Genomic DNA, 45076 nt, shown 5'->3' with positions numbered 1-45076 from the left:
CCACCATGACGTGGACTGGACACCCGCCGACGGCCTCGAGCGCAGCTTCTGGACCTGGGTCGCCAACCTGCTGAATGCGTTCGCGCTCGCGCTGCTGGTGTTCGCGGCGATGGGGGCGTGGGCCTGGAAGCGCGGGCTGTCGGCTGGGGCCTGGCGACTCGCCGCGGCCGTGGCCGCGACCGGCTGGCTGAGCCTGCACCTGTGGCCCTCGCTCGGCCTGCCGGCCGAGGTGCCGGGCATGGAGGCTGCCGACCTGCGCCTGCGGCAGCTGTGGTGGCTGCTGGCCGCCGGCAGCGCGCTGTCGGCCTGCGCGCTGGTCGCGTTCGGCCGCAAGCCCTGGCGCTGGGCCGCTGCCGCGGCCTGGCTCGCGCTGCCGTTCGTGATCGGCGCGCCGCAGCTGATCGGCGACCCGCTCGGCGCGTTCAGCGGCGAGGCCCACCAGCGCCTGCAGGTGCTGGGCCGCGATTTCGTGCTTGCGACGCATGTGTCGGCCTCGCTGTTCTGGCTCTCGATGGGCGTGGTCGCCGCGCCGGTGTTCAAGCGCTGGCTTGCGCCCGTGCTCGATCGCACCTCCAGCAACGCGACGCTGCCGACCGGGAGCCTGGCATGAGCGGCAAGATCACCTTGGTCGGCATCGGCCCCGGCGCCGTCGAGCACATGACGCAGCGCGCCCGCGAGGCGATCGCCGAGGCCGATGTCGTCGTCGGCTACGTCACCTACATCAAGCTGGTCGCCGACCTGCTCGAGGGCAAGGAGGTCGTGCGCAAGGGCATGACCGAGGAGCTCGACCGGGCCGTCAGCGCGCTCGAAGCAGCCCGCGCCGGCAAGAAGGTCGCGCTGATCTCGTCGGGCGATGCCGGCGTCTACGGCATGGCCGGGCCGACCTACGAGGTGCTGTTCCAGGCCGGCTGGACGCCGGCCGACGAGGTGCAGGTCGAGGTGGTGCCCGGCGCCTCGGCGATCAACGCCTGCGCGGCCCGCGTCGGCGCGCCGCTGACGCACGACTTCTGCTCGATCTCGCTGAGCGACCTGCTGACGCCGTGGCCGGTGATCGCGCGCCGGCTCGATGCCGCCGCGCAGGCCGACTTCGTCGTCGCGCTCTACAACCCGAAGAGCGGCCGCCGCACGCGGCAGATCGTCGAGGCGCAGCGGCTGTTCCTGCGCCACCGCCGGCCCGACACGCCGGTGGCCGTCGTCAAGAGCGCGTACCGGCGCCGCGAGCGCATCGAGTTCACGACGCTCGACACGATGGCCGACAGCGAGATCGGCATGCTCAGCACGGTGCTGATCGGCAACAGTCACACCTTCGTGCGCGACGGGCTGATGGTCACGCCGCGCGGCTACGCGAACAAGTACGACATCGAGCAAGGCGGCGAGACGCGCGACGGCGAACGCGCCGGCCGCTCGCTGAGCACCGGCTTGCTCGGCTGGCTCGAAACACTGCACGCGCAGCTCGCCGAGGGCCACACCCTCGCCGACCTGGCGCGGCTGCACGGGCTGCCGGCCGACTACCTCGCGGCGACGCTGGCCGAGCCGGTCGAGATCGCCGCCGGCAGCACGAGCAACGACGAGGGGGAGGGCTGAGACCCGCGCGGAGGCGAGCCGATGGCCCCCGCGCGGCAGCCACGACCAGGCGAACACCACGCGTGGCATCTGCGGGAATGCGGATGCAGCGCAGCGACGAGCTTTCAACGATGCCACAGCGCAAGCTGCCCCCCGCCCTGGCCGCCACGGCCCTGGCGATGAACTTGTTCACCCCTGCCCCGGCCGCGGCCGAGGACAGCCCTGCCGCCCTGGCCCCCGTGATCATCATCGGCCGCGGCCAGGACCTGATCGGCGTTGCCGATTCGGCCACCGAAGGCAAGGTCAGCGCCCAGCAGCTGACGAACCGGCCGCTGCTGCGCCCGGCCGAGGTGCTGGAGACGGTGCCCGGCATGACCGTCACGCAGCACAGCGGCGACGGCAAGGCCAACCAGTACTTCCTGCGCGGCTTCAACCTCGACCACGGCAGCGACTTCGCGAGCTTCGTCAATGGCATGCCGGTCAACATGGCGAGCCATGCGCACGGCCAGGGCTACATGGACCTCAACTTCCTGATCCCCGAGCTGATCGGCGCGATGCGCTACCGCAAGGGCGTCTACGCGGCCGAGGACGGCGATTTCGCGACCACCGGCTCGGCGCGCATCGACTACCAGCGCGCGCTGCCGGCGCCGATGGTCGACCTGAGCGTCGGCGCGCACGACTTCCGCCGCGTGCTCGCCGCGGGCAGCCGGCCACTCGGCCAGGACAAGGACAGCGGCCCGACCTTGCTGGCCGCCTTCGAGGCCGCGACCAACGACGGCCCGTGGCAGCAGCCGGAGCGGCTGCGCAAGGTCAACGGCGTGCTGCGCCTGTCCGAGGGCACGGCGCGCGACGGCCATGCACTGACCGCGATGGCGTACCACGCCGAATGGAACGCCACCGAGCACGTGCCCGAGCGCGCGATCAGCTCCGGCGAGATCGACCGCTTCGGCGAGCTGATGCCGGGCGACGGCGGGCGCACGCACCGCCACAGCCTGTCGGGCGACTGGGCCGGCAGCGACGGCAGCACGCGCACGCAGGTCAGCGCCTACGTGATCGACTACGGGCTGAACCTGTTCTCGAACCCGTCCGGCACCATCAACGGCCCGCAGGGCGACCAGCATGAGCAGGCCGACGAGCGCACCGTGTGGGGCGGCCAGGTGGCGCGCCACTGGGCGATCGCTCCGGCCGGCCGCGAGACCGAGCTGACGCTGGGCGCGCAGCTGCGCCACGACCGCATCGCCACGCTGGGCCTGTACGACACGGTGAACCGCGAACGGACCGGCACCGTGCGCGAGGACCGCGTGCGCGAGACGCTGCTGGGCCTCTACACCGAGGCGCGCACGCAATGGCAGCCGTGGCTGCGCAGCGACCTGGGCCTGCGCGTCGACACCGTGCGCGCGAACGTGACGCCGACCGGTGGCGCCGACAACTTCCAGAACGGCGGCAGCGCCCGCGCCCATCAATACAGCCCGAAGCTGGGGCTGGCCTTCGGCCCGTTCGGCGAGGCCCTGCGCACCGAGCTGTATGCGAACTGGGGCCGCGGCTTCCACAGCAACGACGTGCGCGGCGTGACCGCGGCCGTCGACCCGGTGCCGGCGCTGGTGCGTGCCACCGGCAGTGAAGTCGGACTGCGCGCGGTGCCGCTGTCGGGCTGGAACACCAGCCTGTCGCTGTGGCAGGTGAAGCTGGCCTCCGAGCTGGTGTTCGTCGGCGACGCGGGCGTGACCGAGCCGAAGGGGGCCTCGAAGCGCGTCGGCGTCGAGTGGTCGAACGACTGGCAGGTCAACCGCTGGCTGCTGGATGCCGACGTGGCCTGGTCGCGTGCGCGCTTCGAGCAGGAGGCGGAGCCGGGCAGCGGTACCCACGTGCCGAACGCGATCCCGCGCTCGGCCTCGTTCGCGCTGGCCGCCGACGACCACGGCGCGTGGTTCGGTGGATTGCGCTGGCGCTACATCGGCAGCTATGCGCTGGAGGAGACCGGCACGCAGCGTTCGTCGTCGCTGTGGACCGCGAACCTGAAGGCCGGCTGGCGCGCCGGCCCGTCGCTGCAGTTCACGCTCGACGTGCTGAACCTGTTCGATCGCGAAGCGAACGACATCGAGTACTGGGGTGCTGCCTGCTCGAAGGCCGACGGCCCGGCCTGCAACGGCGGCGCCGGCATCGACGGCCGGCTCGTGCACCCGATGGAGCCGCGCACGCTGCGCGTCTCGATGCGAGCCACCTTCTGACGACCCACCGAGGAGCGCAAGCCCATGACTGACGAAGTGATCAAGCCCAAGATCGGCGACTACCGCCGCCACCTGCTGATCTGCACCGGCCCGCGCTGCACCCAGCAGGGCGAATCGCAGGCCCTGTTCGACAGCCTGGGCGACAAGTTCAAGGCCGCAGGGCTGCACGAGGGCGAACTGCGCGTGAAGCGCAGCCGCGTCAGCTGCTTCGCCGCCTGCAAGGGCGGCCCGGTGATGTGCGTGCAGCCCGACGGCACCTGGTACTACAACGTGACGCCGGCCAACATGGACCGCATCATCGAGCAGCACCTGGTCGGCGGGCAGCCCGTCGAGGACCTGGTGTTCCACCAGGGCCCGACCGGCTGAGTCAGAAGCCTTCCTCGACCAGTTCGGCCGCGCGAATCAGCGCGCGCGCCTTGGCCTCGGTTTCCTTCCATTCGAGCTCGGGCACCGAATCGGCGACCACGCCGGCCGCGGCCTGCACGTACAGCGTGTTGTCCTTCACGATGCCGGTGCGGATCGCGATCGCCACGTCCATGTCGCCGGCAAAGCTCAGGTAGCCGCAGGCGCCGCCGTAGAKGCCSCGCTTGRYCGGCTCGAGCTSGTCGATSAKCTCCATCGCRYGSACCTTGGGCGCGCCGGTCAGCGTGCCSGCCGGGAAGGTCGCGCGCAGCACGTCGAGGCTGGTCATGCCGTCCTTCAGCAGGCCCTCGACGTTGCTGACGATGTGCATCACGTGCGAATAGCGCTCGACCGTGAAGGCCTCGGTCACCTTCACGGTGCCGGTCTTCGCGATGCGGCCGATGTCGTTGCGCGCSAGGTCGATCAGCATCACGTGYTCRGCGCGCTCCTTCGGGTCGGCGCTCAGCTCGGCCTCGAGCGCCTTGTCCTGCGCCGGCGTCGCGCCGCGCGGGCGGGTGCCGGCGAGCGGGCGGATCGTGACCTTCTCGCCCTCGGGCGTGGTCTCCTGGCGCACCAGGATCTCGGGCGAGGCGCCGACGATCTGGAAATCGCCCATGTCGTAGAAGTACATGTACGGCGACGGGTTCAGCGAGCGCAGCGCGCGGTACAGGCTGAGCGGCGATTCGGTGTAGCGCTTCTTCAGCCGCTGGCCGACCTGCACCTGCATCATGTCGCCGGCCGCGATGTATTCCTTGGCCTTCAGCACCGCGGCGAGGTAGTCCTCCTTCGCGAACTCGCGCTCCACCGCGTGCGAGGTGCCGCGCCGCACCGGCGGCGCGGTGACGCTGTACTTCAGCTTGTCGCCGAGTTCGGCCAGCCGCCGCTTCGCCTTGAAGAAGGCCTCCGGCTGGCCCGGGTCGGCATAGACGATCAGGTAGAGCCGGCCCGACAGGTTGTCGATGACGGCCAGCTCCTCGCATTGCAGCAGCAGGATGTCGGGCGTGTCGAGGCCGCCGGGCAGCTCGGTCTTCGCGAGCTTGTGCTCGATGAAGCGCACCGCGTCGTAGCCGAAGTAGCCGGCCAGGCCGCCGCAGAAGCGCGGCAGCCCGGGCCGCAGCGCGACCTTGAAGCGCTTCTGGTAGCTGGCGATGAAATCGAGCGGATTGCCTTCGTGCGTCTCGACGACCTGGCCGTCGGTGACGACCTCGGTGCGAAAGCCGGTGGCGCGCAGCTGCGTGCGCGCCGGCAGGCCGATGAACGAATAGCGGCCGAAGCGTTCGCCGCCGACCACCGATTCGAGCAGGAAGCTGTGCTTGCCGCTGCCGGTGCCGTAGGCGAGCTTCAGGTAGAGCGACAGCGGGGTCTCGAGATCGGCGAATGCTTCGGCGATCAGCGGGATGCGGTTGAAGCCCTGCGAGGCGAGGCTCTTGAATTCAAGTTCGGTGATCACGTTCGAGGGCCCTCCACGGCCCGGCGCGGCGCCCGGGGGCCGGCCTGGTGACTGCATTCTTCGGGTGGCACGCGGCGCGCGATGTGCGGCGGGCGCGGCGGCCTATGGAGCCGGAGGGCGGGGACTGCAAGAGCCCCGGGCCCGCGGCAAGCAAACGCGGATCAGGCCCGCCAGGGCCAGGCTCCCCGGTCGTTCGACCCCTTGGTTTGCTTGCGTGCGATGAACATCGAAAAAGTGTAGCAGGCTTGGCATTCCATCCCGGAGGGCGATGGTTCGTCCGTGAAATCATGAATGGACCCACCCTTGTCACTGTCAGACACTCCTGCGTTGCCCTGAGCGCCCCATACTGGGGTGTCGGGCTCACGATGACAACGAGATGGAGACTGCCGTGATTCGTCGAACCTTCCTGCTGGCCGTGACGGCCGCTGCCCTGTCGGCACCTCTGCTGGCGCAGGCCCAGGCCCAACCCCAGGCCATCGAACTGGCAGGCGTGCGCTACGAACCCACCGCGCAGGTGGGCAACACCAGGCTGGTGCTCAACGGCGCCGGCATCCGCTACAAGGCGATCTTCAAGGTCTACACCGCCGGCCTGTACCTGACGGCCAAGGCCACCACGCCCGAGGCGGTGCTCGCGACGCCGGGCCCGCGCCGCATGCACATCACGATGCTGCGCGACATCGACGCGAACGAGCTCGGCAAGCTGTTCACGCGCGGCATGGAGCAGAACACCACGCGCGACGACTTCATGAAGTCGATCGCCGGCACGCTGAAGCTGAGCGAAGTGTTCTCGGCGAAGAAGAAGCTGGTCGCCGGCGACTCGTTCTTCGTCGACTGGACCCCGGGCCAGGGCACGGTGATCGTCGTCAACGGCAAGCCGGCCAACGAGCCGATCAAGGAACCCGAGTTCTATTCGTCGCTGCTGAAGATCTGGCTCGGCCACTCGCCGGCCGACTCGGCGCTGAAGGACGCTCTGCTGGGCAAGCAGGCGACCGGCAACGGCGCCGGTGCAGGCAACAACTAGCCGATCACCAGCTGGTCAATCCGGTCGATGAACCCGTCGGCATCGACCTCGCGCACCGGCTGGCCGTGGTTGTAGCCATAGCTCACGAGGATCACCGGACAGCCGGCGGCGCGCGCCGCCTGCGCGTCGTTGGCCGAATCGCCGAGCATCAGCACGCGTGACGGCGCCACGCCGAGCGCCTTGCAGGTTTCCAGCAGCGGCAGCGGGTGCGGCTTCTTCTGCGCGAACGCATCGCCACCGAAGACATGCCTGAAGAAGCCTGACAGCTGCTTCTTCTCGAGCAGCGCCTGCGCGAAAGCCGTCGGCTTGTTCGTCAGGCACGCGAGCGGGATGCCGGCCTCGCGCAAACGCTGCAGGCCTTCCTGCACGCCGGGATACAGCCGGGCATGGTCGCCGTTGATGCGCGTGTAGTGCCGCTGGTAGCTGGCCCAGGCCTCGCCTTGGCGATCGTCCGCGCCACCGGTCTCGGCCAGCGTGCAACGGATCAGGTGCTCGGAGCCCTTGCCGACCGTGTGCTCGACGAAGCCGCGGCCGACCGGCGGCAGCGCCAGGTCGGCCAGCATCGCGTTCAGCGCAGCGACGAAGTCGTCGAGCGTGTCGACCATCGTGCCGTCGAGGTCGATGACGGCGGCGTGCCAGGGGGCGCGGTCGAACGCGTGGGAACTCACGAATGCAGTCACGAATGCGGCATGGGGTCGAAAGACCGGATCATGCCGCACCCGTGGCTTACTTCGCGGCGGCCGTGGCCTTCATCAGTTCGCCGTTCAGGTCACCGTCCAGCGACCAGCTGAAGATGCCGCCCAGTCCCTTGGACTTCAGGTAGTTGATCTTCGTCTGGATCACTTCCGGCGTGTCGTAGCTCCAGAAGTTCGTGCCGTCGAACTTGTAGCTCTGCTTCGTGATCGGGTGCACGTACACCGTGCCCGCGGCGCTCTTCAGGACCTTGTAGTCCTCGATGCCCGCCTCGTAGGTGCCACGCGCCGGCGCCGTGGCCTTCTGGTACAGCCCGTTGTTGACGTTCGCCACGCCCGTCCAGCCGCGGCCGTAGAACGGAATGCCGAGGTTGATCTTGTTCGCCGGCATGCCCGATTGCAGCAGGATGCCCACCGCCTCGTCGATGTTGTAGTACGACGCGACGCTGCGCACGCCCGGCTTCAGCGGGTCGTAGTAGTTCGGCCCCGACGGATCCGGATAGAGGTTCGACTGGAAGTCGGTCGGGCCCTGCGGCTCGAACCCACCGTGGAAGTCGTAGCTCATCAGGTTGACCCAGTCCATGTACTGGCCGTACTGGCCGGGCTCGGTCGCGTCGATCTTGTCCTTGCCCGAGCCGAGCGCGGCGGTCAGCAGGTAGTGCTTGCCGTTCACCGCATCGAGCTGGGCACGGAACTCCTTCATCAGCAGCGTGAAGTTGTGGCGGTCGGCCGCGCTCACGGTGTTGTACGGCTGGCCGATCACGGCCGGGAATTCCCAGTCGATGTCGATGCCGTCGAACACGCCGGCCAGCACGCCGTCGCCGCCCCTGCCGCTGTACGCCGGCAGGTTGCCCTTGATGTAGATGTTCAGGCAGGAGCTCACCAGCTGCTTGCGCAGCGCATCGGTCTGCGACGCGGCGGAGAACCACTTCGACCACGTCCAGCCGCCGAGCGAGATCAGCACCTTCAGGTTCGGGTACTTGGCCTTCAGCCCCTTCAGTTCGTTGAAGGAACCGGCCAGCTTCGAATCCCAGGTCGGCGCGGCACCGACCAGGCGCAGCGGCGTGCGGCCGTAGTCGGCCCAGGCGTCGCCGCCGGTGCCGGCGCTTGGATCGTTCGGGTTCGTCGCGCCCGGCTCGAGCTTGTCGATGCCCTGCGCACACTCGTAGCCGCCGTTCTTCTGGTAGATGTTCGCGAACGCGTAGTTGACGAAGGTCAGCGCGTTGGCCGAGCCCGACGAGATGATGTCGGCGACTTCATAGCCGCGGCCGTACACGCCCCACTGCGTGAAGTAGGAACCGACCTGGCGACCGCCGGGCGCCGGGGCCGGCGCGGGGGCCGGTGCAGGCGCGGGTGCGGGTGCCGGGGCCGGCGACGGCGCGGGGGCCGGTGCGGGAGCAGGAGACGGCGCAGGCGCCGGTGCGGGAGCCGGTGCCGGGGCGGTCGAGCAATTGCCGACGGCCGTCCACGGCTGGCCGCTGCCGGCGGGGCCGCTGCTGGTGGCCGGGTTGTTGTTCTGCGTCCAGTAGTTGGCCTTGTAGTTCACGCCGTTGTAGCTGACGGTCGCGCCGCCGGTGTAGGCGGTGGCAGCCACCCAGGCGAGGTAGCAGGTGCCGCCCGGGTTCGGCGGGGGCGCCGGTGCGGGCGCGGGGCTCGGCGCCGGTGCGGGCGACGGCGCGGGAGCGGGTGCAGGAGCCGGCGCGGGGGCCGGGGCGGCGTTCGTCGGCGACCACAGCGACGGCGTGGTCGGCGGCGTCCAGTTGGTGCCCGCCCAGGCGGTGTGCGTGACCAGCGCGACATAGTCGCGGCCGCCATAGCTCACCACCGTGCCGACGGTGTAGGTGACGCCTTCGCGCCAGGCGGGCGCGCTGGACTGCGCCAGTTGCACGTCGCTGGCCCAGACGCCCTGCTCGCCGTAGGCCGACGCGGCCTGGACTTGCCCCCACAGGCTGCCGATCGCGACGGCAACCATGCTCATACCCAGTGCTTTCACTTTCATCTCCCTGATCTCCGGTTGAGATGCATACAAAAACCAGGGAGGGAGTGTGCTGGTACTGGATTGGTATTCCAATCGAGGTTTCTCAAAGATACCAATTCGTACCGCTTGCAAAGCGGCTGCCGATGCGGAGGTGAATGGTCACGCCCCCGCCAGCGCCGCGATCGCCTGCGCATCCAGCGCACCGGCATAGACGCGCAGGTCGCGCACCGCGCCCTTCAGGTAGGGATCGCTGGCGTACTGCGAGCGGCCGATCCAGCCGTCCATGCCCGCGCCGAGGTCGCTGGGCGCGAGCGTCATCGCGGCATTCGTGCCCACCGCCACGCCGTTGACGTAGAGGGTGCCGGTGCTGCCCGACAGGGTCACTGCCACGTGCGCCCATGCGCCGGTCGGCAGGGCCGTGCCGTCGATGATCTGCGCGCCGTAGCCGTGCACCGTGTCGATCGAGAAGCGCACGACGCCGGCGGCGTTGCGCGGCGTCAGGAACATGCTGCGCCGCGGCCCGGAGCCGACGTCGAAGAGGCGCGCCCAGGCCTGCGCGGCGTCCACCCGCACGCGGGCCGCCAGCGTGCAATCGCCCAGTGTCTCGACGAGTCCCGGCGGCAGGCTGGCGAAATCCTTCAAYCCGTCGAAGACCCGCCCGCCGCCTTCGTCGAACGGCTGGTGCAGCACCAGCCGCGGCGTCGCCGACACCGAGACCTCGGCCGATGCCGCGCTCTCGCCGCCGGCCGCATCCACCGCGGTGACGACGTAGTGCAGCAAGGTGGCGCCCGGCGCCGGCGTGTCGGTCCAGGTCAGCAGGTCGCTGACCGTCGCGACCGTCGTGTAGGGCCCGCCGGCGCGGTCGGCCCGCTTGACGCGGTACGACGGTGCATTGGGCACGCCCCACCACGACAGCAGCACGGCACCGCCGTGCAGGCGCGCCGTCAGGCCGCTCGGGCTGCCGCCGGTGCGCGGCTCGCGCGCGTAGGTCAGCGTGCCGAAGCCGAGCTGGTCGCCGTTGCCGCCGTCGTACTCCGGCCGCAGCTGCTCGGCCTGCCGCTTGACCCAGGGCGCGGCCACGCCGAGCCGGCCTTCGTAGTGGTGCAGCACCGATTCCCAGACCGGGCGCCGGGCGCCCAGGGCGGCCGGCGACACGCCGGTGCTGACACCCTGCTTGTTGCTGTACTCGTGATAGGGCATCGCGTAGAAGGCGCCGGCCGCATCGACCAGGTTGCTCTTCGCGACGTACTCGGCGCCCGCCAGGAAGCGGTTGTTGTCGAACCGGTAGACGTCGTCGCCCTGGTTCCAGGCCATCTCGCAGAACATGCCGGCCAGCCCGATGCCGAGCGTGGCATGCCCCTGGTCGCGCCCGCTCTCCTGCCACTGGCCGAGGTAGCCCGGGTGCACGTGGCACACCGCCTGCAGCGCGGCGCCGTTGCCGGCCCCGTTGCGGTAGTAGGCCATCGCCTCGTCGTAGATGTCCGGCCGGTCGCACAGCACGCCGATGCTCAGCACGCAGGCCAGCGCGCACTGGTCCCAGTTCGCCCAGTAGTTCGTGATGACGGCGCCGTTGTGCCGCACCAGGAAGTCGCTGCTCAGCGGATAGAACACCTTCAGCATCATGTCCTGGAAGCGCGCCAGGTCGGCCGCGGCCCAACCCGGGTAGGTGCGCAGGATCTCGGCCGCGTTGGCGAACTGCACGCCGTAGATGCCGGCGGCCAGGAAGCGGTCGGCATTGCCGGTGATGCCGGTCAGCGTCGACGACCAGGCATTCAGGAAGGCGACGCACAGGTCGGCATAGCGCGTGTCGCCCGACACCTTCCAGCGCAGCGCCAGCTGGTAGGCGCGCGCCGTGTCGATGTAGAGCTGCGCGAAGTTCTGCCCGTCGCCGCCGCGCACCACCGTCTGCAGCGGCCGCGGCGACGCGCCCAGCTGCGAGCGGCCGTTGGAAGTCAGCGCGTTCCAGCCGCTCAGCCACGGCTGGGCCTGGGCGGCGACCTTCTTGCGCATGCGCTCGAAATCGCTCTCGGTATGCAGCAGGCCGGGGTGCACGAAGGTGCGCGCCCGCGGGGCTACCGCGTCGCCGTCACCGTCACCGCTGCCGGGTTCGCTGCCGCAGCCGGCCGCGCCGAGCACGCCGACCCCGAGGGCCGACGCAAGAAGTTGACGACGCCTCATGGGATCCTCACGAAAAAGCGGGTCGCGTCCTGGCCGGTCACGACCTGGGTGCCCTGGATGTCGATGCTGCCGAACGCACCGCTCAAGCCGCCGGCGGCCTCGATCAGCACCAGCGTCTGCCCGGCAGCGAGGCCGCTGCCGACGTTCAGCTTCAAGGTTCCGCCCAGCACCGCGCGGCCGGCCGTCGACAGGTGGTCCTGGTCGACGCCCGGCCGGGTGCCGGCGATGTTCRGTGTCAGCACGCCGTTCGCGCCTTGCGTGAAATTRCCGCCCAGGCCGAGTTCGTGCTGGCCGCTCGCGAAGCCGAGCGCCGCGTTGTTGACCACGCTGCCGGTGCCGAACGCATCGGCGCCGGCGGCCAGCAGCGTGCCGCCGTCGATCGTCGTCGTGCCGCTGTAGCGGTTGCCCGACAGCGTCGTGGTGGCGCTGCCGCGCTGCAGCAGGCTGCCGCTGCCGCTGATGTTGGACAACGCGATGTCCGTCGAGGTGTTCTGCACCACCAGCTGGCCGTCGTTGACGATCGCATCGCCGGCGGCCGCCGGCAGCAGGCTGGCGTCGCCGCTGTAGGTGGCCTGCAGCAGCGTGCTGCGGGTGTTCTTGTCGGCGTTGATGGTGATGTAGTTCAGCGGCACCGGCTGGCCGGTGCCCAGGCGCAGCACGGCCTTCGCGCCGATGGTGGTGATGCCGTGGTAGTTCTGCGGCTGCGCGAAGGTGACGTCGTTGCCCGGCGTGCCCATCACCGTGACGTTGCCGGCGCCGGTGGTCTCGCTCTTGTCCGGCCCGCCACCGCCGCCGGTGATGCCGACGTTCAGCGTCACCGGGCCGTTGTAGTTGAAGGCCAGCGTGCCGCCGCGGTGCAGGTTGATGTACGCGTTCTTCTTGCCGGCCGGTGGGTTCACCGCCGCCGGCGACGGTGCCGACGGCAGGAAGAAGCGGTTGTGCGTGCCGTCGCCCCATTGCACGGTGCCGCCGGCCTCGATGTTGATGCCGCGGTAGCTGGCATCGTTGCCGTTGACGGCGTTCGCGCCGCCGCGGTAGATCACCTTGGCCAGGTTCAGGCCAGGGTCGCTCAGGCCGGGATCGACCAGGTTCGGGCTGCCGTGCGGGCTGTTGTCGGTGTGGCCGTAGACGCCGCTCATCACGATCGTCGAGTTGCCGATCGGGTGGAAGTTGATGTCGCCGCCGAAGGCCGCCTCGAAGATGTCCTGCCTGACGGTGACGACGCTGCCCGGCGGGCTCCACACCAGCCACGAGCCTTCGTTGAGCACCGCCTTCGCATTCGGCAGCGCCGCGGCGACGTGGTTGCTGCCGAAGTCCTGCCCGGCGCTCAGCGACAGCACGCCCGAGAAGCTGCTGGCGCCGCCCAGCGTGTTGCCGCCCCACACGTCGGGCAGCTGCGAGATCGATCCGCTGCCGCTGACCTGCCCGAGGCGGATGAAGTTCGCGCTCTTCAGCACGAGGCGGCCGTTGTTCAGGATGTTGTCGAGGTTGACCTCGCCGTTCACCACGCTCGCCGGGTTCTTGCTGTCGGAGGTGGCGATGATGTTCGGGTTGTTGTCGGCGCTGCTGTTGGTGCCGATCTGCAGCGTGGCGCCGGCATCGATGGTCAGCACCGGCGGGTTGCTGCCGGCGATCTCGAGCTGGTAGCCGGCACCGGGCCAGGTCTTCTTCGTGACCACCTGCACCTGCTGCGCGTCGGGCAGCGTGAAGGTGCTGGCCTGCGTGATCACCAGCGTGCCGGGGCTGGCGCTGCCGCCGGCCGGCGTGAGCGTGAGCCGGCCCTGGCCGGAGATCACCCCGGTGTAGGTGCTGACGCCTGCCGGCAGCCGGATCACCGCATCGCCGGTCAGCACGACATTGGCGTTGGCCAGGATGGCGGCGGTGATGTCGGCGGCGCCGCCGCTGCCGGCCGACTCGCCTTGTGCGGTGGCGCCGTCACTCGAGCCCGAGCCGCCGCCGCAGGCTGCGAGCGCGGCCAGTGCGAGGATCGATGCGAGGGCCAGCGCGGACAGGCGCGAAGAAATTGGATTCACAGGATCGAGGGATGTCAACAACATGCGAGCGAGGCTACGTGCGCAGGCGCGGCGCGGCTTGACCGACAGTTGATGAATCGATGACCATCGTCAGTGGATGTGACAGGCGCCACGCGGCACACGGAAGGTCTCAACATGGCCTCGACGTCGACGTGGTGACGCGGCCGGGGACTTCGGTTTCAAGTTGTGAGCCATGCGACGAATCGGGACGACCGGTCCTGTCATTCCGGCGAGCTGCAGGCCGTCCTCGCTTGCATCCCGTTGCACGGCGTCTCGTGCTGCCAACGCATGGGCGCCGTTCGTCGCCTGTTCAGAGTTCCGTCAAGTCTCGCGGTGTCGTGCTTCACACAATCGTTGCTGAACACGAGTCCGGACCCGAGGCCCCCATGCGAACACTGCTCCCCGCCCTTTTTGCCGCCGCGCTGCTCGCCGGCTGCAATGACGAGTCGACCGACACCCCGGCGAGCGCATCCGCTGCGCCCGCGCCGACACCTGCGCCTTCGCCGGCCCCGGCCCCGGCTCCAGCGCCCTCACCTGCACCCGCGTCTTCACCCGCCCCTTCGCCGGCACCTGCACCTGCACCTGCACCTGCACCTGCACCTGCACCCGCACCCGCACCCGCACCTGCACCGGCCCCTGCGCCGGCCCCCGCATCCGCCTCCGGCGACAACAGCCGCGACGTGGCACCGACCACCGGCTGGGCCAGCCAGGCCGGCGGCACCAGCGGCGGCTCGACCGCCACCGCCTCGGCCGTCTACAAGGTCACGACCGCCACCGAACTGCTGGCCGCGCTGAAGGCCGGCGGCAGTGCCGCGACGATCGTCAAGGTGGTCGGCCGCATCGACATGGCCGCGGCCGACAACGGCGGCGCGTTCGCGAACACCACCGACCAGAAGGCACGCGCCCGGCTCGCGTTGAAGAGCAACACCACCCTCATCGGCGCCGGCAGCGACGCCGGGCTGGTCAACGCCTACCTGCAGGTCAGCGGCGTGCAGAACGTCATCATCCGCAACCTGCGCATCGTCAACCCCTGCGATGTCGGCCCGGTGTGGGACCCGAACGACGGCGATGCCGGCAACTGGAACTCGCAGTACGACGGCATCACGGTCGACGGCTCGACCCACGTCTGGATCGACCACAACAGCTTCACCGACGCACCGCAGACCGACGACCTGTCGCCGGTCGAGAACGGCAAGGTCAAGCAGTGCCACGACGGCGCGCTCGACGTGAAGAACGGTTCCGACTACGTGACCGTGTCGAACAACGTCTTCGACCAGCACGACAAGAACAACCTGATCGGCTCGTCCGACAGCACGACCAGCGACGACACGCACCTGACGGTCACCTTCCACGGCAACCTGTTCAGCAACATCACCGAGCGCGCGCCGCGCGTGCGCTTCGGCAGCGTGCACGTCTACAACAACTACTTCGAAGGCAGCAAGTCGCACCCGGTGTACGCGCACCAGTACAGCATCGGCGTGGCCTACAAGGCGAAGATCATCTCGGAGAACAACGCGTTCGACATCCAGGGCGCCAGCGGCTGCACCAGCGTGCTGAAGAACCCCGGCTCGTCGAGCAAGACCGGCGCGATCAAGGAGAGCGGCTCGCTGCTGAACGGTGCGGCGCTGGACACGAGCCAGTGCAGCTTCAGCACCAGCGTCGGCTGGACCGTGCCGTACGCCTACGCCAGCGCGCTGCTGCCGGCCAGCAGCGTGAAAGCATCCGTCAAGGCATCGGCAGGGTCCGGCAAGCTGACGGTCGCGCCGTGAACCGGCGCGCGGGCCGGTGGGTCGCCGGCATCATGGCCACGGCGCTGGCCGCCTGCGGCGGAGGGGGTGGCGGAAGCGACAGCGCGGCCACCTCGCCCGTCGCCGGCAGCGTCGCGCGCACCGACTACAACTACTTCGTCCATCCGGCCGAGATCGCGGCGGGGCCGCTCCAGGTGCGCGTCACCGCGCTGGGCGGAGCGACGCTGCTCGACACGCTGCCCGAACCCGCGGGTGGTGTCGTCGTGCAAGGCAAGGCGCAATTCCCATGAAGAACATGACCCGCCCCGGCGCACTCGCCTTGCTGGCCGCGTTGGCGGCCTGCGGCGGCAGCTCGTCCGACCCCGCACCCGCTCCTTCGCCAGCGCCCGCGCCAGTTCCGGCCCCCGCTCCAGCTCCAGCTCCAGCTCCAGCTCCAGCTCCAGCTCCAGCTCCAGCTCCAGCTCCAGCTCCAGCACCTGCACCTGCGCCATCTCCGGCCCCCGCACCCGCGCCCGCAGCATGCGACCCGCTGTCGCAGCGGCTGCGCGCGAGCTCGGTGACCGTGGGCGGCAACGCGGCCCCCAACGACGAGTACACGCCCGCGGTGATCGCGCCGCGCAGCGACGGCAGCGCCTGGCTGGCCTGGACCGACCGCAGCGCCGCGTCCATCCGCATGGCCGCACTGACGGCCACGGACAGCCTCGATCGCGCGCTGCCCGGCGTGGYCGGCCTGGAAGTGCATGCCATCCTCGCGACGCCCGGCGGCGCGGCGCTGGCGGTCGTCGCCGACGACCCGGACATCTACTCGCCCAAGTACTGCCGCGGCAGCAGCACGCCCGACAAGAACGTCTGCGGCAGGATGGACCTGGTGCGCGTCGGCGGCGATGGCGCCCTGCTGTCGCGCACCACGCTGACGAAGAAGGGCAACGTCGACAGCGTCGGTGCGCAGTTCATCTGGTGGTACGGGCACACCGCGCGGCTCGCCACCGACGGCTCGACGATCGGCATCTACTACCGCTCGGCGATGTCCACCGCGCGCCCGAACGTCRCCGGCGAGGTCGACATCCATGCCGGCGACACGCTGAAGTTCGTCGACGCGAACGGCAAGGCGGTGGCCGGCGGCTGGGACTGGGGCTGCAGCCACAGCTGGTCGGTGCGCACCGCCTGGAACGGCACGCAGTGGGGCGCGACCTGCCACGGCGACGCCTACCCGAACGCGATGCAGCAGGCGCGCCTGGCCACGCCGTCGGCCGCAGCCGACACGCTGCAGTGGCTGGCCGGCACCGATCCGACGCAGCGCGCACTCGGTGGCCTGGTGGGCGCGAGCGACGGCTTCTGGATGAACTTCATCCAGCCCGCGGCCACCGGCGGGCTGTCGCTGCAGCTCGCGAAGCTGCCGAACCGCGGCACGGCACCGGTCCAGCAACTCGGCATCGGCGCGGCCACCGGCCTCGACGCCAGCTACCCATTCCGCCCCTACCTGGCCGCGCTCGGCAGCGACAGGCTGCTGCTGGGATGGAAGTCGGGCGGCGCGCTGATGCTGGCGGTGGCGAACGCGTCGGATGGAAAGCTCGTCGAAGGCCCGGTTGCGTCCGGCCTGGCGATCGATCAGTTCCAGGACATGGTCACGGCCCCGAATGGCGACGTGCTGTGGGCCTACAGCGCCGGCGGTTCGCAGATCCAGGTCAACCGCGTGGCGGCGTGCAAGCTGCCTGCGCGCTGAGACGCACGAGAGACGCGCGACGCTGGGTTGTGCCCGCTTGCCGATCGCCCCGAATGGGAGTACGGTGATCGCCAATCGCTTCGCAAACTGCACAAGGAGGCGGCCATGCGCAGACGCATCTATTGGCTGTTGCCCGACCTGGCCAGCGCCCGGCGGACGATGGATGACTTGTTGCTCGCCCGGATCTCCGAGCCGCACATCCACTTCGTCGCCCGCGAGGGTGAGGTCCTGACCGGCCTGCATCCGGCCAACCTGCTGCAGACCTCCGACGTGGTGCGTTCGGCGCAGGCCGGCCTCGTCATCGGCGGCGCCGCCGGTGCCGTGCTGGGCGTGATCGTCGCGCTGTTCTTCCCGCTCTTCGGCGACTCGCCGGAATGGGGCATGGTCGCCGTGCTGGCGATCGTCGGCGCGGGCTTCGGGGCCTGGTCGTCCAGCCTGATCGGCATCTCCACCCCCAATCACCGGCTCAAGCGCTTCGAGTCCGCCATCGAGCAAGGCCAGATCCTGCTGATGGTCGACGTGCCGCGCTCGCGCGTCGACGACATCGAATCCCGCTTGCAAACCCTGCACCCGGAAGCRCATCTGGAAGGCGTGGAGCCGAACATCCCGGCGTTTCCCTGATCCGGGCTGCCATTCGACGGCGCCTCCCGCATGGAGGTGACGATGGAACATCGATTGCATCTGCATCGCTGGGAGCGGCGGGAACCTGACTGGTCCGCCGCCGCGGTGTCCGGCTTTGCCGCCGGCGCGGTCCTGATGGTGCTGGAACTCCTCTGGGCGGCCGCTGCCGGCAGCATGGGGCCGTGGCGCATCTCGCAGCTGGTCGCGGCGATCGCGCTCGGTTCGGACACCGGCCACGCCTCCGAGTCGTTCAGCGTGGGCATCGTGGCGGTGGCGCTCGCCACCCACTACGTGCTGGGCACTGCGTTCGGCATGGTGCTCGGCTTCATCAGCGCCGGCTTCCGCTACGACACCGGGCCGCTCGCGCTCGCGGTCGTCGGCCTGGTGTTCGGCGCGTTGCTCTACCTGGCGAGTTTCCACGTGGCCACGCAGGTGTTCCCCTGGCTGGTGGAGTTGCGCGGCTGGGGCACGTTCGCGGCCCACCTGCTGTTCGGTGTCACGGCGTCGCTGCTGTACTGGAAGCTGGCGCGGCGCCGCCAGTCCCCGCCGCCCGGCCACTGAACGCCGGCCATGGTCATCGCCCTCGTCCTGCTGGTGCTCGTCGTCGCGTCGGTGCTGTTCCACCTCGTCACGCCGTGGTGGACGACGCCGCTCGCGTCCAACTGGAAGCAGATGGACGACACGCTGACCATCACGCTGGCCATCACCGGGCTGTTCTTCGTCGTCATCAACCTGTTCGTCGCCTACACCGTCTGGCGCTTCCGGCACCGCGCCGGCCAGCGCGCCGCGTACGAGCCCGAGAACAAGCGCCTGGAGCGCTGGCTGATCGGCGTCACGACGCTGGGCATCGCCGGCCTGCTGGCGCCGGGGCTGGTGGTGTATGCCGACTACGTGCACCCGCCCGCCGATGCGCGGCTGCTCGAGATCGTCGGCCAGCAGTGGCAGTGGCGCTTCCGCCTGGCGGGCGCGAGCGGCAAGCTGGGCGGCAGCGACGCGCGCTTCGTCAGCGGCAGCAACCCGCTCGGGCTCGACCCGGCCGATGCCGCCGGGCAGGACAACGTCATCGTGCTCGGCAACGAGGTGCACCTGCCCATCGGCCACCCGGTGAAGGTGCTGCTGCGCTCGCACGACGTGCTGCACGACTTCTTCGTGCCGCAGTTCCGCGCACGCATGAACATCGTGCCGGGGCAGGTGAGCTCGTTCTGGTTCACGCCGACGCAGCCGGGGCGCTTCGAATCGATGTGCGCGCAGCTGTGCGGCGTCGGCCACCCCGACATGCGCGGCTACGTCGTGGTCGAGGATGACGCGGCGTTCCAGGCCTGGCTGAAGCAGCAGCCCACCTTCGCGGCGACGCAGGCCRCCGCCGCGCCGGCTGCCGCAGGCACCGGCACGCCGGCCGCGCTGGGCCGCTCGCTGGCCCAGACCAAGGGCTGCGTGGCCTGCCACACGGTCGACGGCAGCCCCGGTGTCGGGCCGACCTGGAAGGGCCTGTTCGGCAAGACCGAGACGATGGTCGACGGATCCACCGCGCTGGTCGACGAGGCCTACCTGAAGGACTTCATCCGCAACCCGAAGGCACGCGCCGTGAAGGGCTTCGCCCAGGTCATGCCGCAGATCGAGCTGACCGACGAGGAACTGGCGGCCCTGGTGGCCTACATCCGATCGAACGGCAAACCGTCATGAGCTACGTCGACACCGGTGCGCACCACGCCCCGCAGACCTTCATCACGAAGTACGTGTGGAGCCAGGACCACAAGGTGATCGCGGTCCAGTACGCGAGCACGGCCATCGTGGTCGGGCTGATCGGCCTGCTGCTGTCCAACCTGATGCGGCTGCAGATCGGCTTCCCGGGCCAGTTCGCCTTCATCAACGCCGAGCGCTACTACCAGTTCGTCACCATGCACGGGATGATCATGGTGATCTACCTGCTCACGGCGCTGTTCCTCGGCGGCTTCGGCAACTACCTGATCCCGCTGATGGTCGGTGCGCGCGACATGGTGTTCCCGTACATGAACATGCTGAGCTTCTGGGTCTACCTGCTGTCGGTGCTGGTGCTGCTCGCGAGCTTCTTCGTGCCGGGCGGGCCCACCGGCGCGGGCTGGACGCTGTACCCGCCGCAGGCCATCCTGCCCGGCACGCCGGGCTTCGAGGGCGGCATCGTGCTGATGCTGGTGTCGCTGCTGATCTTCATCGTCGCCACGACGATGGGCGGGCTCAACTACGTCACCACGGTGCTGCAGGCACGCTGCGAAGGCATGACGCTGCTGCGCATGCCGCTGGCCGTGTGGGGCATCTTCGTCGCCACCATCCTCGCGCTGCTGGCCTTCCCGGCGCTGTTCGTCAGCGGCGTGATGATGCTGCTCGACAAGACCCTGCACACCAGCTTCTTCATGCCGGCCCTGGTCTCGATGGGGCAGGTCACCGACTACAAGGGCGGCAGCCCGCTGCTGTTCCAGCACCTGTTCTGGTTCTTCGGCCACCCCGAGGTCTACATCGTCGCGCTGCCGGCCTTCGGCATCGTCTCCGACCTGATCAGCGTGCACGCGCGCAAGGCGATCTTCGGCTACCGCATGATGGTCTGGGCGATCGTCGTCATCGGGGCCCTGAGCTTCGTGGTGTGGGCGCACCACATGTTCGTCAGCGGCATGAACCCGTGGTTCGGCTTCTTCTTCGCGACCAGCACGCTGATCATCGCCGTGCCCACCGCGATCAAGGTCTACAACTGGGTGCTCACGCTGTGGCGCGGCGACCTGCACCTGACGGTGCCGATGCTGTTCACGCTCGCCTTCATCCTCACCTTCCTGAGCGGCGGGCTGACCGGGCTGTTCCTCGGCAACGTCAGCGTCGACATCCCGCTGTCGGGCACCTACTTCGTGGTGGCCCACTTCCACATGGTGATGGGCGTGGCGCCGCTGCTGGTGGTGTTCGGCGGCATCTACCACTGGTTCCCGAAGGTGACCGGCCGCATGCTGGACGACCGCCTCGGCAGGTTCCACTTCTGGGTCACCTTCATCGGCACCTACCTGATCTACTTCCCGATGCACTACCTGGGCGTGCTCGGCATGCCGCGGCGCTACTACCACTACGAGAACTACCAGTTCATCCCGGCCTCGGCGCACGCGCTGAACGTGTTCATTACGGTGGTCGCGCTGACGGTGGGGGCGGCGCAGCTGGTGTATGTCTTCAACCTGGTCTGGAGCGCGTTCCGCGGCCGCCGCGCCGACCCCAACCCCTGGCGCGCCGCGTCGCTGGAATGGGCCACGCCGGACACCCCGCCGGTGCACGGCAACTGGGGGCCGCGGCTGCCGGTGGTGCACCGCTGGGCCTATGCCTACAGCGTGCCGGGCGCGCCGCAGGATTTCATCGCGCAGGATGCGCCGCTCGACGCCGGTGGCCAGGAGCCCGAGCCGCCCGACCCGCCCGGACAAGCCAGGGAGGTGTCGAGATGAACAGCGCCGTGCTCGGATCCCCGGCCGTCGACGACTCGCCCGCCGCGCGCGCACTGGACACCGGCCTGTGGGTGTTCATCGCGGTCGCGAGCACGCTGTTCGCGCTCTTCCTGTCGGCCTACGTGATGCGCATGGACGGCGCCGCCGACTGGTCGACGCTCGCGCTGCCGCGGCAGCTGTGGCTGAGCAGCGCGCTGCTGCTGGCCGGCAGCCTGCTGCTGCAACGCGCCGCCGCGGCCGCCCGCAGCGCGCGCTGGCCGGCCGCGCGCAGCCTGCTGCTGGCCGGYGGCGTGTGCGCGATGGCCTTCATCGGCGTGCAGCTGTGGGCCTGGCAATCGCTGCTGGCCGCGCGCGTGGGGCTGGCCGGCAACCCGGCCGCCAGCTTCTTCTACGTGCTGACGGCGCTGCACGGGCTGCACGTGCTCGGCGGGCTGGTCGCCTGGGCCTCGACGATGCCCGCCGCGGCGTCGCCGCCGCCCGAGCCGGCGCGCGTGGCGCGGCGCATCGCGCTGTGCGCGCGCTACTGGCACTTCCTGCTGGCCGTGTGGGCGGTGCTGTTCGCCGCCCTCGGCGGGCTGACGCCGGACGTGGTCCGGTTCATCTGCGGCAGGGGGTGACACCATGAGTGCCGTCATCCACGACCCCGGCGCAGCGCCACCGCTCGGCTGGCGCGGGCTGGTCACCGACTGGTCGTCCGACCGCCAGGCGTTCCACGTCGCCTGGGGCAAGGCGATGATGTGGTTCTTCCTGCTCAGCGACACCTTCATCTTCGGCTCCTTCCTGACCGGCTACATGACGGTGCGCACCTCGACCACGGTGCCCTGGCCCAACCCGAGCCAGGTGTTCGCGCTGCACGTCGGCGGCGCCGACGTGCCGCTGCTGCTGATCGCGATCATGACCTTCGTGCTGATCACCAGCAGCGGCACGATGGCGATGGCGGTGAACTGCGCGTACCGGCGCGACCGCGTCAATGCCGCGGCGCTGATGTTCATCACCGCCGGCTTCGGCGAGATGTTCGTCTGCATGCAGGCCTTCGAATGGACCAAGCTGATCCTCGAAGGCGTGCGGCCCTGGGGCAACCCGATGGGGGCGGCGCAGTTCGGCTCGACCTTCTTCATGATCACCGGCTTCCACGGCCTGCACGTCACGGCCGGCGTGATCTACCTGGTCGTGATCGCGGTGCGCCTGCTGCGCGGCCGCTACGACGGCGGCAACTACCAGATCGTCGAGATCGCCGGCCTGTACTGGCACTTCGTCGACCTGGTGTGGGTCTTCATCTTCGCGCTGTTCTACCTGTGGTGAGGTGTGCCATGACGACGGGAACCGGGCAACAGCATCCGATCGGCCTGTACCTCAAGATATGGGCGCTGCTGTTCGTGCTCAGCACGCTGTCGTACGGCGTCGACTACTTCCATTTCCAGGGGCTGCTGCGCTGGACCCTGATCGTGGTCTTCATGCTGCTGAAGGCGGGGCTGATCGTCGCGGTCTTCATGCACCTGGCCTGGGAGCGGCTGGCGCTGATCTGCGCGATCCTGCTGCCGCCGCTGTGCCTGCTGGTGCTGGTCGGGCTGATGGCGTCCGAGGCCGGCCACACGCACCTGACGCGCCTGCTCTTCTTCCGCTGAGGGCTGCCCCATCGACACCATCGCCTCCGTCCCGGCCGCCCGCGCGCCCTGGCGCAGCTACCTGGAGCTGACCAAGCCGCGCGTCGTCGCGCTGATGCTGTTCACCGTCCTCGTCGGCATGCTGCTGTCGACACGCGGGGCGTTGCCATGGCGGGCGCTGGTCTTCGGCTCGCTGGGCATCGGCCTGGTGGCCGGCGCCGCGGCGGCCGTCAACCACCTGGTCGACCGGCGCATCGACGCGGTCATGGCGCGAACGCGCGGCCGGCCGCTGCCGCGCGGGACGGTGCGCGCCGGGCAGGTGATCGTGTTCGCGACGGGGCTGGGGCTGGGCGGCATGGTGTTCCTGCTGGTCTTCACGAACCCGCTGTGCGCCGCGCTGACCTTCGCGTCGCTGGTCGGCTACGCGGTGATCTACAGCATGTTCCTGAAGCGCAGCACGCCGCAGAACATCGTCATCGGCGGGGCGGCGGGCGCGGCCCCGCCGCTGCTCGGCTGGGTCGCCGTGACCGGCCAGCTCGACCCGGGCGCGCTGCTGCTGTTCCTGATCATCCTGGTGTGGACGCCACCGCACTTCTGGGCGCTGGCGATCCACCGCCGCGACGACTATGCGCGCGCCGAGGTGCCGATGCTGCCGGTGACCCACGGCGTCGCCTTCACGTCGGCGCGCATCCTGCACTACACCGTGGCCCTGGTGCTGATCACGGCGCTGCCGTTCGCGATCGGCATGAGCGGCCTGCCCTACCTGGCCGGCGCGATGCTGCTCGGCGGGCGTTTCGTCATGCTGGCATGGCGCCTGCGCCGCGACGTGCGGCTGGCGATGCCGGTGTTCCGCTATTCGATCGCCTACCTGTTCGGCCTGTTCGCGCTGCTGCTGGCCGACCATGCGCTGGCCGGTCAGGAATGGTCCCCGGCGATGTAGTGCTCCAGCTGCTCGATGATGAATTTCTGCTCGGAGATGATGTTCTTCACCAGGTCGCCGATCGAGACCAGGCCGATCAGCTTGCCGCTCTCCATCACGGGCAGGTGGCGCAGCCGGTTGTCGGTCATCAGCGCCATGCATTCCTCGCTGGTGTGGCGCGGGTGCACGTACATCACCGGGCTGGCCATGATGTCGCGCAGCGGCGTCTCGCGCGACGCGCGGCCCTTCAGCGCCACCTTGCGGGCGTAATCGCGTTCGCTGACGATGCCGACCACGCGATCGTCCTCGACGACCACCAGCGCGCCGACGTTCGCCTGCGCCATCAGGCGCAGCGCGTCATAGACCGACTCGGCGGGGTCGATCGTGTGGAYGGTCGTGTCGACCTTGGCCTTGAGGATGTCGGCGACGGTGGTCATGGCAGCTGCTCCCCGCTACGAACCTGGTCGTAGTGTGCGCCCGCACGGGGCCGGCCGCCAGGGGCCTACCACTGTCCGAAGTACACGCCGGCGCGCTTGTGCGCGTGGGTCCCGCGCTCGACCACCGCATCGCTGACCGTGGTGCGCCGCTTGCGGCGCGCGAGCCAGTCGAACAGCTGCGTGCGCAACTCGATGCGCCGGGTGAGCGTCCCCGCGTCGCGGCCCAGGTCGTGCATCTCGTCGGGATCCGACTGCAGGTCGTAGAGCTGCTCGGGTTCGTCGAGCCAGTACACGTAGCGCCAGCGCGCCGTGCGCAGCGACCAGGCGCGCGCGTTCTGCGGGCTCTTGCCCAGGCGCAGCCGCGCCTGCTTGAAGCTGTAGTCGAGCTCCGAGTACACGCTGTCGCGCCAGGCCGGCGTGCCGCCGTGCAGCAGCGGCAGCAGGCTCTCGCCTTCGAGGCGGTGCGCCGGGCGTTCGATGCCGAGCGCCTCCAGCACGGTCGGCACGATGTCCACGCTCTCGACGAAGCGCGGGTCGACGCTGCCCCGCGTGGCGTCGGCCGCGGGCGACGGATCGACCACGATCAGCGGCACGCGCTGCACCATGTCGTAGAACAGTTCCTTCTCGCCCAGCCAGTGATCGCCGAGGAAGTCGCCATGGTCGGCGGTGAAGACGATCAGCGTGTCGTGCAGCACGCCGAGCCGGTCCATGTGCTCGAACAGCCGGCCGAGGTGGTCGTCGAGCTGGTGGACCAGGCCCTGGTAGGCCGGCCGCACGGTGCGCACGCACTCGTCCATCGAGAAGCTGCGGCTCTCCTCGCTCTCGCGGTAGGCGGCCAGCACCGGATGCGCGTCGCGCAGCTCGGCCTGGGTGCGCAGCACCGGCAGGCATTGGTCGGGCGTGTAGAGCGCGTGGTACGGGGCCGGTGCCATGTAGGGCCAGTGCGGCTTCACGTAGCTCAGGTGCAGCACCCACGGCTCGTCGCCCACGCGCGACATGAAGCGCATGGCCTGGTCGGTCATGTAGGCCGTCTCCGAATGCTCTTCGCGCACGCGCGCGGGCAGGTGCACGTTGCGCATGTGCCAGCCGCTGACGACCTGGCCGTTCGCGTCGACGGCCGAGATCACGTGGTCGCTCCAGGGGTCGGCGCCGGCATAGCCGTGGGAACGCAGGAAGGCCGGATAGCCGCTTTCGGCGCCGGGCGTGTGGTGGCCGTCGTAGCGGTCGATCTCCTCGAAGCCGCCGCGTTCGAGCAGGGCCGCGAGCTCGCTGCCGCCGTCGAGGTGCAGCCGCGCCAGGCCCTCGCGGTCCGGGATGACATGCGACTTGCCGGCCAGCACGACGCGCCGGTCCGCGCCGCGCAGGTAATCGCCGAGCGTCAGCTCGCCGATCGACAGCGGCACGCGGTTCCAGGTGGCGCCATGGCTCGACGGGTAGCGGCCGGTGTAGTAGCTCATCCGCGAGGGCCCGCAGACACCGGAATTGACGTGGGCCTGCTCGAAGCGCACGCCGCGGCGCGCCAGCGCATCGATGTGGGGCGTGCGCAGCCAGGGGTGGCCGTAGCAGCCCAGGTGATCCCGCCGGAGCTGGTCGGCCATGATGAACAGGACATTGCGCGGCATCGTGGACTCGCTCACCTCGTCTCAGGGCGCGAAGCCGGAGCGGCGCACCACCGGCTCCCACTGCTCGCGGAAGGCCTTGACCATCTTCGCGGTGTCCGCCGGCGTGCTGACCACCGGGGCCAGGAACAGCGCATTGAAGGCCTGCTGGACGGCCGGCTCCTGCATCACGTCGTGGATCGCCTGGCCGAGCAGCTGCACCTTGGCCGGCGGCATCGAGCTGGGCGCGAAGAAGGCGTTCCAGCCGGCGGCGTCGACCTTCATGCCGGCCTCGCGGAAGGTCGGGATGTCTTTCGCGAAGCTCGCACGCTGCGTGCCCGACACCGCCAGGATGCGGACCTTGCCGGCGACGTGCTGCGGGTACAGCGAATCCAGCGTGTCGATGGCGATCGGCACCTTGCCGGCGACCACGTCGGCCAGCAGCGGCGCCGACCCCTTGTAGCCGACGATCTGCGGCTTGATGCTGAGGGCGTCGCCCGCCATCAGGCCGAAGAAGTGCGGCAGGCTGCCGGTGGCCGGCACGCCGAATCGGGTGTCCTGCGGATGGGCCCACAGCCAGCTGACGAGGAACATCAGCCGGTCCAGCGGCACCGCGGGGCCGACGGCGATCGCGAAGTCGTAGCTGGTCACCTGCGACACCGGCACGAAATCCTTGTCGGCGTCGTAGCCCGCCGCCTTGTTGAAGACGATCGGGGCCACCACCATCACCGCGGGGTTGGCCAGCAGCAGCAGGTTCTGGTTGGCCGGCGTGTGGCTGAGCTGCTGCGCGGCGAGCCGCCCGCCGTCGCCGGGGCGGTTGTCGACCGTCACCGCCACCCCGAGCTTCTTGCCGAGGTGCTCGGCCACCACGCGGGCCGCGCGGTCCGTGCTGCCGCCGGCCGCATAGCCGACGACGAGCGTGACCGGCTCGTTCAGCGCCTGCGCCGCAGCGGCCGAAGTCGCGAGCACGAGACAGCAGGCGGCCAGCGGCCGCCAGAGGAGGGGCAAGTTCAAGGGTTGTCTCCCGTTGTCGTGGTGATCAGGGCACGAAGCCCGCCCGCTTGACCACCGGCTCCCACTGCGCGCGGAAGGTCTTCAGCATCTGCGCCGTCTCGGCCGGCGTGCTGAGCACCGGTGTCAGGTACATGGTTTCGAAGGCCTTGCGCACCGACTCGTCCTGCATCGCGGTGCGGATCGCTTGGCCGAGCAGCTGGACCTTGGCCGGCGGCATGGATGCCGGTGCGAAGAAGGCATTCCAGCCGGTGGCGGCGACGTTGAAGCCGGCCTCGCGGAACGTCGGGATGTCTTTCGCGAAGCCCGCGCGCTGCGTGCCCGACATCGCCAGGATGCGCACCTTGCCGGCCGCATGCTGGGCATAGAGCGCGTCCAGCGTGTCGATCGCCACCGGCAGCTGGCCGCCCAGCAGGTCGTTGGCCAGCGGCGCCGAGCCCCGGTAGCTGACGATCTGCGGTGCGACCTTCACCGCATCGCCCAGCATCAGGCCGAAGAAGTGCGGCAGGCTGCCGGCCGCGGGCACGCCGAAGTTGGCCTTCTCGGGATTGGCCTTGAGCCAGGCCACCAGGTGCGGCCACTCGCGCACCGGCACCTCGCGGCCCACGGCCACCGCGAACTGGTAGTCGGCCACGCGCGAGACCGGCACGAAATCCTTGTCCGGGTCGTAGCCCACATCCTTGAAGACGAGCGGCGCCACCACCATCACGGCCGGGTTGCCCAGCATCAGCACGTTCTGGTTCGCGCCCGCGCGGCGCACCTGCTGCGCGGCGATGCGCCCACCGGCGCCGGCCACGTTCTCGACCACCACCGTCACGCCGAGTGCGCTGTGCAGCTTGTCGCCGATGACGCGGGCGACACGGTCCGAGCCGCCGCCCGGTGCATAGCCGACGACCAGCGTCAGCGTGCCGTCCAGCGCGGCCGCCTGGACGCCCCAGGAGGCCAGTGCGACACTGAATCCGGCGACCAGGCGCCATGAGAGCAAGGAACGCATTCAACCCTCCGTCACTTGGTGCGAATCTAGGTGACGGCCCGATGGTTGATCTAATCCATCATCTGCACGCATCGATGCCGCGTGCGAATCACGACACAGTCCGATGACCGCTCCCGTCACCGCCCGATCCCTGCTCGCGCCGCAGGGCCTCGACGACCTGCTGATGTACCGGCTGGCCCGCGTCGTGCGCGCCAGCGGCGGCATGGTCACGCGCCTGGTCGAGGGCGGCTTCGGCATCACGCGGCGCGAATGGGGCATGGTGGCGAGCCTGTACCCGATCGACGAGATCACTTCGTCGGCGCTGGCCGAGCGCCTGCAGCTCGACCGCGTGCGCACCTCGCGCGCGCTGCAGGGCCTGGTGAAGAAGGGGCTCGTGAACTCCCGGCGCAGTGCTGCCGACAAGCGCGTCGTGCACCTGAGCCTGGCCGACAGCGGCCGCCAGCTGTACGAGCAGCTGTTCCCGCGCATCGCGCAGCTCAACACCGAGCTGCTGGCCGCGCTCGACGCGGCGCAGATCGATGTGCTGGCCCACAGCCTGCAGCTGCTCGAAGCGCAGGGCCGCACGATGAGTGCGATGGGCCGCGTGACCGACAAGGCCGACCGCCGCACCGGCGGCGCGCGCCGGCCGTTCTCGCCGGCCGCGGGCCGGCCCTGAGCGCCCGCCAAAGAAAACGGCCCGCCGCTTCACAGCGACGGGCCGCGCTTCAGGCGCCTGCGGCGCTTACGGGAAGTTGATCACGTTCACCGGGATCGTCGACACGCCTTGTGCCGCCGCGCCGGTGTTGTTGACCACGTGGTCGATCACGCCCACGCCGCCCAGCGAGACCGTCAGCACGCTGTGCAGCTTGACGCCCGGCGTGGCTGGAACCTCGAAGCCGCGACCGGCGTGGATCTGCGGGTTGATGTTGAAGAAGCAGTACGCGCCGCCGCCCCACAGCTCGTGCGTCGTCACCGAATCGGCCACCTTGTACGCGGCATAGCCCACCGCGTCGCTGCGCCAGGTGGTCTGGCTCGGTGGGTCGTACGGGAACTCGTTCTGGAAGAAGATCGTCTTGCCGTTCTGGCCGTTCCAGATCACTTCGTACTTCTGGTAGTGCTCGACGAACAGGCCGGTGGCCAGCACGTCGTTGCCGTTCACGACCACGCCGGTGTCGGCGGTGTTGATGCCCCAGCCGGTCGCGGCGATGCCGTGGTCGGCGCGCCAGGCCCAGATGTGGTCGATGATCGTGTTGTGGCTGTTCACGATCAGGCTGTTGGTCGCCTTGCCCGACACCGCGCCGCCGATGCGGAAGAAGATGTCGTGGATGCTGATCGGGTTGGCCGCGTGGTTGTTCGCGGCCCCCGTCGGGCCGACCGTCAGCAGCGATTGGCTGTTCACGGTGCCGGCATCGAACAGCAGGCCGGCGATCTTGACGCCGTCGACATCGGCCACGCTCATCGGCACCACGCCGCCCGTCGGCACCAGGGCCGGGAAGCCCAGGCCCAGCACCACGGTGTTGGCCCGCGTGATGCGGATCGTGTCGTTGAGCTGGTAGGTGCCCGGCGTGAAGAACAGGTTCAGCCCTTGCGCCAGCGCCTGGTTCAGCGTCGCCGCGGTGTCGGCCGGCTTGGCCACGTAGAACTGGCTCATCGGGATCGAGCTGCCGGCCGTCGCGCCGTTGGCCCAGCTGGCGCCGGACGCATTGGTGCGCAGCGACGGCACGAACACGCGGTACTTGCCGGCGCTGTCGATGTACAGGTAGGGCTTGTCGCGCGAGAACGGCGTGGTCGGCAGCACCGTGTACACCGGCTGCGGGAAGGTGGTCGCGGCCGGGCCGCCCGGCACGCCGGAGAACACCATGTTCCAGACGCCGCCGGTCCAGCTGCCGAGGTTGCTGTCACGCGTGTACCACTGCTGCTGCGAGCCGGAGCTGATCTGGCCGTCGATCTTGCTGTCGGCGATGTAGCCGCCGCTCGCGTAGCCCTGGCCGCCGTCCATGTTCGACGGGCCCAGCGTCATGTTGCCCAGCACGTGGATGCGGCGCATCGGTGCGGCCTGCGAGACGGCCCAGCGGTTGGTGCCGCCGTTCGGCACGATCGACAGGTTCTCGGCGGAGCGCCAGAAGTTCTGCGTCGCGTTCTTCTCGTCGCCGAGGTTCCAGCCGCTGTCGACGTTGAGCGCACCGTTCTGGAAGCGCACGTCGTCGGGGTTCACGCCGAGGCCGGCCACCGTCGTGTAGAAGCCCAGGTTGATCCACAGGTCGTTGTAGGTGCCCGGCTTGAACAGGAAGGTGAAGCGCTGGMCGCCGAACTGGGCGGTCGAGCTCTTGTTCATCGAGTCGAAGGCGCTGTTGACCTTGGTGCGGATGGTGTCGATCGGCGTCGACGGCTCGAAGATCGAAACGTTCGGGCCGAAGTCCGGCGTGTCCGAGGTCGGCAGCGTGCTGCCGTTGGTCGTGATCTTGAACGACGAGGCCAGGTCGTTGAAACCGACGCTGCCGAGGTTCGGCGTGTCGCCGGTCAGCGTGACCGAACCGCCGCCGTAGTTGATGTCGTTGAAGAGCTGCACCTTGTAGCCGGCGCGCACCTTCACCGACGAGAAGCGGTCGTTCCACGTGCCACCGACCCAGCTGCTGTCGGCGTCGGCGCAGGTCACGGCGCCGGCGTAGTTGGCGTTCTCGTAGAAGCAGGCGATGCCGGTGGGCACCGGGTCGACCGGCGGGGTCGTGCCGCCCACCGTGTAGCTGAAGGCCGGCGTGTCATAGGCCGGGTTGCCGTTGTTGTAGGTGAACGAGTAGCCGAGCACGGTGCCTTGCGCCGCGTTGGTCACCGCCTGCTCATAGCGCGCGTTGGCGCTGGACCAGGTCATGCGCACGTTCAGCTGGCCGCCACCGTTGACGGTGTAGTGCGTGTCGACCCAGGTCGTGGCGACGGTGGATTTGAACCAGATCGTCGCGGTGCTGCCGGACACGGCAACGCCCTGCGTGTAGTCGGCCGCGCGGGCCGGAAAGGCGATGGCCGCGAGCAGCGCAGCGCAGGCCCACAAGAAAAGCGTCACCCACGACCCGGCGCCGTTCGCGCGCGGGCGGGGGACGCGGTGCATCCCTGCTGAAGTCAACATGTCGATCTCCGTCAAAGGCCGGCCCGGCGGGGCTGGCGGAATTCACGGGCGCAGTGGCTGCGCCCGCCGCATGAGGAACCGGCGCGGTGGTTTGTGTGCGGCGGGATTTGACGGCTGTTGTTGCTCTTCAGGCCACTTGGAACCGATTCCAAGGCGTGAATTTAGTGCAGATCGTGCAGTTGGGGATAGAGGGAAACCCGAAACAACGGTGCGGGGTTGTGGCGGGGTGTAAGTGGCTGCGGGTGATCACATGGCGGCCGTCAAGGCCGCGGTCGCAGGTTCTCCGCCAGGAAGGATTCGAGTTCCTGGAAGAACTGAATCCGGTAGGGCTGGTGGCTCAGCGCATGGTCGCCGAAGGCTTGGCGCACGAAGCGCACGGGCTTGCCCGCGTTGCGCAGCGCATCTGCCATCCATTCGCTCTGCTGCACCGGCACGATGCCGTCGGCACTGCCGTGGATCAGCAGCACCGGGGCCTGGATCTGCCGGGCCAGGTAGCGCGGCGAGATGGCCTTGAGATCGGGACYTCCGATGTAAGGCGAGCCCACCATCGCATCGTTCAGGAAACCACGGCCGCGCCGGTGGGCACGCCGCGACATCGCGGCCTGGTCGCTGACGCCGGCAAAGCTGACCGCGCAGCGGTAGAGGTCCGGCGTCAGAGCTGCACCCATCAAGGCGGCGTAGCCGCCGTAGCTCGCTCCGACAATGCAGATGCGATCGGCATCGACGATGTCCTTGGCGATCAGCCAGTGCAGGGCATCGGTCAGGTCGTCCTGCATCGCCTTGCCGCGCTGGCCGAAGCCGGCGGCACGGAAAGTACGACCCAGGCCCCACGATCCGCGGAAATTGACCTGCACCACCGCGTAGCCGCGATCGGCCAGGAATTGCGCCCAGTGGTCAAAGTCGGCGTCGTCGCTGGCGTCGGGGCCGCCGTGCGGCAGCAACACCGTCGGCAGGGGCTTGCCGGCGCTCGCATCCTTGGGCCGCGTCAGGTAGACGCCCAGCTCGAGGCCGTCGCGCGCGCGAATGCTGATCGCCTCCTTGCGGGCCAGCTGGTCCGGGTCGAGGTCCGGATAGGTCTCGGCGAGCAGGGCAAGCTCGCGGGTCTGCCGGTTGCCGATGAAGAATTGGCCGGGGATGCCGTTGCCGCTCGAGTACATCAGGTACCTCTGCCCGTCCGCACTGAACTGCAGCAGGCGATTGGCGCGCTCGGGGAGCGCACGATCGACGCGGGCCAGCAAGGCCTTCAATTCAGGATCCCAGACGTAGAGGCCGGAATCGCCCAGGCTCGCATCGCGTACGCCGAACACGTCACCCGTGGAGGGCGACACCAGCAAGGAGCCGGCGATGTCGCGGTCCGGATCGCTGAGCAGCAGGTGAAGCGCCAGCGCGGGATCGGAGAGGTCGACGCGGTAGACCGCCAGCCGCCCCTCATGCTCGGCGCGGACATAGAGCTGCTGTGGATCGCGACCGAACCCCAGGGGCCAGATCTCCTTGCCACTGAGCAGCTTGAAGTCCCACAGGGTCCTCCAGTCGGACCCTTCCGCCGATCTCTCGACGATGCGCACCGATGCCTCGTCCCTCCGGATGCCGATGCGCACGCGATGCGCCTGGTCGACCACCCAGTCCTCGACCTCGGTGCGACCCGCCTGCACCAGTCGCGAATCGCCCGATCTGACATCCAGGCGATAGACATCGGGCGCCAACGAGCCGTCCTCGACCAGCACATGGCGACCGTCCGGCAGCACGTCCAGCAGCGAGAAGTTCGACTGCAGCCGCACCGGATCGGTGTTGTCGAAGCGCACCGACCACAGCAGCGAGGCCGCACCACTGATCTCCTCGCCCTGGGTCTGCAGGTGGTAGACGCGCACCATCAGGCGCTCGTTGCTGACCCAATTCACGGCGCCCAGGTGGTGCAGCCTGTTGTCGAACGTGCCGACGATCACCGGCGCGCCGCCCTTGACGTCGCGCGTGACCAGCACCGATTCATCGCCCCGGTTCAGCACGGCGGCAAAGCGGTCGCCGCCCGGTGACAGGACCACATGCTGGATCGCCGGCAGGCGCGCGAAAGCTTCGAGCGGCAGCCGGGCCGCCGCCGGCGATGCCCAGGCCGCCGCAAGCAGCCACCCTGCGAACCACGCACGCCATCGTTTGACCAAGCGCCCCTCCCGGCTTCCTTTGAGTGGCCGGATTCTCGCAGTCCTCGGCCCGCGTCAAAAAAAAGAGGGGGAGCATCGCTGCCCCGCCCTCGATCCCCAAGCACCGGTCCCCCTGCGAGGCCGGTGTTGTCTTCGACGTCCTCGGACTTACATCTTCAAGCGCAGCGAGAGGTAGTACTGGCGGCCGTTCACGTAGAACGCGGTCGGCTGATCCGGGTTGTTCGCGTAGTACTTCAGCTTCGGGTTGTTCAGGTTCATCCCGTCCAGCGTGACCGTCAGGTTGTCGTTGATCTTGTAGCCGATCGACGCCGACACGTTGTCGGTGTCGTCCTGGTACTGCGCCGTGCTGCGGTCCAGGCCGTTGTAGAACTTCGAGCGGAAGCTGTAGTTCACGCGGGCGCTGAAGCTGTCGTTCTCGTAGTAGCCGGTCAGGTTGTAGGTGTTCTTCGAAGCACCCACCAGCGGCCCGCCACCGGTTTCCTCGGCATCGGCGTACGTGTAGTTCGCGATGGTGCCGAAGCCGGCGCCGATCGGTTGCTGGTACGAGAGTTCGAAGCCCTGGACCTTGCCGCTGCTGTTGGTCGGCGAGCTGATCGTGAAGGTTTCCAGCACGCCCGTCCGGACGTTCATGTACTGGGTCTGCGTCTTGCCGAAGCTGACGTAGTTGTTCAGGTCCATGTAGAACAGGCTGGCTGACAACAGCGAGCGCGGAGCGAAGTACCACTCCAGCCCGAGGTCCACGTTCGTCGAGCGGATGGGCTCCAGGTTCGGGTTGCCGCCGTTGCCCGTGTGCGTGAGTTCGTCCAGGCTCACCGAACCGGCCAGTGCGCTGTAGTCAGGGCGTGCCATGGTCTTGGCGATGCCGAAGCGCGCCACCAGGTCCTTGGACACGTCGTACTTCAGGTTGACGCTGGGCAACACGTCGGTGTAGGTGTTGGTCACCTCGTTGCGATAGAACGGGCCGAAGGCCGACGTGGTGATCGCACCGGGCACGGTGGCCGGGTCGACGCCTGCAGGAATCGCGACGTTCTGCAACACGTTTTCATTCGTGCGGACCAGGCGCACGCCGACGTTGCCGCTCCAGCGGTTGCCTTCCAGGTTGGCCATCACGTACGCCGCGGTGTTCTTCTCGCGCATCGAGAACTCACCCGGCCAGTACTGGCGCGACACCGGATCGCGGTTCGAGTACTGGTCGCCCCAGGCCTCGAGCGCAGCCGGATCGAGCTGCCACGGCATGTGCGGGAAGTTGCCGCCACCCAGGCCACCGCCGAAATTGCCCGGGTAGGTCGTGCCATTCCAGGCCGGCAGGTTGTCGAATGCACCGGGTCCAGGACCCTGGGCCGTCCAGGTCGACTCACGCGTGTGCTCGGCGAAGCGCGCACCGAACTTCAGACCGGTGACGGCCCCTGCCTCGAGGGCGTATTCGCCATCGAGCTGGCCCCAGTTTTCCTTGTCCTTCGTGGCGGCCGGGCTGGCACCGAAGACCCAGTCGAGCCGGGTCTGGCCCGGCACGTTGAAGCTGCCCTGGTTGATCCCCGGCAAGGCCGCATCGGCCGGTGAACTGATGCCATGCAGCGTGTAGCTCGCACCGGTGTTCAGGATGTCCTGCTCGTAGACGGCCTGCTTCGGCGTTTCACCCTTCCCCTTCGAAGTGCCGATCTTGCTCAGCAGCGTCAGCTTGTCGTTGACGTTCCACTTGCCATCCAGGTTGTAGAAGTCGCTGACCGCATTGGCACCCGGGCGGTAGATCTGGTCGACGATGCCGTATTGCTTGTCTTGCGCCGGCGTCTGGCCGGGCACACCGATGTTCTGGAACGTTGCGGACACCAGCGTGCCGTTGCGCACGACGTAGCCCGGATCCGGCGCCTGTCCGTTGCCGCCGTCCAGGATCTTCGACGGGAAGATCAGGTAGTTGCGGTTGTAGTTGGTGGCTTCCATCTTCGAGCGGAAGCCGCTCAGGTCCAGCGTCACGTCGTTGGTGGGCTTGATCTGCAGGTCGATGAAGGCGCCTTCGCGCTTGCGTTCCTGCTCGAACAAGGCCGAACCGATGCCGTTCGGATACAGGACGCCCGCGAGGTCGGGGTTCGACAACGCGATCGGGCTTCCCGCGGCGATGGCCGTGTAGCCCAGCATTTCCTGGCCGTCACGGCGCAGGTGGCGCTTCTCGGAGAACGCCTGGACCAGCACGCCGAAGCTGTTGGCCTCGTTCTTCCAGTTGAACAGCGCATTCAACTGCGGATCGGTCTTCTCCGGCAGGTCGGCATACACCGCACCCACCGTCGCTTCCAGCGTCAGCTGCTTCTTGAAGTCCAGCGGCTTGCGGGTCTGGATGTCGACCGTGCCGGCCACGCCGCCTTCGACCAGGTCCGCGCGCGAGCTCTTGTTCACGACGACGGCGCCGACCAGTTCCGACGGCAGCAGCGAGTAGCTGACGCTGCGGCCGACCGTGCCGACCTGGTTCAGCACGAACCAGTCGCCGGAGCCGACCATGTGGCCGTTGATCATCGTCTGCGTCAGGCTGGGGTTGGTGCCCCGCAGGCTGACCCGGTCGGCTTCGTCGAAGCCGCCTTCGCCGGCGCCGGCCGAGCTGATGTTGACGCCCGGGATACGCTGCAGCGAATCGGCGACGTTCTTGTCCGGCATCTTGCCGATGTCTTCGGCCGTGATGACTTCAACCACCGAATCGGCGTTGCGCTTGCGGTTCAGCGACTGCTGCAGCGAGCCACGAATGCCGGTGATCACCACCGCTTCCAGGTTCTGCGCGTTCTTCGCCGGCGCGGCAGTTTCAATCGGCTTCTCGGCCGCCACCGGCGCCGAAGCGGCCTGCGCCGGCTGCGGTGCCGACGCGGCGGCAGCCGCTGGTGCGGCTGCGTCCTGTGCGTGGGCAGCGGTGAACGCGCTCATCAGAGCAAGCGCGACCGCCGATGCGATGGGAGTCCTTTTAGCTTTCATGTCTGCCTCTGTTGCCTGGGTTAATGGGCCGCCGAAACTGATTCGGCCTGTTAGGAAACCTGGGACCTCATCTGCAGACCACCGGGAAAGTGGACTGCAGCTCCTTCCCCCGAGAACCGTGACGCTTTTGATGCCAGTTCTAGTACCAGTAAGCTACCACTAGAGGCCACTATGCTACCAATTTCACGCGATTGCAATAGCGTCGTCAGTCAGCAACCACGGGGAAACCACTGATGTAAAGTGCGGTCCGAGGGCCATTGAAACTGTCATTCGTGCGGTCCTTTCGGACTTCTTGTATTGAATTGGTATGGTCCATCACCATCTACCCTTGAGAGATCGCCGCAACCCGGCCACACGAGCCGGATAAAACAAAGGGGTTTGCATGACGACATTGGCCCAGGTGCTCAAGCCGCTGGACCCGAATCACAGCCTGCCGCTGTACCAACAGCTGCAGCGTGCGGTGCGCGAGGCCATCGAGCGCCGCGTGCTGGGGCCCGACGACGCCCTGCCCTCCGAGCGCCAGCTCGCCGAGGATTTCGCGGTCTCGCGCATCACGGTGCGCCGGGCGATCGAGGGGCTGGCCGAAGAAGGCTGGCTGGTGCGCCGGCAGGGTTCTGGCAACTTCGTGTCCTCTCGCGTCGAGAAGAACTTCGCGAAGCTGACCTCGTTCTCCGAGGACATGCGCGCCCGCGGCAGCCGCCCGCACAGCGTGTGGCTGAAGCGCTCGCAAGGCACGGTGACGCCGGAAGAGGCGCTGAAGCTCGCGCTGAGCCCCGGCGCGCTGGTCTACCGCTTCAACCGGCTGCGCTATGCCGACGACGCGCCGATGGCGATCGAGATCGCTACCGTGGTGGCGGGCTGCCTGCCGTCGCTGGAAGCGGTGGGCGATTCGCTGTACGCGGCGCTCGAGCAGCAGGGCAACCGGCCGGTGCGCGCGCTGCAGCGGCTGCGGGCGCTGCTGCTGAACGCCGAGCAGGCGCGGCTGCTGGAGGCGAACGTCGGCGATGCCGGGCTGCTGGTCGAGCGGCTGGGCTACCTGCGCGACGGCCGTGCGATCGAGCTCTCGCAGAGCTTCTACCGCGGCGACATGTACGACTTCGTCGCCGAGCTGAACGCGGGCTGAGGCCGGAAGGCGGTCCGTGCGGCATGCGTTCATGTGAATGGGCGCGGGCTGCACGGCGTGACCTCAGAAGTCGCAGGTGGAGGTGAGCGGCGGCTCGGCCGCCGGCACGGTGTCGACGGCGGTCTGCCCGGCACGGCGCAGCGCCTGCACCGCCTGCGTCACCTCGGCGGGCGTCATCACGCGGTTGCGTGCGTGGTAGACCCAGTCGACATCCTCTTCATACGCGCGCGGCGCCGACACGCCGGCCAGTTGCCCCGCCGGCACGAACCACTGGCTGAACGCGATCGCCATCGGCACGACCGGGTAATTGCGCCCGCCATGCTCGTCGAGCTGCCGGCCGTCCAGGAAGAAGCGGCTCTTGCCGCCGGCCACCTGCATCATCAGCACATGCCAGCCGCCGCCCGAAGGCCCCAGCGCCGCGAAGTGCTGCAGCGGCTGGTTGTACGCATCCCACGGGTCGAGGCGCACCGTCTGCCAGCTCACGCCGTAGAGCCGCGTGCGCGCATCGCCCCAGCCGCCGTTCGGCAGGTACTCCCAGTCGAGCTCGCTGTACTGCGGGTCGTACGGAAAGCGCAGCGGGCTCACCGTGTAGAAGGTCTGCACGAGCACGTCGCCATCCGGCCCCTGCACCGGCGCGTCGCTGAAGCGGATGCGGGCGGCGTAGGTGCCTTCGAGGTACTTGCGGGCATGGCACAGCTGGGCCTGCGTCGTGCCGGCGGGCGTGCCGTCGGTGCGCGCGCTCAGGCGCAGCAGCCGGTTGCCGGGCTGCGCCGGATCGTCGACCAATGACAGCGCGCCCGCACCCCAGCCTGCACCCTCGATGCCGGGGTGGCCGCGCTTGTCGCGCACCGTCCAGCCGCCGGCGGCGAGCGCGGCGACGTTCGGCTGGCTGAAGTCGTCGAAGAACACGCCGGCTGCCGGTGACGCAGGCACTGCAGCAGGCGCAGGCACGCCGGCGCACCCCGCCAGCAAGGAGCCGGCGATGACGCATGCAGCGAGTGACAGGCGGCGCATCTTCATCGCGTGCTCAGGCCTCGGCCACCTGCGTCGGCGCCGTGGGCTCGGCCGGCTTCGATTCCAAGGGCACGAAGCGCGCAAGGATCAGCACCGGCACCGCGCACGCGAGCCCCCACAGGAAGAAGTTCTGGTAGCCCAGCGCCACCTGGATGTCGCCGCTGATGGTGCGGAACAGGCTCATGCCCAGCCCCATCACGCCCGAGCCGATCGCGTAGTGCGCCGTCTGGTAGCGTCCCACCGACACCACCTGCATCAGGTACAGGATCACGCCGACGAAGCCGAAGCCGTAGCCGAACATCTCCAGGCTCAGCGCCGCGGCGATCACGCCGAAGTTCGTCGGCATCGCGGTGCTGAGGAAGACGAACGCGATGCTCGGCAGGTTCATCGCGAGGATCAGCCACACCATCGCGCGCTTCAGCCCCAGCCATGCCGCGAAGTAGCCGCCGACGATGCTGCCGCCGATGAACGCGATCGTGCCCGCCGTGCCGTAGGCCCAGCCGACCTGGTCGGTGCTGAGGCCGAGCCCGCCCACGTCGCGCGCGGCGCGCAGGAAGATCGGCCCGATGGTCTGGATCTGCCCCTCGCTGGCGCGGAACAGGATGATGAAGAGGATCGCGAGCCAGATGCCCGGCTTGCGCAGGAAATCCTGGATCACGTGCCACAGCGTGCGGCTCACGTCGGCGGCCGAGCCGGCTTCCGAGGCCACGTTGCGCGTGCCCGGCAGCGACCACGCGTTGTAGAGCCCGAGCACCACCATCGCGGCGGCCAGCATCAGGAAGATCGCGGTCCAGGCGGCCGGCACGCCGATCGATTTCTCGAGCGAGCCGGCGAGGATCAGCAGGCCGCCCGCCGACACGAAGCGCGCGACGTTGAAGAACGCGCCCTGCCAGCCGGCGTACTCGGCCTGCGCCTTGTTGTCGAGGCTCGCGATGTACAGCCCGTCGGAGGCCACGTCGTGCGTCGCCGACGCGAGCGACACCAGCGACAGCGCGGCGATCGCGATCACGAAGAACGCCGGCAGGTGCAGCGCGATCGCCGTCAGCGCGAGCCCGCCCGCGCCGAGCAGCTGGAACACGATCACCACCGATTTCTTGCTCGGCGCCAGCTCGAGGAACGGGCTCCACAGCCACTTGATGCCCCAGGCCAGGCTCAGCACGCCGAGCCAGCGCGTGATCTGCTCGTTGGGCACCTGCATGCTGATCAGCATCTGCTGCGCGATCACGTTGACCGCGAAGAACGGCAGCCCCTGCGCGAGGTAGAGGCTCGGCACCCAGCGGATCGGCGAACCCTTCGTGGCGGTGGTCATGCGGGGGAACTCCAGAACTTCGGTGTGGATCAGCGACGGGTGTCCAGCCRCACCGGCGAGCGGCCGGGTGCGGTGGTGCGGCGTTCGAGCCAGTCGCGCAACGCGACCAGCGCCCCGGTGGCATAGCCCCAGGTGATGACGGCGGGCGCCGGGATGTCCAGCGCCTGGTACGGGTTCCACAGCACGACGTGCAGGTCGGCCCGCCACGCCTTGGCGCGCGCGTCGTAGCGGTCGCGGTGGTTCGAGACGACGACGTTCAGGCGGCCGTCGCGCGGGATGGTGGTCCAGTCGAGCTCGGCCAGCACGTCGAGCTCGACCATGTCGACGCTCGCGAAACCGCCGAACAGCTCGGCCACCTGCGCGCCCGCGAGACCGGCCTCGGAGACGCCGTCGCTCGGCACCGCGCGCTGCGTGAACACGCGCAGCCGGTGATCGCGGCGCAGCACCGGCGCGGTGCCGCGCGTCGTCAGGCCGGCGGCCCAGGCGCGGTGCATCAGGTCGTCGTCGCGCTCGTGCTGCGCCGGCGTGTAGTCGGCATGACGCACCGGGTAGCGGGCGGCCAGGCGGTCGAGCCGCGCGTTCGCCTTGGCAAGCTTCTCGGCGCCCAGGTCGCCGCTCGCCTGCGCGCGCTGGATCGCGCGGATCGCGGCCAGCTGCTCCTCCTGCGTGCCGAGCGCCATCACCATGTCGGCGCCGGCCTGCAGCGCGAGCACCGCGGCGCGGTCGTGGCCGTAGCGGTCGTGGATCGCCTTCATCACCAGCGAGTCGGTGATCACGACGCCGTCGTAGCCCCAGCTCTCGCGCAGCAGCGTGCCCAGCACGCGGCGCGACAGCGTCGCCGGGTGCTCGGGGTCGAGCTGCGGGTAGACGATGTGCGCCGTCATCATCGCCGGCGCCTCGTGGCGCAGCGCGCGGAACGGCACGAACTCCAGCGCCTCCAGCTGGGCCAGCGACTTGTTCACCTCGGGCAGGTCGCGGTGCGAATCGACGTGCGTGTCGCCATGCCCCGGGAAGTGCTTCACGCAGCAGGCCACGCCTTCGCGCAGCGAGCCGCGCATCCACGCGCCGGCCAGCTTCGTCACCGCCAGCGGGTCTTCCGAGAAGCTGCGCTCGGCGATCACCGGGTTGGCCGGGTTGTTGTTCACGTCGAGCACCGGCGCGAAGTTCCAGTTGATGCCCAGGCTCGCGAGGCCGCGCGCGACCGCCGCGCCGACCTCCTCGGCCATCGCCTCGTCGCCGGCGGCGCCGAGCGCCATCGCGGCCGGTGCCTGCGGCAGGAAGGTCGAGCGCACCACCGAGCCGCCTTCCTGGTCGATGCCGATCAGCGCATGCTCGCCCATCGCCTCGCGCAGGTCGGCGGTGAGCTTGCGCACCTCGGCCTCGGTGCCGAGGTTCCATCGGAACAGGCAGATCGCGCGGATGTGGTGCTCGCGCAGGAATGAAGCGGTCGATCCATCCAGGTTCTTGCCCGGGATGTTGACCATCACCAACTGCCCTGGATGGAACACCGTGCTCATTGCGTCCTCGTCACCTTGGCCAGGAACTTCGGTTTGTCGGGATCGAAGCCGCGCGCACGCGCCAGCGCCTCGACCATCGGGTAGAAGCTCTGCACGACCGAGATCGGGTCGAGCTCGATCGACGCGGTCTCGACGATCGGCAGGTTCGCGTGCGGCGTGCCGCCGGGCGCCGCCAGCAGCACCTTGGCGCCGCGCGCGCGCATCTCGTCGGCGAGCGCCAGCAGGCCGGCCTGCGCCGGGCCGCGCGGCGCGAAGATCAGCAGCGGGTAGCCTTCGTCGATCAGCGCCATCGGGCCGTGCTTGACCTCGGCGCCCGAGAACGCCTCGGCCTGGATCGCGCAGGTCTCCTTGAACTTCAGCGCCGCTTCCAGCGCGACCGGCAGCCCGGTGCCGCGGCCGATCACGAACAGCTTGTCGGCGTGGACCAGCGCATCGACCGCCGGCGTCCAGTCGGCATGCGCGGCGCGCGACAGCACGCCGGGCAGCGCCGACAGCGCGGCCTGCAGCACCAGGTCGTCCTGCCACGCGGCCACCGTGCGCGCGCCGGCCACCATCTGCGTGATGAAGCTCTTGGTCGCCGCGACGCTGGTCTCGGCCCCGGCGTGCAGCGGGAACACCCACTGCGCGGCCTTCGCGAGCGGCGACTCCGGGTCGTTGACGAAGGCCGCGGTGCAGGCGCCGCCGTCGCTGAAATAGCGCATCGGCGCCACCAGGTCGGGGCTCTGGCCCGATTGCGAGAACGCCATCGCCGCCAGGCCGTCGCACTGGATCTGCGACTGGTACAGCGTGATCAGCGACATCGGCAGCGAGGTCACCAGCCGGCCCATGCGCGCCATGATCAGGTAGGCCATGAAGTGGGCCGCGTGGTCGGAGCTGCCGCGCGCGACGGTCAGCACCGAGCCCGGCGGCTTGCTGCGCAGCAGCGCGCCGAAGTCGCTGTAGGCCTGGTCGTTCTCGGCCAGTTGCCGTGCGACCGCAGAGGGGGCTTCGCGGGCCTCAGCCAGCATGCGCGAGTTCAATCGAGCTTCCTTCAACATAGACGTCCGAAACAGTGAGATCGCGGTCGAGCACGACGGCATCGCCCCAGGCACCGGCGGACAAGCGCCCGCGGTCCGAGGCGCCGAGGTAGTCGGCCGCATGGGTGGAGACGCGGCGCGACGCGTCGATCAGGTCCATGTCCAGCTCGTTGACCAGGTTGCGCAGCGCCTGGTCCATGGTGAGGGTCGATCCGGCCAGCGTGCCGTCGGCCAGCCGCACGCCGCCGAGGCACTTGGTGACCTTGTGGCGGCCGAGCCGGTAGTCGCCGTCCGGCATGCCGGCGGCGGCGGTCGAGTCGGTGACGCAGTAGAGGTGCGGGATCGCGCGCAGCGCGACGCGGATCGCGCCCTTGTGCGCATGCAGCAGGTCCGGAATGATCTCGGAGTACTTCGCATGCGCGAGCGCCGCGCCGACCATGCCGGGCTCGCGGTGGTGCAGCCCGCTCATCGCGTTGAACAGGTGCGTGAAGCCGCCCGCGCCGCGCTTGAGCGCCTCGACGCCGTCCTCGTAGCTGCCCAGCGTGTGGCCGAGCTGCACGCGGAAACCCGCGGCGCACAGCGACTCGATCAGGTCCATGTTGCCGGCGATCTCGGGCGCCAGCGTGATCAGGCGGATCGGTGCCAGCTCGTTCAGGCGCGCCAGCTCGGCGGTCTGCACCGGCCGCGCGAAGTTCGGCTGCGCGCCGAGCTTGCCGCCGTTGATGTACGGGCCTTCGAGGTGCACGCCCAGCACGCGCGCGCCCTTCGGGCTGCGGGCCGAGCACACCGACTTGAGTCCGGCGAACGCGAGCTCGAGGTCGCTCATCGGCGCGGTCATCGTCGTCGCCAGCAGCGCGGTGGTGCCATGGCGCGCATGCAGCTCGGACACGCGCGCGGCCGAATCGCCGCCTTCCATGATGTCGTGCCCGCCACCGCCGTGCACGTGCAGGTCGATGAAGCCGGGCAGCACGATGGCGCCGGCCTTGTCGCGCACCTTGCGCACATCGATCGGCGTGCCCTCGACGCGCACGATGCGGCCGTCGGCCCCGAACTCGATGCGCCCGTCGACGAATCCTTGCGGGGTGAGGACCTTGCCTTGCAGGTGGGTGCTCATGCTTCTCTTCTCATTTCGGCGACGAAGTCGTAGTAGTCGCTTCGGCAATAGGAATGGGTCAGCTCGACCGCCTGGCCGGTTTCCAGGTAGCCGATCCGGGTGATGAACAGCACCGCCTGCCCGACCGGCACGCCGAGCTGCTCGGCCAGGCGCGGCTGCGCATTCAGCGCGCGGATGTGCTGCAGCGCGCGCACCGGCGCCTGGCGGGTGCTGGTCAGGTATTCGTACAGCGAGCCGTTGACCAGCTCGGGCTGCGGCAGCACGCTCTGCGGCAGCACGCTGACCTCGTAGGCCATCACGACCTCGTCGGCCAGGCGCAGCCGCTCCAGCCGTGCGACGCGCGCCCCGGGCGACAGGCCCAGGCTCAGCTGCTCGTCGGGCACCGCCGCGGTGATGCTGCGTTCGAGCCATTGCGAGCTCGGCGTGTAGCCGCGCTGGTGCAGCTCTTCGGAGAAGCTCGTCAGCCGCGACAGCGGCTGCTCGATGCGCGGTGCGATGTAGTTGCCCGAGCCGCGGCGGCGCACGATCAGGCCCTGCTCGACCAGCTGGTCGATGGCCTTGCGGGCGGTCACGCGCGACACGTCGAGCGACTCCGACAGCACGCGCTCGGACGGCAGCGCCTCGTCGGCCTGGTAGCGGCCGTCGCGGATCGCCTGCCCCAGCTTGCGAGCCAGCTGCACGTACAGCGGCGAGCTGTCGCGCGCGTCGGGCTTGAAATCGAACAGGGGTCTCTTCATCGGTCGGTCTCGACCTCGCGTCGGATCAGGGTCAGCGCGCCGGCGGCCGGCCCGTCGGCGACGGCGACGCAGCGCGCGAGCAGCGCAGGTGAAAGGCGGGGCGACAGGCGCTGGCCGACGCTGCCGAGCACCGCGAGCGGCAGCTCGCCGGCCGGGTCCAGCGCGCGGGCGATGGCCTCGAGCTCAGTCACTGCGCGCACGAGCAGTTGCGCGGCGGCCGGGTCGCTGTCTTCGGTGTCGAACACGGCCGGTGCGAGCTGTGCATACGCGAACTGGCCGGCGCGGCCGCACCAGGCCTGCAATGTCTCGGCGTCTTCGCCGCACTGGGCCCAGACGCGGCGCGCCAACGTGCCCGCCGGCAGGCGCCCGTCCATCGCGCACTGCGCGATGCGCATCGCCCGCAGGCCGAGCCAGGCACCGCTGCCTTCGTCGCCGACCGGGAAACCCCAGCCGCCGACGCTGGCGCGCGTGCCATCGGCGCGCCACACCTCGCCGATGCTGCCGGTGCCGGCCGCGAGCAGTGCGCCGGGGCGACCGCCGTGCGCGCCGACCAGCATCGCGAATCCATCGGTCTCGCCGAGCAGCTTCGCGTAACCGGGGTTCTGCGCCAGGAAGGCATCGCGCCACGGCGCATTGCTCATGCCGGACAGGCCGGCGCCGAGGGCGCACTGCGCGTGCGAGGGCCGGGCGACGCCGGCGGCATCGAAGGCACGGGCGACCGCCAGCTCGATCTGCTGCCACGCCGGCTCGATGCCCTGGCCCAGCGCCGACGGGCCGGCCTCGCCCCGCCCCAGCACCGCCCCGGCACGGCGCGCGACGAGGGCCCGGGTGCCGGTGCCGCCTCCATCCACGCCGATCAGGTATTCGATCATCGACTGCTCTCTGGCACGTTGTTCATGGGCGGGCGTCGAGCCCGCGATGAAACCAGTTTAGTACCAGCAATACCAATAAGTCAATTGGTATTAGAGTTGTCTTAGCAGCAGGATTTTTCGTTTGAATTCAAGCGCTTACATGCGCTTGTCAGACAGTGCGTCTCACGCACCAAGTCTGGAGGACCGCCCCGTTGCAGGGCGATCGAGGGCAACGATACCAGTCCAAGCCGGAACGCGCCACTGTTTTGTCACCCGGGGCGGGCCCCGGGTTTCAAGTCACTTCTTGCGGGCGTAGAGCGCCCAGAGCCGGGCCAGGTCGGCCGTGCCGTCGTTGCCCTGCACGGTCTTGAAGGTCGCGGCCGACTTGGCGTGATCACCCGCCACCAGCTGCGCGATCGCCAGGTGCAGCTTCGCGTCATCGGGCCGCTTCGTGCCCTTGGCGATGCCCTGCTGCATCAGCTCCAGCCCCGGCTTGGCCTGCCCGCCGTAGACCTGGTCCATGCCGATCGCCAGCAAC

Annotated in this window: 37 protein-coding genes and 1 pseudogene; 18 read left to right on the top strand and 20 right to left on the bottom strand. The window is 69.4% G+C overall.

Annotation, left to right across the window (positions count from 1 at the left end; all coding sequences use genetic code 11):
- From AC1D12_RS00910 to AC1D12_RS00895, 4 genes are all read left to right on the top strand, one after another.
- The coding region (locus AC1D12_RS00910) for a CbtA family protein (protein WP_477838431.1) at positions 1-610 on the top strand (610 nt) is incomplete at its 5' end.
- Entirely contained in the window at positions 607-1584 is a 978-nt protein-coding gene (gene cobJ / locus AC1D12_RS00905; protein WP_465114924.1) for a precorrin-3B C(17)-methyltransferase, read from the top strand. The genes AC1D12_RS00910 and cobJ, both read left to right, overlap by 4 nt.
- 158 nt (positions 1585-1742) lie before the next feature.
- Positions 1743-3791 (top strand): TonB-dependent receptor, encoded by a 2049-nt coding sequence (locus AC1D12_RS00900; RefSeq protein ID WP_477838429.1) that lies wholly within the window; start codon positions 1743-1745, stop codon positions 3789-3791.
- Positions 3792-3815: 24 nt separating this feature from the next.
- Positions 3816-4157, top strand: a complete 342-nt coding sequence (locus AC1D12_RS00895) for a (2Fe-2S) ferredoxin domain-containing protein (protein WP_477825999.1) — start codon at positions 3816-3818, stop codon at positions 4155-4157.
- Position 4158: 1 nt separating this feature from the next.
- Here the strand turns inward: AC1D12_RS00895 and trpE are convergent, their stop codons facing one another.
- The gene (gene trpE, locus AC1D12_RS00890) at positions 4159-5643 is read right to left on the bottom strand and encodes an anthranilate synthase component I (RefSeq protein WP_477838427.1); all 1485 of its coding nucleotides are present in this window, start codon (positions 5641-5643) and stop codon (positions 4159-4161) included.
- A gap of 391 nt (positions 5644-6034) precedes the next feature.
- Between trpE and AC1D12_RS00885 the strand changes: the two genes are divergently transcribed.
- Positions 6035-6664, top strand: a complete 630-nt coding sequence (locus tag AC1D12_RS00885) for a chalcone isomerase family protein (protein ID WP_465114953.1) — start codon at positions 6035-6037, stop codon at positions 6662-6664.
- Here AC1D12_RS00885 and gph read toward each other — a convergent pair.
- The 4 genes from gph to AC1D12_RS00865 form a co-directional block, all read right to left on the bottom strand.
- Positions 6661-7269 (bottom strand): phosphoglycolate phosphatase, encoded by a 609-nt coding sequence (gene gph, locus AC1D12_RS00880; protein WP_477838437.1) that lies wholly within the window; start codon positions 7267-7269, stop codon positions 6661-6663. The two genes, AC1D12_RS00885 and gph, sit on opposite strands and share 4 nt — an antisense overlap.
- Positions 7270-7390: 121 nt before the next feature.
- The gene (locus AC1D12_RS00875; protein WP_477838425.1) at positions 7391-9349 is read right to left on the bottom strand and encodes a glycosyl hydrolase family 18 protein; all 1959 of its coding nucleotides are present in this window, start codon (positions 9347-9349) and stop codon (positions 7391-7393) included.
- 144 nt (positions 9350-9493) lie between these two features.
- Entirely contained in the window at positions 9494-11512 is a 2019-nt protein-coding gene (locus AC1D12_RS00870) for a LamG-like jellyroll fold domain-containing protein (RefSeq protein ID WP_477827049.1), read from the bottom strand.
- The gene (locus AC1D12_RS00865; protein ID WP_477838423.1) at positions 11509-13569 is read right to left on the bottom strand and encodes an autotransporter; all 2061 of its coding nucleotides are present in this window, start codon (positions 13567-13569) and stop codon (positions 11509-11511) included. The genes AC1D12_RS00870 and AC1D12_RS00865 overlap by 4 nt, the downstream gene beginning before the upstream one ends.
- 362 nt (positions 13570-13931) lie before the next feature.
- Here AC1D12_RS00865 and AC1D12_RS00860 point away from each other — a divergent pair, with 362 nt between their 5' ends.
- The 11 genes from AC1D12_RS00860 (at position 13932) to cyoE (ending at position 23630) form a co-directional block, all read left to right on the top strand.
- Complete coding sequence (locus tag AC1D12_RS00860) at positions 13932-15314, top strand: pectate lyase family protein (protein WP_477838421.1); 1383 nt, start codon at positions 13932-13934, stop codon at positions 15312-15314.
- On the top strand, positions 15311-15583 hold the full coding sequence (locus AC1D12_RS00855; protein WP_477827919.1) for an expansin family protein: 273 nt from the start codon (positions 15311-15313) through the stop codon (positions 15581-15583). The genes AC1D12_RS00860 and AC1D12_RS00855 overlap by 4 nt, the downstream gene beginning before the upstream one ends.
- 272 nt (positions 15584-15855) lie before the next feature.
- On the top strand, positions 15856-17016 hold the full coding sequence (locus tag AC1D12_RS00850; protein ID WP_477838419.1) for a hypothetical protein: 1161 nt from the start codon (positions 15856-15858) through the stop codon (positions 17014-17016).
- 105 nt (positions 17017-17121) lie between these two features.
- Positions 17122-17637: a DUF1269 domain-containing protein gene (locus tag AC1D12_RS00845; RefSeq protein WP_047510662.1), complete on the top strand. Its 516-nt coding sequence runs from the start codon at positions 17122-17124 to the stop codon at positions 17635-17637.
- A gap of 42 nt (positions 17638-17679) precedes the next feature.
- Positions 17680-18198, top strand: coding sequence for a hypothetical protein (locus AC1D12_RS00840; protein WP_465114909.1), 519 nt, complete (start codon positions 17680-17682; stop codon positions 18196-18198).
- A gap of 9 nt (positions 18199-18207) precedes the next feature.
- The gene (locus AC1D12_RS00835; RefSeq protein WP_477838416.1) at positions 18208-19320 is read left to right on the top strand and encodes a cytochrome c oxidase subunit II; all 1113 of its coding nucleotides are present in this window, start codon (positions 18208-18210) and stop codon (positions 19318-19320) included.
- Positions 19317-21086: a cytochrome c oxidase subunit I gene (locus AC1D12_RS00830; RefSeq protein ID WP_477838414.1), complete on the top strand. Its 1770-nt coding sequence runs from the start codon at positions 19317-19319 to the stop codon at positions 21084-21086. Before AC1D12_RS00835 ends, AC1D12_RS00830 begins: the two co-directional genes overlap by 4 nt.
- The gene (locus AC1D12_RS00825) at positions 21083-21703 is read left to right on the top strand and encodes a cytochrome c oxidase subunit 3 family protein (protein WP_477838412.1); all 621 of its coding nucleotides are present in this window, start codon (positions 21083-21085) and stop codon (positions 21701-21703) included. The genes AC1D12_RS00830 and AC1D12_RS00825 overlap by 4 nt, the downstream gene beginning before the upstream one ends.
- A gap of 4 nt (positions 21704-21707) precedes the next feature.
- Positions 21708-22388 carry a heme-copper oxidase subunit III family protein gene (locus tag AC1D12_RS00820; protein WP_477838410.1) on the top strand — a complete coding sequence of 227 codons (681 nt, stop codon included), beginning with the start codon at positions 21708-21710 and terminating at the stop codon, positions 22386-22388.
- Positions 22389-22396: 8 nt separating this feature from the next.
- On the top strand, positions 22397-22711 hold the full coding sequence (locus tag AC1D12_RS00815; protein ID WP_047510671.1) for a cytochrome C oxidase subunit IV family protein: 315 nt from the start codon (positions 22397-22399) through the stop codon (positions 22709-22711).
- A 10-nt stretch (positions 22712-22721) separates the two neighbouring features.
- Positions 22722-23630, top strand: a complete 909-nt coding sequence (gene cyoE / locus AC1D12_RS00810; protein ID WP_477838435.1) for a heme o synthase — start codon at positions 22722-22724, stop codon at positions 23628-23630.
- On the opposite strand, the gene AC1D12_RS00805 is transcribed toward cyoE, so the two are convergent.
- The 4 genes from AC1D12_RS00805 to AC1D12_RS00790 form a co-directional block, all read right to left on the bottom strand.
- Positions 23606-24046 carry a CBS domain-containing protein gene (locus AC1D12_RS00805; protein WP_477838408.1) on the bottom strand — a complete coding sequence of 147 codons (441 nt, stop codon included), beginning with the start codon at positions 24044-24046 and terminating at the stop codon, positions 23606-23608. The two genes, cyoE and AC1D12_RS00805, sit on opposite strands and share 25 nt — an antisense overlap.
- A gap of 65 nt (positions 24047-24111) precedes the next feature.
- Positions 24112-25668 carry a sulfatase-like hydrolase/transferase gene (locus tag AC1D12_RS00800; protein WP_477838433.1) on the bottom strand — a complete coding sequence of 519 codons (1557 nt, stop codon included), beginning with the start codon at positions 25666-25668 and terminating at the stop codon, positions 24112-24114.
- A gap of 21 nt (positions 25669-25689) precedes the next feature.
- Complete coding sequence (locus AC1D12_RS00795) at positions 25690-26658, bottom strand: tripartite tricarboxylate transporter substrate-binding protein (RefSeq protein WP_465114901.1); 969 nt, start codon at positions 26656-26658, stop codon at positions 25690-25692.
- Between the two features lie 25 nt (positions 26659-26683).
- Complete coding sequence (locus AC1D12_RS00790) at positions 26684-27649, bottom strand: tripartite tricarboxylate transporter substrate-binding protein (protein ID WP_477825536.1); 966 nt, start codon at positions 27647-27649, stop codon at positions 26684-26686.
- A gap of 103 nt (positions 27650-27752) precedes the next feature.
- On the opposite strand from AC1D12_RS00790, the gene AC1D12_RS00785 reads away from it, so the two are divergent.
- Positions 27753-28304, top strand: coding sequence for a MarR family winged helix-turn-helix transcriptional regulator (locus AC1D12_RS00785; protein ID WP_465114898.1), 552 nt, complete (start codon positions 27753-27755; stop codon positions 28302-28304).
- Positions 28305-28370: 66 nt separating this feature from the next.
- Here AC1D12_RS00785 and AC1D12_RS00780 read toward each other — a convergent pair whose 3' ends face one another.
- From AC1D12_RS00780 to AC1D12_RS00770, 3 genes are all read right to left on the bottom strand, one after another.
- Positions 28371-30686: a pectate lyase-like domain-containing protein gene (locus AC1D12_RS00780; protein WP_477838406.1), complete on the bottom strand. Its 2316-nt coding sequence runs from the start codon at positions 30684-30686 to the stop codon at positions 28371-28373.
- A gap of 323 nt (positions 30687-31009) precedes the next feature.
- Positions 31010-32905 (bottom strand): S9 family peptidase, encoded by a 1896-nt coding sequence (locus AC1D12_RS00775; protein ID WP_477838404.1) that lies wholly within the window; start codon positions 32903-32905, stop codon positions 31010-31012.
- A gap of 147 nt (positions 32906-33052) precedes the next feature.
- Entirely contained in the window at positions 33053-35809 is a 2757-nt protein-coding gene (locus tag AC1D12_RS00770) for a TonB-dependent receptor (RefSeq protein WP_477838403.1), read from the bottom strand.
- Positions 35810-36239: 430 nt separating this feature from the next.
- Between AC1D12_RS00770 and AC1D12_RS00765 the strand changes: the two genes are divergently transcribed.
- Positions 36240-36980 carry a GntR family transcriptional regulator gene (locus AC1D12_RS00765; RefSeq protein WP_047510694.1) on the top strand — a complete coding sequence of 247 codons (741 nt, stop codon included), beginning with the start codon at positions 36240-36242 and terminating at the stop codon, positions 36978-36980.
- A 63-nt stretch (positions 36981-37043) separates the two neighbouring features.
- Here the strand turns inward: AC1D12_RS00765 and AC1D12_RS00760 are convergent, their stop codons facing one another.
- The 8 genes and pseudogenes from AC1D12_RS00760 to AC1D12_RS00725 all read right to left on the bottom strand — a co-directional run.
- Positions 37044-38000 carry a glycoside hydrolase family 16 protein gene (locus tag AC1D12_RS00760; protein ID WP_477826726.1) on the bottom strand — a complete coding sequence of 319 codons (957 nt, stop codon included), beginning with the start codon at positions 37998-38000 and terminating at the stop codon, positions 37044-37046.
- Positions 38001-38007: 7 nt separating this feature from the next.
- Positions 38008-39303, bottom strand: coding sequence for an MFS transporter (locus AC1D12_RS00755; protein ID WP_047510698.1), 1296 nt, complete (start codon positions 39301-39303; stop codon positions 38008-38010).
- A 29-nt stretch (positions 39304-39332) separates the two neighbouring features.
- The gene (nagZ, locus tag AC1D12_RS00750; RefSeq protein ID WP_477838402.1) at positions 39333-40820 is read right to left on the bottom strand and encodes a beta-N-acetylhexosaminidase; all 1488 of its coding nucleotides are present in this window, start codon (positions 40818-40820) and stop codon (positions 39333-39335) included.
- The gene (locus tag AC1D12_RS00745; RefSeq protein WP_477824986.1) at positions 40817-41827 is read right to left on the bottom strand and encodes an SIS domain-containing protein; all 1011 of its coding nucleotides are present in this window, start codon (positions 41825-41827) and stop codon (positions 40817-40819) included. The genes nagZ and AC1D12_RS00745 overlap by 4 nt, the downstream gene beginning before the upstream one ends.
- On the bottom strand, positions 41817-42950 hold the full coding sequence (gene nagA / locus AC1D12_RS00740) for an N-acetylglucosamine-6-phosphate deacetylase (protein ID WP_047510704.1): 1134 nt from the start codon (positions 42948-42950) through the stop codon (positions 41817-41819). The genes AC1D12_RS00745 and nagA overlap by 11 nt, the downstream gene beginning before the upstream one ends.
- The gene (locus AC1D12_RS00735) at positions 42947-43687 is read right to left on the bottom strand and encodes a GntR family transcriptional regulator (protein WP_047510706.1); all 741 of its coding nucleotides are present in this window, start codon (positions 43685-43687) and stop codon (positions 42947-42949) included. Before AC1D12_RS00735 ends, nagA begins: the two co-directional genes overlap by 4 nt.
- Positions 43684-44559: a glucosamine kinase nucleotide-binding domain-containing protein gene (locus AC1D12_RS00730; RefSeq protein WP_465114887.1), complete on the bottom strand. Its 876-nt coding sequence runs from the start codon at positions 44557-44559 to the stop codon at positions 43684-43686. The genes AC1D12_RS00735 and AC1D12_RS00730 overlap by 4 nt, the downstream gene beginning before the upstream one ends.
- A 276-nt stretch (positions 44560-44835) precedes the next feature.
- Positions 44836-45076, bottom strand: a pseudogene (locus AC1D12_RS00725) (tetratricopeptide repeat protein); the annotation flags it as partial.

The organism is Rhizobacter sp. P1_G5 (assembly GCF_056405435.1).
Note: the sequence above shows the minus strand (reverse complement) of the source record. Positions and strands in the feature narration are given on the sequence as shown.

Excerpts from the sequence above, each read along its gene's own strand:
- AC1D12_RS00745 (WP_477824986.1), bottom strand. The coding sequence starts at position 41,827 with ATGCTGGCTGAGGCCCGCGAAGCCCCCTCTGCGGTCGCACGGCAACTG.
- AC1D12_RS00770 (WP_477838403.1), bottom strand. The coding sequence starts at position 35,809 with ATGAGCGCGTTCACCGCTGCCCACGCACAGGACGCAGCCGCACCAGCG.
- AC1D12_RS00760 (WP_477826726.1), bottom strand. The coding sequence starts at position 38,000 with ATGAAGATGCGCCGCCTGTCACTCGCTGCATGCGTCATCGCCGGCTCC.
- AC1D12_RS00730 (WP_465114887.1), bottom strand. The coding sequence starts at position 44,559 with ATGATCGAATACCTGATCGGCGTGGATGGAGGCGGCACCGGCACCCGG.
- AC1D12_RS00735 (WP_047510706.1), bottom strand. The coding sequence starts at position 43,687 with ATGAAGAGACCCCTGTTCGATTTCAAGCCCGACGCGCGCGACAGCTCG.
- AC1D12_RS00830 (WP_477838414.1), top strand. The coding sequence starts at position 19,317 with ATGAGCTACGTCGACACCGGTGCGCACCACGCCCCGCAGACCTTCATC.
- AC1D12_RS00800 (WP_477838433.1), bottom strand. The coding sequence starts at position 25,668 with ATGCCGCGCAATGTCCTGTTCATCATGGCCGACCAGCTCCGGCGGGAT.
- AC1D12_RS00785 (WP_465114898.1), top strand. The coding sequence starts at position 27,753 with ATGACCGCTCCCGTCACCGCCCGATCCCTGCTCGCGCCGCAGGGCCTC.
- AC1D12_RS00815 (WP_047510671.1), top strand. The coding sequence starts at position 22,397 with ATGACGACGGGAACCGGGCAACAGCATCCGATCGGCCTGTACCTCAAG.
- AC1D12_RS00860 (WP_477838421.1), top strand. The coding sequence starts at position 13,932 with ATGCGAACACTGCTCCCCGCCCTTTTTGCCGCCGCGCTGCTCGCCGGC.
- AC1D12_RS00840 (WP_465114909.1), top strand. The coding sequence starts at position 17,680 with ATGGAACATCGATTGCATCTGCATCGCTGGGAGCGGCGGGAACCTGAC.
- AC1D12_RS00820 (WP_477838410.1), top strand. The coding sequence starts at position 21,708 with ATGAGTGCCGTCATCCACGACCCCGGCGCAGCGCCACCGCTCGGCTGG.
- AC1D12_RS00765 (WP_047510694.1), top strand. The coding sequence starts at position 36,240 with ATGACGACATTGGCCCAGGTGCTCAAGCCGCTGGACCCGAATCACAGC.
- cobJ (WP_465114924.1), top strand. The coding sequence starts at position 607 with ATGAGCGGCAAGATCACCTTGGTCGGCATCGGCCCCGGCGCCGTCGAG.
- nagA (WP_047510704.1), bottom strand. The coding sequence starts at position 42,950 with ATGAGCACCCACCTGCAAGGCAAGGTCCTCACCCCGCAAGGATTCGTC.
- AC1D12_RS00755 (WP_047510698.1), bottom strand. The coding sequence starts at position 39,303 with ATGACCACCGCCACGAAGGGTTCGCCGATCCGCTGGGTGCCGAGCCTC.
- gph (WP_477838437.1), bottom strand. The coding sequence starts at position 7,269 with ATGGTCGACACGCTCGACGACTTCGTCGCTGCGCTGAACGCGATGCTG.
- AC1D12_RS00900 (WP_477838429.1), top strand. The coding sequence starts at position 1,743 with ATGAACTTGTTCACCCCTGCCCCGGCCGCGGCCGAGGACAGCCCTGCC.
- AC1D12_RS00895 (WP_477825999.1), top strand. The coding sequence starts at position 3,816 with ATGACTGACGAAGTGATCAAGCCCAAGATCGGCGACTACCGCCGCCAC.
- AC1D12_RS00790 (WP_477825536.1), bottom strand. The coding sequence starts at position 27,649 with ATGCGTTCCTTGCTCTCATGGCGCCTGGTCGCCGGATTCAGTGTCGCA.